Genomic DNA, 46,632 nt, shown 5'->3' on the forward strand with positions numbered 1-46,632 from the left:
GGCCCACTACCAACGATGTCCTGAACCCCATAGACGGTCTACAAACCGCCAACGATGTCCTGGACCTTCCCCCCTACAACCTATGACCTAGAACCTCTTTCGGGAACCTATTCCTGGAACTCAGCCTCTAGGATCGCTTGAGCGGCCGGAGCGATTGCTCCCCAGTCGGCATCAGGAGTTTTGGTCAACGTCACGAAATCGGCGGTCATGAAGACACTGGTCACGCCTTCGAGTCGGAACAGCGCAGTGGCCAGCGGGTCCTCGGTTTCCTGGCCGGGAATGAACGTCTTCGGGCCACCCACATCGACGCCGACGGTGAACTTCAATGCGTTCGGATTGGGCGTGTTCTCGATTCGAACCGGCATGATCTTTCGTCCTTCCGTCGCCATGCATCGTAGTGAGGTGCCATGACGCTCGGAGTTGATGTTGGCGGTACCTTCACGGATCTGGCCTGGTGGGACGGCACCCAACTCAAGGTTGGGAAGACGTCGTCGACGCCCGACCAGTCGGAGGGCGTTGTAGCCGGGGCGCGTGACGTGACCGGTGGGCGGCAAGTGGCCACCCTGCTGCACGGCACAACCGTGGCGACGAACGCGCTGCTCGAGCACAACGGCGCCAGAACCGCGCTGGTGACGACGGACGGGTTCGCCGACATCATCGAGATCGGCCGCCAGGACCGGCCCTCCCTCTACGACAGCTTCGTCGATCGACCCGATCCACTCGTGCCGGCGGGTCGAAGGTTCGGCGCAAGAGAACGCTCGTCATTGACCGGTGCCTACGGCTCCGCCCCCGCCGGGCTGGAGGAGCTGGCGGCGGCCGTCGCGGCCACCGCTCCCGAAGCAGTCGCCGTTTCGCTCCTATACGGTTTCGCCAGCCCCGATCATGAGGAGGCAGTTCGAGACGCCCTTGCGGCAGTTCTGCCCGGCATCCCCTTGTCGATGAGCAGTGAGGTGGTCGGCGAGTTACGGGAGTATGAGCGAACGTCAACCACCGTCCTCAATGCCTACCTGACGCCGGTGATGGCTTCGTATTTGCAGCGATTGGTTGAGCGGGCTCACCAGGCGGGATTACCCGAGGATGTCCTGGTTATGCGGTCCTCCGGTGGTTTGATGGACATCGGGGCCGCCGGCCTCCTTCCGGCCGCCGCCCTCCTGTCTGGTCCGGCCGGCGGCGTCGTCGCAACCGCAGCCCTGGGAGTGGCCATGGGTCACGGCAGGCTGATCTCGTTCGACATGGGCGGGACCTCCACGGATGTGTGCCGGATCGAGGGAGGGCGTCCCGAGGTGTCATACGAGCGCGCCGTCGCCGGATACCCGTGCCGGATGCCATCGGTCGCCGTCCACACGGTCGGAGCGGGGGGAGGAAGTGTTGGCTGGATCGACTCCGGCGGAGCGCTGCGAGTTGGTCCGCGCAGTTCGGGAGCGCGGCCGGGACCGGCCTGCTACGACCGGGGTGGTGATGAGCCGGCGGTCACGGACGCCAACCTCACCCTGGGGCGGATGGGACCGGAGACGCTTCTGGCCGGATCGGTCCGGCTGCGGCCCGAACGAGCGAGAGCGGCTCTCGAGCGATTGGGAGCAAACCTCGATCTGACCGCCGAAGAGGCCGCATTGGGAATCGTAGAGATAGTCGAGGCGCACATGACCCGGGCGATCCGGGCGGTGTCCGTGGAAGAAGGAGCGGACCCGCGTGACGCGATGCTCGTGGCATTCGGCGGCGCAGGAGGTCTGCACGCCACAGCATTGGCCCGCAACCTCGAAATGGCCGGCGTCGTGATTCCCCCGTTCGCCGGCGTGTTCTCTGCTTTCGGGTTGCTGCTCAGCCCTCCCCGCCATGATCTGGCCCTCAGTGTCTTGCTCCGCGACGGCGAGTATCTAGATGAGCAGGCGCTCGCCTTGGAACGGGCGGCGACGCACACCTTCCGGGTACACACCGGCCGGGCGCCCACCAGCGTCGAAATCGTAGCCGATGTGCGCTACCTCGGGCAGGCGCACGAAACCTCTGTTCGCTATCACCCGGGAGAAGGATGGGACGCCCTGGCCGGCTCCTTTCATCTCGCGCATCGTGAGCGCAACGGATTCGCCCGGTCGGGGGATCCGGTCGAGGTTGTCACACTCCGCGCCGAAGCCGTCGGAGATCCAGCTATGACCTGGGACGACCTCCCGGTGTTCCGGTCCACCGGCGAAAAAGAGCGCGGGAGCCGTGAGATTCTGACGGCCGATGGCCCGGTCCGCGCATCCGTTTGGAGGCGAGCGGGTTTGCCGGTCGGAGGCGAGGTCTCCGGCCCGGCCGTTATCGAAGAGGGCGAGGCGACAACGTATCTGGGACCGGGGGAGCGGGCCGTCGTCGTCGATTCGGGCGCCCTCGAGGTGTCGTGGTGAGCATCAGCCCGATTGCGCTGGAAGTGGCGAGAAACCAGTTCGGCTCGATCGCCGACGAAATGGGTTTGGTGCTGCGCAGGACGTCCTACTCGCCGAATATCAAGGAACGGGCAGACTGCTCTGCTGCGATCTTCGTTGCCTCCGGTGAGATGCTGGCTCAGGCCGAGCACATCCCGGTTCACCTCGGATCGATGCCTGCTTCGGTGGCGGCCGTCCTCCAGCAGTTCGGTGCCGGGGTTGAGCCCGACGCTCAGTACGCGGTCAACGATCCGTTCTTCGGTGGTACGCATCTGAACGACTTGACGCTGGTCCGCCCCGTGTTCTTCAACGGGCGGATCGTCGGCTGGGTCGCCAATCGTGCACATCATGCCGATGTCGGCGGTGAGGCGCCCGGTTCGATGCCCGCCCACGCGGTCGTCGTCGATCAGGAGGGTCACCGGGTTCCGCCGACGCTGGCAGTCCGCGCCGGCGAGTGGGTTCCGGAATTCCTCGAACCCTTCCTCCTGGCCACCCGGACCCCCGCCGAGCGACTCGGTGATCTCTCAGCCCAACTGGGCGCCAATGAAGTCGGGGCGAGGCGGATGCTGGCGCTCATCGGTGCCGGCGGGGTTGAGCTGTACGAGGCATTGAGTTCCGCCCTGCTGGACTACGGGGAGCGTCGTATGCGGGCTGCTCTGTCCGGCCTACCGGACGGTGTGTTCCGGTTCTCCGACGTGATGGAGTGGGGCGAGGACGACCTCCCCATCGAGGTGGCCGTGCATATCGACGGTGATCGGCTCAGCGCCGACTTCTCAGGCACGCACGACCAGATCGAGGGGAACATCAACGCCGTCGAGGCGGTCACCCGGAGTTGCCTGTACTACGCGGTGCGCGTTGCCACCGACCCGTCGATTCCGGCCAACGGCGGCTGCTATCGCCCGTTGGTATTGACGGCGCCGCCCGGCTCGCTGGTGGCAGCAGAAGCCCCGGCAGCCGTGGCGGCAGGGAATGTGGAGACCAGCCAGCGGATCGCCGACGTGCTGCTCGGCGCCCTGGCGCAGGCTGCTCCGGATCGGGTGCCTGCCGCCTCGCAGGGGACCATGAACAACGTCCTGATCGGGTCGGACGAGTTTGCCTATTACGAGACGCTGGCCGGTGGACAAGGCGGCCGACCGACCAAGCGGGGGCAATCGGGCATCCATACGGGCATGACGAACACCAGGAACACGCCGATCGAGTCACTGGAAACCCACTACCCCTTCCGTGTGGTCCGGTACGGTCTCAGGAGCGGCAGTGGCGGTGCGGGTGAGTTTGGAGGAGGCGAGGGTATCGAGCGCGAAATCGAGTTCACCGCGCCTGCCACCGTGTCGTTAATGGGGGAACGGCGGCGCAATCGTCCCTGGGGGCTGGCCGGCGGCGCACCAGGCGCGACCGGGGAGGATTGGGTGATCCGCCAAGGAGGGAGCCCCGAGCGAGTGCCCGGCAAGTCGACTTTCGACGTTGGACCCGGCGACCGGCTCCTCGTTCGCACCCCCGGCGGTGGGGGTTGGGGAACGCCATGAGCCCGGCACCCGCCGCTTCACCCGTGTTTTCTAACCGTGGAATCCGCTGGTGGCTGCTCGTCTCATCTGGCTTTGTGTTGGTGGTGCTGCTCGTCGCCTGGAACGCCTCTGTGACCGCCAGGTGCAACCTGATCGAGGTCAGGCAGTCGGTCGTCAACGCCTGGCCGTTCCAGGTGATCGATTACGACGCGCCGGGTCTCGAGGGGGCGGGGTTGGAGGGCGTGAGTGCCGTTGCCAGGGTGCAGTCCTCAGGGTCGGAGTGGATCGACGTCGAGGGCTGGGATAGCTGCCTTCGGCCGATGACCTACCAGGTGGAGGAGATCCTGTGGGTCTCCGATGATTTGCCGTCCACTGCCGGCACCCTGGCAGTTCCACCCCTCCCTCTCCAGGGAAAGGCAATCCTCCCGGCCGCGGCAAGGACCGGCCCGGGCGAGTTCTTCGTGTTCTTCAGTCATTGGGACGGCGCTGGTGGCGGTGTCCCGACCGACTGGTGGGCAGGCCTTGTACTCGATTCTGATCAGGTGCCCGTGGCCGGCCTCGACGAGGTTGGCGCAGAAGAACTCACTGCGCTGCTCGAAGACGGTGAGGTTCCGAGTGTCGACACGATGCGGGCCCTGGTTGGCTACCGGCAGGAGCTGTTTCTGCTCGGTCTGGCGCGAGCCGCCGGTGAGCCCTTCTGGGACGTGGGGATGCGTACCGAAGCACTCCTGCGGTTCAGAGGCGAATCTGTGCGGGATTATCTCGGCACTCCCGAATTAGACATCTGGCTCGAGTGGGATCCGGTCGATCGACGACTCGGTTGGACCAGAAATCATCTTCCCGATGGTGCCGCCGCTGCTCTCGAGATCGAATGGGGCAACGGTGAAGTCGTGGTCATCCATCACTCGTTGACGTCCGATAGCGTCACCTCCGTCGGTTTGCTCAGCTCGGTTGGCCTCACCGGCCCCGAAGCACTCGTTCCGGGCGGAGGGGAATTATCGATTCGCGGGCAATATGCGAAAGCGACCCCGCTCAGCCTCGTGTTGTTCGACGAAGACGGCGACATTGCCATCATTCATCCGGTGCCGGGTTGGATCCTGCAAGCACTCGACGAACGGCAAGCCGTTGCAGTGGATCTGGATCTCCGTGGCGCGTTCAATTGGCGGACGCTGGACCGACCTCCGAGCTGACCCGGCCCTATGACCGATGGCCTGCGTCCTATGGGCGATTGCCCGGCTCATGTGTCGTCTGATTTCGGTAACCTGCCCGCATGACGCTCACTGCCGAACTTCGGGACATTCTCGGGCACGATCGGGTGTTGTCTGAACCGCTCGAACGCTGGGTATACGGCATGGACTCAGGTGTCGTCAGGGGTGACGCGCAACTTGTCGCCTTCCCAGAGACAACCGCGGAAGTGGCGGCGATCGTGCGCGTTGCCAGGCATTACCGCACGCCGATCGTTGCGAGGGGGGCCGGGACCGGTTTGGCCGGAGGAGCGATTCCTACCCAACCCGGCCTGGTGGTTGTCCTGACCAAGATGAACTCCGTCGAGATCGATGAAGCAAATGCCACCGCCTGGGTGGGCCCCGGGGTCATCAACCTCGACCTCTCGAAGCAGACGGAACCGCATGGTTTCCATTTCGCACCCGACCCGTCATCCCAGTCGGCGTGCACCATCGGGGGCAACATCGCCAACAACTCGGGAGGCCCTCACTGTCTTGCGGAGGGGTCGACGGTCGGGCATGTCCTTGCGGTCGAACTGGTCACCGCCGACGGTGACGTGGTGATGCTGGGTGGGCCGGCTCCCGATCCGATCGGGCTCGATCTGCGCGGCGTGGTGGTTGGATCGGAAGGCACGCTCGGGATCATCACCAAAGCCCTCGTGCGACTGACGCCCAATCCACCCGATGTGCGAACCCTGCTCACCGGCTTTGCCAGCGTCGAGGACGCCGCGGCCACCGTCTCGGGCATCATCGCCCGCGGTGTCGTGCCTGCCGCTCTCGAGATGATGGATCAGCGCATGACCCAGGCAGTTGAGCGGTTCGTCAGCGCCGGTTTCCCCACCGACGCCGCCGCCGTGCTCCTCGCTGAGGTGGTCGGCCTCTCGGCTGCCGTCGAGGCGGAGGCCGCCATCATCAGCGAAGTTGCCAGGGAGAACAACGCCACCACGCTCCGGGTGGCAGCCGATGAAAGCGAGCGGGCCAAACTCTGGCTGGGTCGTAAGTCGGCCTTCGGTGCCGTCGCCCAGGCCGCGCCCGACTACTACCTGCACGACACGGTCGTCCCCCGTACGAAGCTCGTCGAGACCATGACCCGGGTGTACGAGATCGCTGATCGCCACGGGATCACAATGCTCAACGTTTTCCACGCCGGTGACGGCAACCTCCACCCCTTGATGGCCTTTGATTCGGAAGAAGAAGGAATGCTCGATCGGGTGAAGGCTGCTGCGCGGGAGTTGGTCGAAGTATGCGTTCAGGTAGGGGGTGCCCTCTCAGGAGAGCACGGCATCGGAATCGAGAAGCGGGATCTCATGAAGCTCGTCTTCAACGAAGCAGACCTCGATGCACAGGCCCGCATACGTGAGGCCTTTGATCCGGCGCAGGCGCTCAACCCGGACAAGATCCTGCCGGCCGGTTCACGCTGCTTCGACCTCGGCCGGCCGCCACTCGAAGGGATGTGGGTGTGACCTCCGTCCGTTCTGCACTAGATGGTTTACCCGCTCAGAGCTCCCCGGTCGACGGTGCGCCGGAGGCAGATGTGACGGTTGCCCCCTCATCGTTCGACGAGGTTGGTGCGATTCTCGACACCGCCAGTGAGCACCATCTACGGACTCTGATCTGGGGTGGCGGAACTCACCAGGGTTACGGCGGGCGGCTCGACCCCGTCGTCGTGCTGTCGACCGCCGGTCTCGATCGAGTGGTCGATTTCCAGCCTGAGGACCTCACCGTCACGGTGGAGGCGGGCGTCCGGGTGTCAGATCTCGAGGACCTTCTCGCCGGGCACAATCTGACCGCGGCCTTGCCCGAGACTCCCGGCAATGCCTCCGTCGGGGGCGTTGTGTCTGCCGGTATCAGTGGTTGGCGGCGCGCGAGGTACGGTCCTACTCGCGAGCGACTTCTCGAGGTCAATCTCGTCACCGGTGACGGCCGTCAGGTCCGTGGTGGCGGTCGTGTCGTCAAGAACGTGACCGGTTTCGATCTGCCCAGGTTGGCGACCGGCTCGTTCGGTTCCCTCGGCGTAATCGTGCAGGTGTGCCTGAAGCTCTGGCCGCTCCCATCCGCCAGAGGATGCGTGACGGTGGCTGATGGTGATGCAGCCCTGGCTGCCGCCTACCGTCCGCAGGCCGTGATCGAGTGCGACGGAACCACGAGGGTCTACCTGGGCGGAACTCCGGAGGAAGTTGAAGGTCAAAGCGCGGCATTGGGCGCCGATCCCGTCGAAGGGTGGGACTGGCCGGAGGATCCGGCCGGCGAGGTGCAATGGTCGTTGCGAGTTCCTCCCGCATTGCTCCGAACGGCCATCAAGGAGGTCCGCGGCAAGTACAGCTATCAAGCGGCACTCGGAGTCGGCGAACTGCGGATGGCAGGTGACGAGGGCGACGTTAGCGCCTTGCGCACCTGGGCCGAATCGGTGGGTGGGGCCCTCGTTCTGGTCGATGGCCCTCCCGGGCTGTATGAGCGAATCGACCCGTGGGGTACCCCGCCTCCGAGCCTGTCGATTCAGAACAGGATCGTGCAGCGATTCGACCCCGTTCGGATCCTGAATCCCGGCCGGCTTCCGGGAGGTCTGTGATGGCCTGGACGACCCTGGAAGCACCAACCAAAGCCGAGCTGTCTGCCTGTATCCAATGCGGACTGTGTCTACCGCATTGCCCGACGTTCCGGTTGACGGGCATGGAGTCGGCCTCGCCGCGCGGCCGCCTGATGGTGATGTCGGCGGTGGCTAAGGGCCATGGTGAGGTCAACGATGTCTTCGATGACCTGATGAGTTTCTGCCTGCAATGCCGGGCCTGTGAAGTCGTGTGCCCGTCGCTGGTTCCCTTCGGTCGCGCCATGGAAGGCGCCCGGATCGAGATCGCCGCCCAACTCCCCTCTCCGGTTCGCCGGGTCCGGCAGTTGATCACCGGAAGGTTGATCGGGAGTGTCCGGGCGATGCGATTGGCGACCCGGATGGCCAGGCTGGTTCAGCGCACCGTGCCGGCCAGATTCCTTCCCCGACAGGTGCGGAGGTCGATCGGCGGACTCCGCCCCTTGCCGAAACGACCCGTCTCGACCATCGGGTCCACCTTCACTCCGGTTGCTCCAACCGGTTCGGGAGTGGCGGCGGTGCTCGCCGGATGCGTGATGGACCCCTGGTTTGGTGACGTACACAAGGCGACGATCGAGGTCCTCCGCCGCGCCGGTTACCGGGTGGTGCTGCCGGATGGTCAGACATGTTGTGGCGCCCTAGCTGCTCACGATGGGAATGTGCACGGGACCAGGCGTCTAGCGAAACAGAACATCAAGGCATTCGTGTCGGCAGACCTCATCGTTACCGACGCCGCAGGCTGCGGTGCCCACTTGAAGGAATACGGCAACTGGGCGGGCGACGCGGGTGAGATCTTCGCCTCGAAGGTCCAGGATGTGACCGAAGTCGTTGCCGCAGCCATCGAAGACGGCCGGTTACCTCGTCTCGAGGTACCGAGAGGCAAAGTGGCGATGCAAGATCCCTGCCACCTGCGCCATGCTCAGCGGATCACGGCGCAGCCGCGGACGATCGTGTCGGCGGCCGGGTACGAGCCGGTTGAGATCGACGACGTTGGCATGTGCTGCGGAGCTGCAGGTTTGTACAGCGTGCTCCAACCGGCTGCTTCGGCCGAGCTGGGCCACAAGAAGGCCGAACAAGTGAAGGCGTCTGGATCGACCGTGGTGGCGTCGGCTAACCCCGGCTGTGAGATCCAGCTGCGCGGATACCTCGGTGGCGCCTACCGGGTGGCCCACCCGGTCGAGCTCTATTGGGAAGCGCTGCAAGCTGGAGACATCGAGACGGTAGGCTGGTCGCTCGCCGACGAAGGCACCCGTTGACTGATGTGAACTCCTCAACCCCGGTTCCCGCCGCGTCGCAGATGCGCCGGCTGCTTGGACTCGGGATGCATACCCTTGGCACGAGTTTCGACGTTGGATTGCTGGTCGTCGGCACCGGCCTCGTCGGCCTGGCGATTGCCGTGCTGCTCGACGGCTTCGACGTCGTTGAGATTGGTCTCACCGACTCGACCGGCTCGATGCTCGGATCCGGTCTGGTCATTGCGGTGTTCGGTGCTTTTGCCCTCGGCGTGGCCGTTGAGGGGCCGATCGGCTACTCGACGCGGCGGCGCGGGACCTTCACCGATATCGAGGTGGCGGTCGCCGGCGCCCTCGGCGCTCTGCTCGTCGGACTCGTCTTGTTTGTCATCGCCAACATCGGCCGTGGGTTCATCGAGGATCTGCCGATACCGTTCGATTTCGCGGTGACGGTGATCCGCAGCGCAGGGCGGGCCGGCATGACGGCCGGGTTGTTCCTCGGGGTTCCGGCCCTCTGGGGCGTGCGGGAGTTGTGGGGTCACAATTCCTGGATCGAGGAAATCGAGCTACCCATCTTCTATGCCATCTGGGCGACGGCGGCAGCCTTCTTCATCGCCGGAGCGATCTAGAGCCGGGCGTCTCTGGGCTCCGGCGCGCTAAAACCCGGAACCTACAACCCAGAACCCCCTACAAGGCGTACTCCCACAAGATGTCGTGATGGAGTTCCGCCCCAATTCGTTGGAATGTCTTTTCCACGAAGCCGACGGCGGGAACGAGTGCCGTGAGCCGCTCGGCCCCCATGTCGGTGGCCCGATCGAGGAGTGCTCGCGTCAGCGGATAGACGTCCTCCGGTCCGGTCGACATCCATGACACGTGAAACGAGTCGTCATCGAACTCGCCGATGACCCAGCCGGCCGGACAACCCCAGAACCTCCGGTCCTTGGCCGCCTGGGCGAGGTCTTCGAGGCGCAGGCTGCGGAACATCCAGGAGATCGGAAAGAGACTGCGGCTGTGTCGGATGAGGTCGCCGCTCGACCAGGACAGGAAGGCGGGTTCGGCTTCGGCGGCCGGCGCCGGAGTCAGTCGTTCTTCACCCGGCACCCGTTTGCCGCCGTTTCCACTCGTGTTGGGCTGCGTCGAGCTGATCTGCCGAACCGCATAGAACCAGGTTGAAACATCACGGTACCCGGCCTTCCGGACCTGGGCCTGAGCGGCGGTGTTCCAGGTTTCGGTAAGGAGCCTGGCGACTCGCGCTCCCTGGTCGGCCGCCCACTGATTGGCGGCCTTCGTCACTTCAGCGGCAATGCCGCGGCGCCGCGCATCAGGATGGACCCGCGCCGCGTGGAGCCAGGCCTCCTCGGACGACATCATCACAATGCGCACCATGCCGACGGGCCGGTCCGCGTCATCGGTGGCCACGAGGATGTTGGAGTTGTCGTCTTCAGCCATCCACCGGCCGAAGCTATCCGGAACGTAATCTCCCCACTCGAATGTGCCGGTCGTGAACGCGACAACGGCCGCTTCGTCATCGGGACGGGCAGGGCGAACGTTCATGGCTCCGAGCCTACCGGGCGAATGGGCTTTGAGCTGTGAGCTATGGGCAACTGGACTCCGGCACCGACGGGCCGTCTACATCCGTTCCGGAATGTCGATTCCCAGGAGATCCAGGACCAGTTCGAGTTGACGTAGCGTTGTGCCGACAAGAGCAAGCCATGAGCCCTGGCGGGCTGCATCGGGTTCGGACAGGATGTGGCAGTCAGCCAAGAAGCGGTTGAAATCCGCCGCGAACTCGAAGGCGTACTCGGCCAGCTGATTCGGCGCTCGGTGCTCCACTGCCCGGGCGAAAACCTCCGGCAGCCGGGTGAGCTGCAGCATCAGATTCCGCTCGGTATCCCGGCTGGCGGGAATGATCGGCCCACCGTCGAGGGCACCCTCTGCTGCCTTACGAAGGATCGACTTGGCGCGAACCGCTCCGTAGAGAAGATACGGTCCGGTCTTACCCTCGAACGAAGTGAAGCGTTCGACGTCGAAGATGTAGTTGGAGGCTCGGTGGTTGTGAAGATCCCCGAATTTCAACGCCGCCATACCAACGAGGTGTGCGATGCGGTGCCGTTCTTCCCGGGGGTATCCGGTGGCTAGTTCGTTCTCATCGAGACGCTGCGTGGCTCGCTCAACCACCATTGCGACCAGGTCGGCGAGTCGTAGGAGGTCCCCGTCCCGGGTCTTGAAGGGCTTGCCGTCCGGTCCGTTGACGGTGCCGTTTCCTGCGTGTTCGAGCACAACGTCGGGGGCGGCGATGCCGGTGAGGCGGGCGGCCCGGAATACCTGCTCGAAGTGCAGCGACTGGCGGACGTCGACCACGTACACCATGATCCGGGCGCCGAGATCCTCGATCCGTTCCTCGATGGTGGCCAGGTCGCTCGTGCCGTACAGGTAGGCGCCGTCGGTCTTGGCCAGCAGCAGGGGTGGGATCTCTTTGGTATCGGCCTCGTCGGCGACATCGACGACGATGGCTCCATCGCTGAGCCGGGTGAGCCCTGCTCCGATGAGCCTTTCGATCATCGGTTGGATCCGATCGTGGACGGTGCTCTCGCCGTTCCAGAGATCGAAGTGGACGCCTAGGTCTTCGTAAACCTCGCGCATGGCGTCGATCGAGACCGTCCGGAAGTGTTGCCAGAGCGCCCGGTATCCGGGCCTTCCATCCTGGAGTTCGAGGGTGGCCTGCCGGGCCGCCTCTGCGAAGGAAGCGTCGTCTTTGGCCCGTTGCGAAGCGATGGGGTACATGAGTTGGAGATCGGCGACCGATACGGGGGACTCGGCGGGATACGGTCCGGTGCCGTTTGGGTCGAAGTAGGGGAGTTCGGGCATCCGTTCGGAGAGCTCGACGATGAGTTGGCCCATGGGGGTTCCCCAATCGCCCAGGTGGACGTCTCCTGTGACCTGGTGGCCCTCGAAGCGGAGGATTCGTTTGATCGACTCGCCGATGATGGCGGGGCGGAGGTGACCGACGTGCATCTCCTTGGCCACGTTGGGTCCGCCGTAGTCGACAATGACGGAAAGCGATTCGGTCACCTTGGCGACGCCGAGGCGAGGATCGTGTGCCAGTTCATCGAGTTCGGTGGCGAGGAACTCGTCGGTCAGCGTGATGTTGATGAACCCGGGACCGGCGAGGGACAGTTCGGCAATCCGCTCGTCTCCCGAAACCACCTCGAGCACCTCTTGGGCAATCTCCCGCGGATTGCGTCCGGCCGGCTTGGCCGCCGGGAGCGCGCCGTTGCACTGAAACTGCCCCAGGTCCGGCCGCTGCGAGAAGGACACCTCGCCAAAGGCCCGATCGAGTCCGATCGAGGCGAAGGCGTCGCCAAACAGTCCGCTGAGGTCGGTGAGGAGGGACATCGTTCCAGGAATGATAGGTGACGGCACCTTCCAACCCGTTTTCGCGCGGGATTCCCACCCTATAGGGGCAGATCCCCGCGCGAAAACGGGCTTTGGGTCACTCCGCCGTAGGGGATTCCGGTCAGGTCGGCCATCTCGCGCTTCCAGGTCGTGAGGTCTCTCGGTTCGAAACCGTGGAGGTCGGTGTGGCCGCAGGCTCTGGCCAGCACTTGCATCAGCTCGACCGAGGCCTGGAGGAATCGTGCCAGCCGCTCGGCGGCGACGCTTACCGGAAGGCGATCGCGCAGATGCTGCTGCTGGGTGGCGATTCCAACCGGGCAGTTGTTCGTGTGGCAGGCTCGCATCCCGACGCAGCCGATGGCCTGCATGGCGGCGTTGGAGATGGCGATGCCGTCGGCACCCAGCGCGAGAGCCTTGGCGAAGTCGGCCGGCGTCCGCAGACCACCCGTGATGATCAGAGTGACCTTGCCGGAGACGCCCCGTTGGTCGAGGTGGCGTCGTGCTCTGGCGAGCGCCGGGGTAGTCGGTACGGAGATGTTATCCCGGAACAGGAGCGGGGCGGCCCCGGTGCCGCCGCCCCGTCCGTCCAGGATGACGTAGTCGACACCGATCTGGAGCGCGGCGTCGAGGTCGTCTTCGATGTGTTGGGCAGAGAGCTTGAACCCGATTGGAATTCCGCCGGTCTCGTGGCGGACGCGTTCGGCGAAAGTCCGGAAGTCGTCCAGGTCGTCGAAATCCCGAAACCGGGCAGGAGAAATGGCCGGTTCGCCCTCCGGCAAGCCGCGGACCTCGGCGATCCGGCCGCGCACCTTTTCACCGGGCAAGTGACCGCCGGTCCCGGTCTTGGCTCCCTGGCCACCCTTGAAATGGAATGCCTGGACCCCGGCCAGCTTGTCCCATGAAAACCCGAACTGAGCCGAGGCCAGCTCGTAGAAGTAGCGGGAGTTGGCTTTCTGCTCCTCCGGAAGCATTCCGCCTTCACCAGAAGCGATACCCGTCCCGGCCAGTTCAGCCCCCTTGGCCAGCGCCACTTTGGCCTCCAGCGAGAGAGCTCCGAAGCTCATGTCCGAGACCATGATCGGGATGTCGAGGTGAAGGGGTTTGGCCGCTTGTGGGCCGACGATTAGACCGGAGCCGACCGGAACGTCGTCGAGTTGTGGGAACCGGGCGAGTTGCGCCGTCACGAACTGGATATCGTTCCAGGACGGAAGCTGTGAGTGCGGAACGCCCATCGCCGCCAGCGGGCCGTGATGGCCGACGCGCCCGAGGCCGTGGGACGCCAGTTCCCGGATCTCAGTGACGTGTGGCTCGTCCGGCGTCCCGTGAGGGTCCTGATAAGGCCCCTGGTAAGCGGTTCGGTTGTACGGTTGGGGATTGTCGGATTCCCATGCGGCAATCTCGTCGGCATCCACCCACACGGCACCATCCTCAACCCATGCTGAGAACTTGTGGAGGATCTCTGTGTGGTCGTAGGAGGAGACCCCGGTCTCGAACCGGTAATCCCAGTTGTGGACCCCGCACACCAGGTCGGCACCGCGGATCAATCCGTCCGCCAGCAGCGCCCCGCGATGGAGGCAGCGGCCGTAGAGCACCGAGATTCGATCGTCGAATCTGATGATTACCAGGTCAACGTTTCCGACGAGGGCATGGCTTGGATGGCGATCGCGTAGGTCATCCCACTCGGTGATCTTCAGCTGACGCACTGGGTTCCTCTCAGCGGCTCGCCCCGGAGGCTAGCGCCAACCAAGTCATGCGTTCGTGCGTCGATCCGTGGCACCATGTACCCCGAACTGACGCCAGAACGGGTTGGAGGGGGCTAGTACTCCACCAGGTCCTTCGCCCGTTTGATGATGCCCTCGACGTTCGGGCGTATCTTCTCTTCGAGCACCGTGGCGAACGGGAAGGTCGGGACGTCGGGGGAGGCGTACCGTTTGACGGGAGCATCGAGGGATTCGAAAGCCCGATCGGCGATCTGCGCGGCCACTTCGGCCCCGAAGCCCATGAACTCGTTGTCCTCATGGATGATGAGCACCCGATTGGTCTTTCGTACCGAGGCCTCGATGGTCGGCCAGTCGAGCGGCTTCAGCGAGCGCAGATCTATCACCTCGGCGTCGACGCCGTCGATCTCCAACAACGCAGCCGCTTCGAGCGTGAAGAACGCCATCGCCCCGTAGGCGATGAGCGTCACATCCCGGCCCGGTCGCCGGATGGCTGCCTTGCCGAGCGGAATCCTGTATCTGTCGTTGGGGTACGGCCCTCGTCCCAGCCGGTAGAGCTTCTTGGGCTCGAGGAACAAGACCGGATCCGGGTCTTCAGCAGCTTCCCACAGCAACCCCTTGACGTCGGCCGGGGTCGAGGGCACGACCACTTTCAAGCCGGGAACATGCGTGTAGAAGGCCTCCACCGACTGTGAGTGATACAACCCGCCGTTGATCCCGCCACCGTAGGGCGTCCGGATCACCATGTTGACGTTCCAGCGTCCGTTGGTCCGGTAGTGAACTCTGGCCACTTCGGAAACGATCTGGTCGAACGCAGGATGGATGTAGTCGGCGAACTGCACCTCCGCCAGTGCCATCTTCCCGGCTGCCGACAGCCCGATACCTGCACCGACGATCAGCGATTCTGACAGGGGGGTGTTGAACGACCGGGCAGCACCGAACGTGTCGGTCAGATCCTGCGTCGCCTTGAAGACCCCGCCCTTGGGATCGGCAACATCTTCACCGAACACCACGGCCTCGGGATGCGCGGCCATGATCTCGTGCAAGGTCATGTTGATCGCCTGGATCATGTTGACCTCTTCACCACCCGGCTCCGGCTCCGGCTCGGTGGCAGCTACCGACGGGACGATCGGATTGGCATATACATTGCTCGTCGCGTCGTCGCTGTACGGCTCGGCTTCGGCTTGCTCGACCGCGTCGGCGACCCTGGCTCGCAACTCCTGCTGGATTTCTTCCTCGAGTGCGTCCGGCAGCAAGCGAGCCTCAATCAGATATTGCTTGAGGAGGATCAGCGGGTCCCGTCTTCGCCACTGCTCCACCTCCTCCCGGCTGCGGTAGAGCTTGTCGTCGTCGTCCGACGTGTGGGCGTAGTAGCGGTAGGTGCGTGCCTCGATGAGCGTCGGCCCTTCGCCTGCTCTAGCGCGCTCGGCCGCCGATCTCGTTGCCCCGTAGACGGCGAGTGCGTCGTTGCCGTCGATCAAAGCGCCCTGGAATCCATACCCGAGTGCCCGGTCGGCGATGATGCCACCGACTTCCTCGGTCTCCGGCACCGAGATGGCGTACTGGTTGTTCTCGATGATTACGACCAACGGCAGCCGGCGAACCCCTGCGAAGTTCATCATCTCGTGCCAGTCGCCCTCTGAGGTCGATCCCTCCCCGCCGTAGACGGCGACCACTCCACCGGTCTTGTCCATCTGGAGGGCGTAGGCGATCCCGGCTGCGTGGGGATACTGCGTAGCAATGGCGGACGAGTGGCTGAACACGTTCCTGGCCGGGTCTGACCAGTGGCCGGGCATCTGCCGCCCGCCGCTGGTGACATCCGCCGCCCGGCTGAAGACCGTCATGAAGTAGTCGTATGGTGTGAATCCCCAGGCGAGCGCTACCCCGATGTCCCGGTAGTAGGGGAGTGCCCAATCGATCGTCGGATCGAGGGCAAAGGCGGACGCCACCTGAGCAGCCTCGTGCCCGGACGATGAGACGACGAACGGTGCCCGTCCTTGTCGATTCAGGGCCCAGGTCCGGTCGTCTACGATGCGCGTCAGCAGCATCTTCCGGTACAGGTCGATCACCTGCTCGTCGCTCAAACCGAGCTCCAGGTGACTGTCCTTGATCTCCCCTACTTCCAGGTCCACTGACACTCTCCTAGTTGCGGTCTTCGCCGTGCCGGCGGAACCTACGAAGATCGCCGATCGTCTTCATGCGCTCCTCGGCCACCTGTACTGCCGCTAGGTGAGGGGTGCTCCCCTCGTTTCTCGCCTTCTCGAGGATGCGCGTGGTGGCATCGTGAATGCTGTCGACGTGGTGCATGGCCCGGGACTCCTGGTAGCCGCGCATTTCTTCGAAGACATTGATGAGACCGCCTGCGTTCACGACGAAGTCGGGAGCGTAGAGGATGCCCAACCCGGCGATCCGATCACCGTCTTCATCGGTAGCCAGTTGGTTGTTGGCGGCGCCGGCGATTATCTGTGTCGATAGTTTCGGGATCGTTTCTTCCGTCAACGACGCGCCTAGGGCACATGGAGAGAGAACATCACAGTCGACGAAGAGGATCTCCTCGGGGTCGACCGCCTTCACGCCGAAGTCCCTGGTCACCCTGTCGACCGCTGGCCCGTAGGTGTCCGCCACGATGACTTCGCACCCGGCATTGACGAGGTGTTCGACGTAGTAGTAGCCGACTTTCCCGACGCCTTGCACAGCCACCCTCCGACCGGTCAGGTCCGGCGTGTTCCAGAAGAACTCCGAGGTGGCGGTCAGGCCGGAGAAGAGCCCCCGGGCGGTAGCCGGAGAAGGATCGCCGGATCCACCTTCGGGGATCGGGATCCCCACCGCCCACAGCGTTTCGCGCCGGATCAGTTCCATGTCCTTGGCGGTGGTTCCGACGTCTTCGGCGGTGATATAGCGACCTCGGAGCGAGTCGACGATCCTGCCGTATGCCCGGAAGAGTCGCTCCGACTTGTCGGTGAATGAGTCACCGATGATGACTGCTTTCCCTCCGCCGAGATCGAGTCCTGCCGCGGCGGCCTTGTAGCTCATTCCTTTCGACAGCCGCAGGACGTCGGTCAGCGCATCCTGTTCGCTTTCATATGGATAAAAACGAAGCCCGCCGAGGGCGGGCCCGAGGGCTGTCGAGTGGATTGCGATGATGGTCTTGAGGCCGGAGCACTCGTCGTAGCCGTAGAGTACCTGCTCGTGGCCGGTCTGCTCGACCAAGTCGAATACGCCCATAGGCGCGCCACCCTTCACTTGCTGAATTGCACCCACATTGTAACGGGGCGACGCGGGTGAGCGCCTCGTGGCGTTGGTCAGATACGGGCCTACCATGTGGCCCCATGACGGCCACCGCCTACCTCCGCGTCTACCTTCTCGTCGAAACGCTACGCAGCGAGGGCTTGAACTTGCCTGAGGTCAGGTTCGAGCCGAGCGATTCGGTGCAGGCTGCCGCCGACGTCGGATTGGTGCGTGGCTCGATGCGTGAGGATGTGTTGATCGCCGATTGGCGTGGGGCAAGGTATGGATGCCCGAGGCGGCCGATGTTGCGGGCGATGGAGGGTTTGCTGGCGTTTCGGAACGCCTATGCCGGAATCGGCGGCGAACTGCTGGTTCCGGAGCGCGTTGCGCGCATGGCTGCTGATCATCTCGAGGCCGTGTCAGAACAACCTCTGGCGCGGTCGTACATTCTGACTTCCCCGTGGCACGTTCCGCTCCGCTGGTTCTCTGCATTCCATTCGCCAGAGCGCGAGTTGTTCGAAGCAAACGGCTTGAAGTCGCTCCGCTACCGGACCGGTCAGCAGGAAGCCATCAATCGCCTCGAAGAGGTCATCGGCGTTCTGCGCAAGGTGGGAATGAACGACGGCGTTGTGTCCGAAGTCGAGGAACTGGCGGAATGGATCGGGGGCTACCCGGCGGAGGCGTTGGTCGAGTTGGACTACGGGTCGGTGGCCTGCCTATTCCAGGAAGCCGATCTGCTACTCGACGAGTCATCGGCGGACGTGTGGGAGTCGATCACGGCGCTGGCTTCCGGTGACTGGGAGAAGGCATCCGAGCACTACATGATCGTGGCGCGCCGCTGGGCAGCTCCGATGGCGGTAGCCTTTTCCAGCTAGCGACGGCCGGCTGCGTGCGCCCGGGCGGACGACTGCCGAGCGCCCGGGGTTTCCCTACGGCACCGCGGCAATGGCGAAGATGTATCCGGGGGCCTCGATCTGATGCATCGACCAGTCCTCGGTGTCGATGAACCACAACTGACCGGACGAGAAGCCGGAAAGCGGCGAAGGCTCACCCACTGCGGCGATGAGCCAGCGCCCATCCACCGACCACGACACGGCCCGAAGCGTCTGAGGAAGCGTTGTCTCGAACACGATCGCTTCGCCTTCCAGGACCCAAAGCTGGGTCGGTGCTGCGACTCCGGTGGCGTCTTCCACCTCCCAGATCGCCCACCGGTTGTGGGCCGATGAGGTAACGATCGCAGACATCCGCTTTTCGCTTGGAAACGGGAAGTCGGCCGTTTCAGTCAAGTCTCGAGACACGCGCTGGAGGCTGCCGGCATTCGAGATGAGAACGTCGCCGTCGGGCAGCACGCCGAGGTAGCGGGCGGCCAGGCGACCCGACTCGCGTCCCTCTTCGGGATCGATAGCGATCAGCGAATAGCCGTCCTCGTCGGTTAGGGATTGGAGGAGGAAACCCTGGTCGTCGAAGCGGACTACAGATGGAACAGAGTCCAGATCGGCGGGGTCGTCGGCGATGGGAAACACTCCGTCTGCGCCGGCGGGCAGCGTCGCCGTTCGAAGCAAAGCGGGGAGGGTCTCCGGAAGTGATTGATCGAGTTCGATCCAGGCAATTCGACCGGGATCCGTGGCATGCCACGCCCAGCTCGTCATAGATAGAGCGATCGGCTCGGCATTCTCGGGTGTTCCGACCCAGAGGTTCCAACCGGGAGAAACGGTGCTGAGCGCCGCGGCCGCGATCCGCACCCGGGAGCTGTTGAAGTCTGCCCATCTCATACGCTCGGGGATATCAATGACGAGCGGCGTGCCGGTTCGCGACTCCCACCGCCACAGTACGCCCAGGCTATTGCGGAATCCGGCCAGGTACAGCGTCCCCTCGTAGCCGTCGACCAGGATGTCGAGCCGGGAGGGGGCCAGCATCGTGGTTGTGGCCGGCACGGTTGGCGGAGCAGCAACCTCCGGGATCGTCGAGGGTGTTGTGTTCGGATCTGGCGAGTTCTGTTGGGCCCCCGTCGCGATCAGGAGCCCGACCGCAATGCCGCCGATGATCCCGATGGGCAGCCAGCCGCGACCGCGTGGCTCGGGATCAGGTTGGTCCTCGGTTCCGACGATCGTGACCTTGTCCATTCGGGATCTGCACCAGTGGTTGTCGAGAAATCCAGGCTTCAGCAAGTGCGGGATGTTGCCGAATCAGTAGATGTAACCACACGGAGCGGGAAACCATGCGAGAAGCGCTCGAACTCTCCATCGAGATGAGTGAGCGAACCGTCACCGCACTAGATCGCGAGGCCCGGTGGCCCGACATCGAACTGCACCGCCGTTGCATCGAGGCCCGGAAGCGGAGGTCCCTGGGCGCTCTCGACGAACTGCTCGGTCGCATCGACGACGTGTTGAAGGCCGACGCCTAGGCCTCGCCTCGTGAAGCCAGCAGCGCACCCGCAATAACGAGGCCGACGCCGGCCACCGAGATTGCGGTCACAGCGTCACCGCGGAAGATGACCCCGAGCGCCAGCGCAACGACCGGGATCAGATAGGTGATGAATGAAGCTCTGGTCGAACCGACCCGTCCGGTCAGTGTTCCCATGATGACGAACGCCAGTCCGGTCCCGAGCACGCCCGCCGTCGTAACCGCGAAGAACGAGTCCCATCTCCAGCTCGAATCGAGCGCTTCCCAGAGCCCGAACGGCGCAGTCCAGATGGCGGCCAATCCGAGCATTCTTCCCATGACGGGCAACGATCCGTACCTTTGCTGGACCGGGGTCGCAATCGTGACGGCCAGGCCGTAGCAAAGTGTCGCCAGCAGCACCAGCGCCACGCCCAGCGCCTCCGAACTGCCCTCGCCGAATGAGGGCGAGGCGATGGCGATGACGCCGAGAAATCCGGTGGCCACTCCGGCCAGTTGTGCTCCTCTCGGCAGGCGGTGGAGCATGATCGACGCGATGGCGGCCGCAAAGATCGGCATGGCCCCATTGAGCATTCCGGCAAGCGCCGAGTTGATCCATTGCTGGGCGATGGGGAAGAGCGTGAACGGGATCGCCACCCAGATCAGCGACAGGGCGACGAGCCGAGGCCAGTCGGCCCGCTCCACCGGTTGGCGCGTCTTGCGGAAGACCCAGAGCACACCGGCACCCGAGGCGACTCGCAACCACGTGATCAAACCGGGCCGGAAAGCGTCGAGCCCGATATCCATCAGCACGAACGACGAGCCCCAGATGATGCTGATCGACCAGAACAGACCCCAGTCACTCGTGGTGAACGAATGCTGGTTCGTGCCGGCGGACGTGGAGAGGATCCTGGAGCTCATAGCTTCCTGATTCTCACACACAGAGTTGTGAACAGTGCGCGAACCGGCGACTACTCAACGAGTGGGCGCATCGGGTGAGTCACATCCAGGCAGTTCGGCTGGGTCCGGAGAGGTCGGTGCCCGACCACGAGGTCGCGCAGCAATGCTCAAAGAGCAAGACCCGAGTCTTCGCCCCTAAGAGCCGAGGATTTCAGTTCGATCCCACGCTCTGGCGGTCTGTTTTCCAATGGCAGGGAGGTGTTCGAGCGTGCGAGCGACCCTCCAGGCCAGCAGCACTGCGACGACCGGAACCGGATCTTCAACCTCGATCTTGTGGTGGTCGAACGTCGCTACCACTCCGTCGGCGTGGATTCGCCAGCCACCAGCGCGCTCGTCCCGATCGATGGTGTAGGTGCAATCGCCTGCGCGGACCGCAAAACAGTGATCAAGGGCCGTCCACTCTGCCTCCGCCCGCATGTTGCCCCCGAGATCCACCAGTACCGTCCGACCGTGCCGGGGGCGGACACCGGTGCTGAAAGTCTCGAAACTCAATTTGGAGCCGTCGCGGAATCGAACGTCGTTGCCGCGTACTGTCGCCACCTTGCCCGCACTGCTTCGTAACTCGCACTTCTTGACCAGAAATCCCGAGGCCGAGAATTCGGCATTCCCTGTCAGAACAGGGCCGCCGAATCGTTCTGCCCGGACGCTGTTCGGGGATGGAGCCACGGTGGGTTCGTGATCGGATGGATGGACATCGTCCATGCTCTGCACCACCTTTCGTCCCACGGCCATTGTCACCCGGGGGTTCATATCCGTCAACGGTTGGTTCGGAGTGCATCACAGCCGATTTGGTGAGGTTTTGGAGAGGAACCGTATCCTGCCCACATGAAATCACCTACCCGTCGGCGACACGGCGACGAAATGCTCCGAGCTGTCGGGCCATTTCGTGCGATCCGACGCCAGCACGGGCCGACACACGGACCGCGTACGTCGTATCTCACGCTTGCTGTCGTCGTCGTGCTCTTCGCGACCGCTTGCACACCAATCGACGGCAACGCAGAACCAAACGGGACTGCTACCTCTTCAGTGCCAGGAGCTCCGGACGGCGACACAACTCCCTCGCCGGGGGTTAGTGCACCCAGCACGACCAGCCCTCAGATCGATGCAGAGGAGCGGGCGGCGGTGATCGACGACGTTGTGGAATTCGCAGCTGCGGTCACCGGCGACGACGGCGACGAGGCCCATATTCAGATCGCGGAGTATCTCCGTTCTCGACTCGAGTTCGTCGACGCCGGGGTGAGCGAAGACGACATTGTTTGGGGAGTCTTTGCGGATGGCGGCCTCTACGTCCACATCGACAACGCCTACGACAGAACAGAGGAAGAGGTGGCAGGGGGTGCCGCGATCGGTTTGACTGCGTCCATGCCGGCAGCAGCAGACGGCGGTCGCTTCGTCCCGGCGCTCGCTGCTCAAGCCAGCGGCGGCTCGACCATTCCAGCCTCAACCAAGGCAGTGATCCTCGAGGCGTACGGCCCAATGGACGAGGGAGCCGGGGATCTGGTCGGACCATGGTTGACAGATGCCGGCTATTCCGTGTCGAGGTACGACGCAACCATAGATGAGTTGCTGTCGGTCGGCTCGAGCGGCATCTTCCTCTACAACGGACACGGTGGCACTGTGCCGCGTCCCTTTCACAAAAACGAATCTCCGGCCTTCGTACTCACTTCGACCACGCCGATCACTCCGGAAGGCAACGTAGCGTACGCCGCACAACTCGAAGCCGGAGAAATGGCATGGGCATCGGTGGCGTGGGAAGTTAACGTCGCCTTCGCCCCCGAGGATCCTGAATGCCTTGCCCTTCTCCCCGGTGAGAGGAAACCCCTCAAATGCCAAAGCAGAAAGCATAGGTCGGTCTATGCCATTACCGACAAGGTCGTTGAGGAATGGCACTTCGCCGATGGAGCCCTGGTGGTGCTCAACGCCTGTACGAGCACTGCTCTGAGCGGCGTCATAACTCGCGCAGGAAACGTGGGCGCATTCGTCGGATGGGACAGACCGGTCGCGATTCGGGGTGCCCCCATCGTCCTAGCGCTCTTCTTCGATCGGCTCCTCGGGATCAACACGACACCTCCCAACGAGTGGCCGGACATGCGCCCATTCGACGCGGGGAGCGTGTTCAAATACATGGAGGAACGGAAGAAGATCGTTGATCCCGTCAACAAGAAGGCGAAGCTGTCGGTCGTCGACCTTGGTCAAACGATCCTGATTCCGTCGATCAAGTTCATGGAGGTTCACGAGGACTCCAATGAGCTGTTCGTAGAAGGTTTGTTCGGCACTCGCCCCGGAACGATAAAGATTGGAACTACCGAAAAGGATGCCGCCGACTGGAGCGCAGAGACTGTGGTCGTCAAGATCGAGGACACGGGACCGACCGCGGCCGGTGAGGTGACGGTGATCGTCGACGGCCGAAAGAGCAACCCTGTGCCGCTGACCCAGTGGCGCGGAAAGATGTACTACTCGGCTGATATAGATGGGTTGGCGAAAGGGCTCGAGGCCGACGTCGTGTTCGACGTGCATCTCCGGGCCGATGTCCACATGTACCGTGACGTACCGTGGGAAGAGCCGGCCGAGCGCCGGGTTGAGATCAGAGCCGTCGGCGATTCCACCGGTCCGTGGGAAGTGAGCGGGTCGGCATCCAACCAGGGTGCCACATTCACGCTGACGGGGAGCGGCATCCTCGAAGCAGAAGAGACGCAACCGGATCATGAAGGCGCGCTGTTCGCCATTTTCGGCACGCTTGTATCGGGGAACCCGGGTACTCCCCCGACGGTCGAGGATCTGCGGATTCATGCGCATTTCTCTTCGGATTCTGAGGCACGTTTGAAGATAGAAGCACCCGGAGCACCGGCCATGGAGAGCGGTTTCCCGCTGCCCCAATCATCCATTCTGAACAACGTTCCCTTCCGGTTCCGCAGCGACTTCGGAATCGAGGCATCGCAGGTCGAAGGTCAGTCAATGGGGATTTCGGGTCCTGTGATTCTCTACTGGGACGACCTTCCGGCGATGTTCCAACCCTCCATTGAGAATCCGCCTCAGGCCGGAGCGGGCGATCCGACGGCATCTTCCGCGCAGATCATCAATCACTGGACATCTGTAGGTGTGACTCTCGCGTGGCGACCGATCGGTTGACGACCCGCCCGCTCGGCTCCAGTCGAGCTTCAACTGAAGCGGGTGTCGGAGTGCCGCGTAGCATCCTCCCCTCGTTGAGGAGCATTGCTGTAGAACGAAGGCCCTCGAAGTGGTCAGGGGCGGGATCGATCCGCCGACCTCTGGTTTTTCAGACCAGCGCTCTACCAACTGAGCTACCTGACCACGAAGCCCTGACGGATCAGGGCTTCTGGCGGGGACGACGAGATTTGAACTCGCGACCTCCGGCTTGACAGGCCGGCGTGAACTCCAGACTTCACCACGCCCCCGTGGCGTGTATCCCGACCGAAATCAGGAACCGTCAGGCCACAAAGAATAGCGCTACTACGCGCTGCAATGCCAAAGCAACGTTTCCGGCGCAGTCATCCGTGCTGGATGGCAACCTTGCCCCGCTGGAGACCCGAGTCGAGTCTGGCCACAGCCTCCGGCAGCGCCTCGAACGGATAGACCGAGTCGACGATGACGGGAACTGCAGTGCTATCGATGAGCCGGGTCACGCGGGCGAACTCGGCATGGTCGAACATCGTCGACCCGATGATTTCGAGTTGCTTGAAGAAGAGGTAGGGGACCGAGATTTCGACCTTCGGGCCGCTCGTCGACCCGCAGATCGCCAACCGACCGCCGGCTTCGAGAGATCGAATCGACTGGTTCCACGTGGCCGGACCAACGTTCTCGATCACCACGTCTGCGCCTCTTCCGATCGACTTCTTGAGGTCCTTGGCGAATTCGCCCCCAGAGTCGAAACCGCCTGTCGCTCCCAACTCCAATGAGGCCGCGATCTTGTCGGGGCTACGGGATGTGACGAAGACATCTGCTCCGAGCGCTTGGCCGATGAGCTGAGCGGCCGAGGAGACACCCCCTCCAATCCCGACCACGAGAAGAACGTCACCCGCCTTGAGCCCTGCGCGGCGGAGCATCCGCATGGCAGTCCCGTAGGCGAGGCCGTACGACCCGGCCTCGATCGCAGACACACCGCCCGGTCGGGGCACTACGTTGCGCGCCGGGACGACTGCATATTCGGCCAGGGTGCCGTTCGAGTGCTCACCGAGGATCGCGTACGACTTACAGAACGGCGTGTTGCCCGCCAGGCAGGCGGCGCATTGTCCACACGACACCGACGGGTTGATCGTCACCTCGTTGCCCACTGCGACGGTCGCTACACCTTCCCCGATCGCATCGACCTGCCCCGTCCCGTCCGCTCCGGCGATGTGCGGGAAATGATGCGGGGCGGGCATGCCCCTGGAAACCCAGAGGTCGAGATGGTTCAACGCCGAGACGTCGAGGCGCACCCGCACCTCCCCGAGTCCTGGCTCCGGTGTCGGCACCTCTTGCAGTGTGAACGACTCCGGGCCGTTCGTTTCGTTCAAAACCCATGCGCGCATGGGACGAGGCTAACGGTCTTCGCCCCCCAGTTCCGGAAACAGCTGCAGAAATCGCGACAACTCACCCGTTTGCGACTCGCCGGCCCGCGTCTCGCGTCTCGTGATCCGTATCCTGGGTGGGTATGCCCCACACTACGAACGTCCAGGTCCGTTTCTATGAACTCGATCCGTACGACCATGTCAACCACGCGGTTTACTTCTCGTATTTCGAGACGGCCAGGATTGAGGCCCTCGCTTCGGTTGGATACGACCTGACCCGGCTGAAGGAAGAGGGCTTCCGCCTCGTGGTGAGCGACGTGCGGGCAAGGTTTCACCGCCCGGCCGTCTACGGCGAGATCCTCGAGATCACGAGCAGCCTGGTGGAGTCGAAACGGGTTACGTCACGATGGAGACAGGAGGCTCGGGCAGGCGGTGAACTGGTAGCCGCGCTCGAACTCACCGGTGCGATCACCGATGGAACCGGCCGGCCCCGTCGTGCGCCCGCCGGCTTTCTCGAGGCAATCGAGCCACTTCGGTTGTGAGGAGTTGGCGTCTGGTTGAGCTCCCGGGTCGGCCCTCCCCTCCCCTCGGGGACTCGGGTCGCCCCCCACTGCGTGGGGGGCGAACGCCGCCGGCTCGCTCTCCCAAGGGCGTTTCTCTCCCGCTTGGGCGGGGGAGATGCCGAGTCTTCTCGGCAGAGGGGGCAGATCTTCGGATGCTTAGCCCCCCTCCCCTCGGGGACTCGGGACTCCCCCCACTGCGTGGGGGGAGAACGCAAGGAGGCGCCGTCGGTAGCTTCGCCCTGGTTTTCGCGTGGCTCGCTGGGGGTGGCCCCCTACCCCCGGCGCCTCGTCCCTCGGCTCCGGCGGTACCTTCCCCCCGGACGCTCGCTTCGCTCGCTGGGGGTGGCCCCCCTACCCCCGGCGCCTCGTCCCTCGGCTCCGGCGGTACCTTCCCCCCGGACGCTCGCTTCGCTCGCTGGGGGGACCGACGGCTAGAGCACGACCGCGTTCGTGACGTGCAGTCTGACCTCAGCTCCGATCTCCGGCGGCGGTCCAACGACCTCGACGTCGAGGATTGTTTCACCCGTGATCGAAACGCCCACCACGTGGTGTCCACCGCGGAATACCCGGCTATCCACGATTCCTTGGACGGCGCCGTTCGGGTCGAGTTCGATCGCATCGGGTGGGATGACGAGCGTGAAGGATCCCGGGCGCTCGTGTTGCGTCGGGAACGAACCCCACGAAGTCCTGGCGGTTCCATCAGCTACTTCAGCTTGCACGATGTTGCGGAAGCCGAGGAAGCGGGCGGTCCATTCATCGACTGGTTGCCTGTAGACGGACTCTGGGGTTCCCTCCTGGGCGACGGTTCCGTCTCGCAACACGAGCAGGCGATCGGCGATGGTGAAGGCCTCCTCCTGGTCGTGAGTTACGTACACGGCGGTTATGGCGTGATCGACCAGCAACTGGCGTAGTTCGACAATGAGGCGTTCACGCAGTATCCGGTCGAGCGATCCGAGCGGTTCGTCCAGCATCAGCAACCGAGGTGCCGGTGCCAGGGCTCTGGCGAGGGCAACCCGCTGCTGTTCGCCGCCGGATAGGTTCGTGATCCGCCGGTCGGCGTAGGCGGCCATGCCGACCCAATCGAGTACCTCGGAGACCCTGGCCCGGATCTCGGCGGCCGGACGACGTTGCATGCGCAGCCCGAAGGCGACGTTGGCGCCGATCGATTGATGGGGGAAGAGCGCGTAATCCTGAAACATCAGGCCGAAACCCCGGTTCTCGACGGGTACCCGGGCGAGGTCCTCACCGTCCCAGCGCAGTGCGCCCCGGGTTGGCACCTGGAGGCCGGCGATGGCACGGAGAAGGGTCGTCTTGCCGGAACCGCTCGGACCGAGAACCGCCAGCACTTCTCCATCCTGTACCTCGACATCGACGTCGCTCAGGATGGTCGTGCCCAGGATCTCCACCGTGAGATGATCGACGAGCAGCATCTCAGAACTCCCCGGTCTCGCCGAGCCTGAACCGCTCGATGATCATGATCGAGGCCGCCGTCAGCACCATGAGGATGGTGCTCAAGGCCATCGCTCGTCCGAAGTTCAGTTCGCCCGGCCTCCCGAGCAAACGGAAGATCGCAATCGGCATGGTGGGGCGTTCGGGTCGAACCAGAAAAGCCGTCGCACCGAACTCCCCGAGGGAGATGGCAAAGGCGAATCCGGCGGCCACGAGGCCGGACCGTGCGATCAGTGGTAAATCGATCTCCCGCCAGGCGCGAAACGGTGAGGCGCCGAGCACCCGGGCCGCCTCGCGGAGTCGACGGCGTATTGCCTGCATCACCGGAACGACGGTTCGGACCACGAACGGGATGGCGATCAGCGAGTGGGCGAGCGGGATCAGGAACGGAGACGTGCGCAAGTCGATGGGCGAATCGAAGGCGACTAGGAAACCGAACCCGATCGTGACCGCCGACGTTCCGAGCGGGAGCATGAGCAGAAGATCAAACCACTGTGAGACGGGCCCCTGCCGGTAGGCGATGACGGTGGCGGCCAGGATGCCAACCACCAGGGCAATGATCATCGCCACGAGCCCGAATCCGATGGAGTTGGCGATGGCTTCGGTGGCCGGGACGAACAGTGAGTCGCTCGTATCGGTCAGAGAGGTGTAGGCGGCTGTGCTCCAGCCTTCCCCAACCTGAAGCGAACGCTCAACCAACAACAGAAGCGGGGTGCCCAGGAATAGCGCAGTGAAGGTGAGGGTGCCGCCAACCATCCACCACTCCCGCGCGGTTTGTGGCTTCCGGGCCGTAGCCGGCGCCAGACGTTGTTCGACCGCCCGCCGTTGCTGATAACGCGAGTAAGCCAGGAGGATGAGCGAGACGGCTACCAACTGCAGCACCGACAACGCGGCAGCCACCGGCAGGTTGAGGAAGCTCATCGTCTGTCGCCAGATCTCAACCTCGATCGTCCGGAACTCGAGGTTGCCGAGGACGAGGATCACTCCGAAAGACGTGAACGTGAAGAGGAAGATGATCGAAGCAGCAGCCGCGATCGCCGGACGGAGCAATGGCAAGCTGACGGTTCGGAACGCTCGCCACCGGCCGGCCCCCAGAACCCTGGCGGCCTCGGTGAGCCGAGGATCGAGATGCGCCCACAATCCGCCGACGGTTCTCACGACGACCGCGTAGTTGTAGAAAACGTGCGCCAGGAGAATCGCCCAGATTGTCGATGACAAGTCGATCCCGAGTGCTCCCCTGGGGCCGAGCAAGGCAAGGAACGCGGAGCCGACGACCAGCGTTGGGAGGACGAAGGGGATCGTCACCGCTGCTCTCAACAACGACCGTCCCGGGAAGTCGTACCGTGCGAACACATAGGCGGCCGGCATGGCCACCACGACCGTCAAGATCGTTGAGACGACCGCCTGCCAGAGGGTGAACCAGGCCACGCTCCGCAACGACGCCTTTCCGAACACTTCCCCGAACGGGCCGAGCGCACCGGCCTCTCCCGATAGGCCGGTGAGGAGGATCGAGCTGAGCGGGTATAGGAACGCCACCGCCAGGAACCCGAGTGGGATGGCTACGACGAGGATCCGCGCCAACCGGCCGGGCCAGGCGGCTCGCCGTGCCCTCGAGAGAGTCATCACGGCAGCATCACAGCGTCCCACTCTTCGATCCAACGCTGCCGGTTGGCATCGATGAGGGCCGGTTCGAGCGTGGCGACGCCTTGGGGAATCGTCGTGTGGTCAACGAATACGGGTGGCAGTTGGGCCTCTCGATTGGCGGGGAATACGAACATGTTGAGCGGGATGTCCTCTTGGAACTCAATGCTCAGCATGAAATCGATGAACGCCGCGGCCAGTTCGGGGGCGTCTGACCCGTTCAGCACGCCGGCGAACTCGATCTGGCGGAAACAACCCGCCTGCATCACACCGGTCGGCGCCTCATCGAGTGGTGTTTCTGAAAAGACGACCTCGGCCGCCGGCGACGATGCGTACGACACCACGAGTGGCCGTTCTCCCTGGCCGGCGCCGCCCGAGAACTGGCTGTAGTAGGCGTCATCCCACCCGGCGCTCACCGTGACCTCGTTGGCCTTCAGTTCGGCCCAGTAGTCCTTCCACGTGTAGTCGCCTTCTTCGCCGAACTCGGCGATGGTGGCGAACAGGAAGGCCAGGCCGGGTGATGACGTCGCCGGGTTTTCGACGACGAGTTGCCCGCGAAAACGATCTTCGGTGAGGGCGGCGAGCGAGGCGGGGGCGTCGTTGTCATTGATCACCGAACGATCGAAGTTGATGCAAACGTCTCCGAAGTCGATCGGTGTCGCTCGGTGTTCCGAATCCAGTTGCAGATCGTCAGGAACCGCGGTCAGCCCGGGAGAAGTGTACGAATCGAGGATGCCGGCATCCAGGGCACGGCTCAGGAAGGTGTTGTCGATCCCGAAGATCACGTCTGCAAGCGGATTGCCTCTCGTGAGAATCGCCTGATTGAGCATTGCCCCGGCATCATCGGAACGCAGGATCTCAACGGTAACGCCGTGTTCGGCTTCGAAGCGTTCGATGATCCCGTCCGACACGGCGAATGATCCGTGGGTCATGAGGGTCAGCGTGTCCGGGACGGTCGGAACCGTTCCGTTGGCTTCCGATCCCCCGCAGGCGGCGAGAAGGAAGAGGAGGACAGTTCCGCAGACGGCCTTTGTCAACGCGGGATGCTTCCCGACGGCGCGGCCGGACGCGGAAGGACCCGGCTCTCGTGGTGATGCTGTGTTGTGGTCCACTCTCTTCCTCCGCTGGCATAACCCAGTTCAGGTTCCACGGGTCGGTAGCAATCGCCTTGCGGCGGGGCTTCCCTCTCAGTCGGCTGGCCCGACTCCCCGGGGTGGTGTTAGGGAGGCCAAGGATACCTCGTAACGGTCGTTGCTGCATCGAACATGGCGTCCTCCCGGAAGCTGCGAACCGGGGCTTCTCCATCGCCATCTCCCGCTCTGTTCGGATACGTAGTACGTTCCCCGTCATGTCTGGGATTGTTGAGCGGAAGGTCGATCGGCGAGCGGGATCAGTCTGGCAGCAGGTTGACGACCGGATCGTTGAGGAGTCTCCGCTCGAGATCAGGCTGGAGGGGACCCCGCTGGCCGTGGTGATGAGAACCCCCGGCCACGAAGCAGAACTGATCCTCGGATTCGCACTCACCGAAGGAATCCTCATCGGCCCCCACGAACTGGCCGGAATTGATGAGATCGATGCCAACCGCTGGGACCTCCGGCCGGTAGACGGCGTGTTTGTCGATCCGACCAGGTTCCAGCGGAACTTCTATTCGACGTCATCCTGTGGAGTCTGTGGGAAAGCTTCGATCGACGCGATCCGGATTTCTTCCGGGCCACTCAACCAGGACCTAAGGGTGCCGGTCGATGTGCTTGCGGGCCTCCCCGAATCGATGCGAGCCCATCAGGTCAACTTCGACGAGACCGGCGGACTACATGCCGCCGCAGCTGTGACGGTGGAAGGCGAGTTGATCGCCCTGCGTGAGGATGTTGGGAGGCACAACGCGGTGGACAAACTCGTCGGGGCGCTGGCGCCGGATCGATGGCGGTTCAACGATCTCGTGCTCTTCGTGTCGGGTCGAATGTCGTTCGAGGTGGTGCAGAAGGCGGCTGTGGCCGGGTTTCCTGTCGTTTGCGGGATTTCGGCAGCCTCGTCGCTCGCCGTTGAACTGGGTGAGGAGTTGGGTATGACGGTCGTCGGGTTTGTCCGGGGTGATTCCTGCACCGTCTATTGCGGCCGGCCGCGCATCGTGTAGCTCATGGCGTTCGAAGTGAGCTCATTCCTCCAGCACCGAGTAGAGGCGCTTGTTGTCACGGCCTTTGTTCTCGAATCTGTCGATTCGGGCACCGCGGATCTCACCGGTCGAGTGCACGTGGGTGCCTCCGCAAGCCTGGGCGTCCAGATCTCCAATCTCGACGATCCGCACCTTTCCCTCCTCGATTGGCGGCAGGACGTTGCGGGTTCGAATCAGATCCGGCCTTGCCGGGAACTCGGCTTCCGTGATGGTGGAAGCTGAAATCGGGAGGTCTCCCGAGATCACTTCGTTCACTTCTGATTCGAGTTCTAAGAGCATTGAGCGGTCGAACGCTTCGAAGCTGAAGTCGATTCGAGACCTGCCGGTGCCGATCAACGTGCCGGTGATGAGTCCGCCGTATGCCCGCCGAGCAATCGTGTTGACGATGTGCAGTAGGGCGTGATGCCGCATCAGCGCATAGCGCCGGTCCCAGTCGATGCGGCACTGCACCTCCGAGTCGAGGCTCGCAATGAGATTCACCCGGTGCCAGATCTCGCCGTGGTCGGATCGGACCTCGTCAACCCGATGAGTCTCGGCGTTGAAGGTGATCGTGCCGGTATCGGCCGGTTGGCCGCCTCCACCCGGGTAGAAGACGGTGTCGGAGAGCAGCCACCAGCCGTTGTCGGCGTCGACGATGCTGGTGTCGCACGTCGCCAGGTATGAATCGACTAGATACAGGCGCACAGAGACTCCGGGTACCCCGTCATCGAGTACCCGTTGCCTGTTCCTACTTGGCCGCCTTCACCGCCAGGACCGGGCAATCGGCATCCAGGAGGATCTCCTGCGCGTTCGAGCCGAGCAGGAATTTCCCGGTCGGTGTCCGTCGGCGAAGGCCGATCACGATGAGGTCGGCATCGACTTCTTTCGCCGTGCGGGTGAGGTCTTCAGACGGTGAGAGCCCGCGCACGTACTCGTGCATCGTGTGGTTGACCCCCTCCTCTGTGAGCTTGGCGTCGACCGCATCGAGTTCCTGCCGGTAGGCAAGAACCTCGGTTTCCTCCTCGCGCCGTCCTCCGTACATGGAATGAACCACGATCAACTGGGCCTGGCGCAGCTTCGCCTCGTCGATGGCCTTGTTCAGCGCAGCCTCACCTTCCGGCGACCTGATGAAACCGACGACGATCTTCTCCATCTGTTTTCTCCTCTTCTTTGCGCTCAATCTAACGGGTCCGCACGCCGCGAGTCCGCGGCCAGCCTATGACATAGACACCTGGAGGGCTCCGGCCGTGTGGCCGGCGTCTCTCACGCCGACCACGAGACGCGTGTAATCCCAGTTCTCGCTCTCGACGACGAGGACCGGGTCCTGACGGAAGACGGCCCAGAAATGCCGGTTGGGTTTGCGGCCGTACGAACCGAATCTGACTAGACCTGGAATATAGGTCCCCGGTGCTCTGATGATCGGCCCATACGAAACGTCGCCACGCGCCATGGCCCGGGCCGACGTAATCCGGTCAACCGGGACCTCGAGTTCCCTTTTCAATGCGAGTAGAGCCTCGAGCGGACCGAGGCGGAACAGTGCAAAGCGGCCGTCATCACTAATCACGACTTTCATTACTTCACGCTATGACGGCCGGCTCATAATCGCCTAGAGGCAAGATGCTCTGACGGGAGTGGCTCATCGGAAGGCATCTCCGCTCGGGTCAGTCCTCCATCTTGAAGGAGATGCTCACCCTGGCCCTGTATGCGACAATCTTTCCATCGTCATCGAGGTTCATGTCGAGCTTGGTCACCTCTGCGATGCGGAGATCCCGCAGCGAACTGCGCGCCTTGCCGACGGCGGCCGCAGCAGCCTTCTCCCACGACTCAGTGCTCGATCCGACGAGCTCGACGAGCTTGTAGACGCTCTCACTCATTTCCGCCTCCTTGGGGTCGGTCAATTTGAACCTAGTCGCGAGTCGCGAGTCGTCGGCAGGCGAGGCTGGGCCACTTGCCACTTGCCAATTGCCTACGGCCTATGGCCTACGGCCTACGGCCTACTACCTGCCTGCAGCTAGACCCCGAGAAAGGCCGGCTCGATCTCAAACAGAATGTCGGACCCGCCCTTGACCGCGCCGAGTAAACCGGAGGCCTGCGGAAGCAGCTGCTCGGCATAGAACCGCGCCGTCACGATCTTGGCCTTCAGGAAGTCGTCATCCGGCGATCCGTTGTCGAGTGCCGCCTTGGCCGCCAGCGCCTGGCGGGCCATGAACCAACCGCCGGTCACGGTGGCGAACATTCGCAGGTACGGCGTGGCGGCGGCAAGCGCATCATTGATGTTCGCCATGCCTCTTTGTGCCAGCCACATCGTGGCGTCCGAGAGCGCGGCGATGCCATCCGTCAGGCTGCGGCGGATCGTCGCCAGGTCTTCCCCGGCAGCTTCCAGGTCCTTGTCGAGGGCAGCCATACGGCCGATGAACTCGCGGACCAATTCGCCTGCCCGCATGGGCAGCTTCCGCCCAACTAGATCCATTGCCTGGATGCCGTTGGTCCCTTCGTAGATGGGTGCGATGCGGGCATCGCGAAAATGCTGGGCTACGCCCGTCTCCTCGATGTAGCCCATGCCGCCGTGCACCTGGAGGGCGAGCGAGGTGAGCTCTACCCCGAGGTCCGTCGACCAGGCCTTCGACAGGGGAGTGAGGAGGTCGGCTAACTCGGCGGCACGCTCACGTTCTTCGGGGTTCGGATGATTGAGGGCGATGTCCATGGCTTCGGCGTTAAAGTACAGCAACGAGCGCATGGCCTCGATGTAGGCGCGTTGCGTCAGCAGCATGCGGCGCACGTCCGGGTGTTCGATGATCAGAGAGCTGTCACCGGGTTCGGTGCCAACGGCCCGGCCTTGCCGTCGCTCCTGGGCGTAGGCCAGTGCGTCCTGGTATGCCCGCTCTGAGATGGCCAGTCCCTGTAGGCCGACCGAGAGGCGAGCGCTGTTCATCATCGTGAACATGTTCTTCATGCCGTCGAACTCCGCACCCACGAGGTATCCAACCGATCCTTCGTGGTCGCCGAATGCCATTACCGCGGTGGGGCTGGCATGGATGCCGAGCTTGTGCTCGAGCGAGACGACGGACACCTCGTTGGATTCTCCGAGGCTGCCGTCTTTGTTCACGATGTACTTCGGCACGACGAACATCGAGAGGCCCTTGGTGCCTGGTTTGCCATCGGGCGTTCTGGCCAGCACCAGGTGAATCACGTTGTCTGCGAGATCGTGGTCGCCCCAGGTGATGAAGATCTTCTGACCTTTGATTCGATAGGTGCCGTCGTCCTGCGGGGTCGCCTTGGTGCGTACGGTCCCGAGATCAGAGCCGGCCTGTGGCTCGGTCAGGCACATCGTCCCGGACCACTCGGCGGTGATCAGCTTCTCGAGGTAGGTGGCCCGGAGTTCGTCGTCACCATGCAACACGATCGCTTCGATGGCCCCCTGGGTGAGCATCGGATTGAGGGAGAACGCCATGTTGGAGGCCGCCAGCATCTCCTGAAGCGCCAGGCCGACGACCCACGGGAATCCGTGACCTCCGTATTCGGGCGGGAAGGGCACGGCGCCCCAACCGGCCTCTACGTAGGCCCGGTAGGCGCCCTTGAAAGCCTCGGGTGTGACGACGACTCCATCCTGGGAGAGGACCACACCTTCTTTGTCACCGATGATGTTGGTCGGGGCCACGACTTCAGCCATGAAGCGGCCACCTTCGTCGAGAGCACCGAAGACGGTGTCGGGGTCGGCATGCTCGAACCCTTCGAGGGTGGCGAGACCGGCCAGGTCGACGATATTGGAGAAAACGAACTTGATGTCACGCAGCGGGGGTGTGTAGTCGGCCATGGGAGAAGTGTAGGTGGCGAGATACCGGGCGGTAATGGCTGAAGGTCCTCAACTCGGAAGGGCGGCGGTCCTTCGTGGATCAGCCGGCGCCGGCCGCACCGGCCGCCAGATCGCGCAGAGCGGCTGCTTCGGAGAGGTCCGACCAGATGGCCGGGTCGAGGTCGAGTTCTGCCCGGATCGTTCCATCGCTCGGCGCTTCGAACCGGGCTCCGGCTTTGCGGGCCAGGCGTGTCATCGCGGCATTATCCGCCAGCATGGTCATCTCGAAGCGTCCGAGATCATGATCGACAGCCACCAGGGCGAGAGCCCGGAACATCGTCCACCCGAGTCCACGACCCTGGAAGTCATCCGCGATCGTGAACGCCGCTTCGGCGATGTCCGGCCCTGTACGTACGTACCTGGCGATTCCGACCCCGATGCCGTCCTCCGTCTCGATTCCCCACGCGAAATGGTCGATGTGGTCGATGTCGGTGAGGTAGGTGAGCTGACTTCCCGATAGTTGGCCGATCGGCGTGAAGAAACGTTGATTCCGGGACGCTTCAGACAGACTCTGAAACCCCTTGGCAAGTAGGTCGCGGTCTGCGCGCGTCACCGGACGGATGCGAACAGGTAGTCCGTCGCGAAGCGTCAGTGTGACGATGGGGTGGGTGCCGACTGGCATGGGGTCATGATACTAGAAGTGCTAACTATTGCAAGCACAAGGGCAACGATCGCACGCACTTGCCAGGCAGTCGGGGAACTGTAATCCAGCGTATCGCTCACCCCGACGGGGGGAGTACGCCCGGCCGAAGGCCGGGTGGGAGGGGCGCAAATCTTCCGGTGTCTCTCGCTCCCGGCTCAACCCCGGCCCAGCATGCGGACGTCGGGAGCTCCGAGCCGGGCGGCGTCGGCGGTCTGGTCGTCTGGTTGTTCCTGCGACTGGCGTTCGGCGGTCACTCTGCCCTGGTAGTGCTGGATCTCACGGGTGATCGTGTCCTCGTCCCATCCGAGTTCGAAACCCATCAGCTCCGCCACCTGCTTGGTGGCGGCCATGCCCCGATCCCACGACTCGATCGAGAGCCGCGTGCGTCGGGTGAGCACGTCGTCGAGATGGAGCGCCCCTTCATGCCGGGCGGCGTAGGCGACCTCGACCGCCAGGTAGTCCTCGCTGCCCGGCAGCGTGGAGGACAAATCAGGGCGTTCTTGCAGCATTGCCAGCACCTCGGTGATATTGGCTCCGTGCCGGTGCAGCAGGTTTTCGGTCTGTGCGGTGGTGAGACCCGATTGGGTGGCCGTCTTGTAGCGGCGGTTCCAGGCCGGTTTGAAGCCGTCACCTCCAACGAGGGGAACCTCGGCCGTGCAGGACGGAGGTATCCGACCTCCGAGGTTGCGGGCGGCGGCGTCGACTGCATCTTCGGCCATGACGCGGTAGGTCGTGTACTTGCCACCTGCCACAGAGATCAGTCCGGGGACGGTTTGCGAAACTGCGTGCTCCCGGGTGAGTTTGCTGGTCGCGTCCGACTCCCCGAACAGCAGCGGCCGCAGGCCGGCGTAGATGCCCTCGACATCGTCACGGGCGAGTGGTTCGTCCAGCACGGTATTGACATGGCTGAGGAGGTAATCGATGTCGCGGCGGCTGGCGGCCGGATGAGCGAGGTCGAGGTTCCAGTCGGTGTCGGTGGTGCCGATGATCCAGTGCTTTCCCCAGGGGATCACAAAGAGAACACTCCTCTCTGTGCGGAGGATCAGCCCGGTGTCGGAGTGGAGGCGGTCCTTGGGAACGACCAGATGGATTCCCTTCGACGCTCGAACCTTGATGGTGCCCCGGCCCGCCATGTCCTGGATCTCGTCGGTCCAAACGCCCGTGGCATTGATGACCTGTCGGGCCCGGATGTCGAGAGTGCGTCCCGATTCGAGGTCGAGTGCCTGCACTCCGGTGACCCGGTCGCCCTCGCGCAGGAGTCCGGTCACGCGGGCACTCGAGGCCATGGCCGCACCGTAGGCCGCGGCCGTTCTCGCCAGCCCGAGCGTGTGGCGGGCGTCGTCGACCTGAGCGTCCCAGTATCTGATCGCACCGATGAGCGCGTCTTTCGAAAGTCCAGGCGCCAGCTTCAGGGCCGAACTCCGTGACAGGTGACGATGGGCGGGGAGCGGGTTGCGGGCGAGGGCAGCCAATCCGTCGTACATGGCAATGCCGGCGCCGACGTATGCACGTTCCCACACCCGGTGCTGGAGGGGGTAGAGGAATGAGACCGGCCGGACGAGGTGCGGCGCCAGCCGGTCGAAGATCAAACCACGCTCGCGCAGTGCCTCACGAACGAGGCCAAAATCCAGTTGCTCGAGGTAGCGCAGACCGCCGTGGATGAGTTTCGATGAGCGACTCGAAGTTCCGGAGGCGTAATCACGCTGTTCGACGAGGGCGACGGAGAGACCGCGGCTGGCTGCATCGAGGGCGGTACCCGCTCCGGTAACACCACCACCGACGACGACGATGTCGAACACTTCGTCTGACATCCGGTCGAGATCGCGAGTTCGTTGCTGGGGTCCGAGGGTTGGATTGCTCACATCATCGAGGCTACACCCCGCCCTTGTGATCGCCGGCGGCGTTGGTCCTAACCACGGTGGGCCGACGACTCTGGCACTATCGTGCCGCCACGTGACTGATCAGAACACCCCGGACCGGCGCAGTAGGTTCAAACGTACGCTCACGGGTGCGATCCTGGCGCTTCCGCAGGTGTCTGCCTGGATGTTCACTGGGTCGGTTTGGAACCTCGCCAGGCAGCGTTGGGATGTCTTCTTTGAGCCGATGTGGCTGGCGGTAGTGCTCATTGCGATCGTGCTGGGGACCGGAGCAATATCTGTTCGCGGCCTGTGGCTGTATTTCAGGGGAACCCGCACCTACGTCCTGGCCGCCACCAGTGCCGTCCTGTCGATGACCGCGGCGGTGGCGCTTTCCTTCGTAACGGCGATCGTGACCTTCTAGTGGTCCGTCGCGGATTTGGTGACTTGGTCTCCTGCCGGACGATCCCCGCTGTGGCAGGGTTCGTGGCACTGCCTACCCCGGTCATCAAATAGCAGACAGACCACTAGGGCGGCGGTCCTGATCGCCCGCCGTCGACGTCTCCGGGCGAGTAGGTGAGCACGACGAATCGAGGGGACCCATGACCAGCACTATTTCGCCGCCCCGACCGGATGGTTCTACCCCGGCGCCGGCAGATCGCGATACGGACGGTATTCCCCGTCTGCTGCCGCCCGTGGTTGACTTCGTCGCCCGAATCCAGGCGCGCCTCGAGACGAAGTTGCTGGCCGGTTTCCTAGGCATCTCAGTGCTGATGCTGGCCCTCGGGATCGTCGGGCTCCTGGTCGTGAACCGTATGGATGTTCAGGTTGATCGCCTCTCAATGCTCCAGCGGCAGTCGGACAACGCCAACCACATGCTCTACAGCATCACCGCGCAATCCCATTTCCGAACCATGGCACTGCTGACCGGGGAACCAGTCTGGAACGACAAGATCGGTGGCGCGAAGGCAACCTTCGCGCAGCTCATCGAGGAGACAGAGGTCATCGCGGTTGGCGACCACGGCGACCTGTTCAACCGCTTGCGTGCCATCGATGAGCGCTACGCGGAGGCCGGTGTGCGAGTTGAGGCGCTCCAGGCCTCCGGAGACATCGAAGGTGCTCTCCGGGCCCACGTCCAATCTGAGCACGAGATCAGTCACGAGCTGGAAGGTCCGCTAAACGACTTCATCGGCGACACCGAAGATCTGGTGGCGGCCGAGATCGACGGCTTCGCGGGAGACCGCCGATTCCTGCGAATCGCTCTAGCTGCCTTCTCAGTGATGAGCCTCGGAGGAGCCGTAGCGCTGGGTGCCGTCATCTCGTGGACTGTGATCCGGCCGGTCCGCAGAATCGATCATGCTCTCGACACACTGGCGAGTGGTGATTTCACTGCCCGCATCGATGTGCCCAATCGAGACGAGTTCGGAAAGCTCTCGGACAATGTCAACCGGGCCAGTGAGCAGCTCGAAACACTGTATGGAAGGCTCGAGACCGTCAACCGCGACCTCCAGGCGCAGGTCGATGATCAGGTCGCATTGCTCGAACGCACGTCGCAGTTGCGTCGCTACCTGTCGCCCCAGGTCGCCGAGGCGATCGTCACCGGTGACAGGGGGATCGGTGAGTCGAGGCGAGCAGAGCTGTCGATCGCGTTCGTCGACATCCGGGGGTTCACGGCCCTCTCCGAGCAGTCGGAGCCGGAGGAGATGATCGCCGGACTCAATCGCTTCCTCACCGTGATGACCGACATCGTCTTTCGCTACGAGGGAACGCTCGACAAGTACATAGGCGACGCGCTCATGGTCTTCTTCAACGACCCTCTTCCCCAGGAAGACCACGCCGAACGGGCAGTCCGAATGGCGCTCGACATGCAAGTCGCCCGAGTCGAGCTGAGAACTAGCCTCACCGAGGCTGCTCAGTTGGAGATCACCGCCGGCGTCGGCATCTCGACCGGGTTCGTGACGGTGGGCAACATCGGCTCGCCGAGTCGCATGGACTACACGGCGATGGGCAACCACGTGAACCTGGCCTCCCGGCTCGCCGATGATGCCGGTCCCGGCGAGATTCTCATCACCGAACGCACGCTGGCGTTGCTCCCGCAGGGACTGGTGACGGCCGAGCCGGCGGGCCAGCGCAATCTCAAAGGCGTGCAGCGTCCGATCGCCTTCTACCGGATCGTCTGAGGACGGGAGCAACCGCGAGAAGGCTGCGGCCCAAGCGCTACATCATCTTCTTACCGGCAAACAACCGGATGGTTTCAGCGCTTGCGCCGGCCGGCCCGGGATGACCCGCCCAAGAAGGTGCCGGCTCCGAGCACGAACCCAAAGTTGTACCAACCACCGTTGTTGAAGACCTCGTAAACATTCACGTTGTCACTGAACAGCGAGATGATGAACACGATTGGCAGGATGATCCCGTGCCAGAGGCCTAGCCAGAACCCGGCCATCTCCCCGTTGTCGGTTGCCACATCGACCTGGGGGTTCGGGCCGGCCGCGCAGGCAGCCAGCAGCAGCGCGAACAGGATCACGGTCACCAGAAGGTGCTTTCGCTTCACATCTACCTCCTTCCGACGAAGCTACTCAACTTCAGCCCGGTTGGGCGATCGATTCGCGTGGTGGTGAGCATCTTGCGAAGGCGCCACGTTCTGTCTGGCCTCACAAGGACGGTACGTCCCACCCGATCGGAGGATGCTGCCGGATATGAGAGCACACGCAACACTGTCGCTACGCCGACAGTTAGGGCCTGCGCGGCCCGGCTGCCCCGTTGGATGGAGTAGATCGAGTGCAAGCGAACAAATTCCACCGATTTGATGAGCCGGTCCCGGCTCGAGCGACTCCGCGAGAATGGGGTTCCCACCGCGGGTGTTGTGGGCAAGCACGAGGACAGAAGGAACTGCGTCATTCACCTCGAGCTGCCCAACTTGAGCCGGATGAACGGCGGGGTACCGACGACAAGGAGATACCGCATCATGGAACTGGGAATGATCGGCCTCGGCCGAATGGGAGCGAACCTCGTTCGCAGGCTGCTCCGTGATGGCCATCGGACCGTTGTGTACGACGTCGACCCCGTCTCCGTAGCCGAGCTGGTCGCGGCAGGCGCCGAGGGGGCAGATGGTCTTGCCGACCTGGCCGGCAAACTGAACGGCCCTCGAACCATTTGGGTGATGGTGCCGGCGGGAATCACCGGGAAGGTCATAGATGACATCGCTTCCCACCTCAACGCAGGCGACATCATCATCGATGGGGGTAACTCGTACTACCAGGACGACCTCGAGCGGTCGGCTGTCTTGTTGGAGCGCGGCATTCGTTTGATCGATGTCGGTACCAGCGGTGGTGTATTCGGGCTCGAACGGGGGTTCTGCCTGATGATCGGCGGCGACGCCGGCGCGGTTGCCCACCTCGACCCGATCTTCCGGACCCTGGCCCCGGGAGTCGACACGGCCGAGCGGACCCCGGGCCGCGCTGGTGAGCCGCTGGCTGCCGAGCACGGCTATCTGCACTGTGGGCCGAGCGGTGCAGGTCACTTCGTCAAGATGGTCCACAACGGCGTCGAGTACGGCATCATGGCCGCATATGCGGAAGGTCTGAACATTCTCAAACATGCCGGGGTCGGGCTCTCCGACAGCCGGACCGATGCCGAGACCGCCCCTCTTCGGCGGCCGGATCACTATCAGTACGAGTTGGATGTGCCGGCGGTCGCCGAAGTTTGGCGGCGAGGCAGCGTTGTTGCCTCGTGGTTGCTCGATCTGACCGCCGCCGCCTTCGTTGAAAACCCGCAGCTCGACGGGTTCACCGGTCGGGTATCGGACTCAGGAGAGGGAAGGTGGACCGTTCTGAGTGCGGTGGAAGAGGGCGTTCCCGCCCCGGTCCTTTCGGCGGCGCTCTACGGCCGGTTCGACTCGAGGGGACGTGACGAGTTCGCCAACCAGGTTTTGTCGGCGATGCGCCAACAATTTGGTGGCCATCAGGAGAAAGCCGGCCCTGCCTGATGGAGGCAACCTACGCCGACGCACTGATCTTGTTCGGGATAAGCGGAGATCTGGCCCGTAAGAAACTGTTCTCGGCTCTCTACGACCTCACCGCCGCCGGTGGCCTCGACATGCCGGTGATCGGGGTGGCTTCGAGCGACTGGGATGATGAGACGTTGCGTCGCCATGCTCGGGAAGCTCTCGAGGAGGCAGGCGAACCGATCGACGACGAGGTGTTCGCCCGGCTGGCGGCCAACCTTTGTTACGTGGCAGGCGACTACCAGGAGGCGGGCACCTATGCAGACATCGCCAAAAGGGTGGCCGGAGGTGAGTGCACTGTGTCGTACCTGGCCATCCCCCCCGGGCTATTCGACGACGTTGTCGAGGGATTGGCGTCGGTGGGGCTCAACCAACAGGGTCGGCTGGTATTGGAGAAACCCTTTGGCCGAGACACCCAATCGGCTGCCGACCTCAACGAGATAGTTCACCGCCACTTCCCGGAAGAGCGGGTGTACCGGATCGACCACTTCCTCGGCAAGGAATCGGTGCAGAACCTCATGATCTTCCGCTTCTCTAACACCGTTTTGGAGCCTGTCTGGAACCGTCACTACGTGCGCGGTGTGCAGATCACGATGGCAGAGGATTTCGGCGTCGAGGGAAGGGGTTCCTTTTACGACCGGGTTGGCACGATACGCGATGTCGTCCAGAACCATTTGCTGCAAGTGCTGGCGTTGCTGGCCATGGAACCACCGGTGTCGGAGGATGCCGACGCGCTGCGCGACGAGCGAGTCAAAGTGCTCAGAGCCATCGAGACGCTCACCCCTAACGATCTGGTTCGCGGTCAGTATGCCGGTTACCGCCGGGAGCCCGGAGTTGCTGCCGACTCGGACACCGAGACATTTGCGGCACTTCGGCTAGAAGTGGATTCATGGCGGTGGGCCGGAGTGCCGTGGATCATCCGGGCCGGGAAGGGGATGGCTTCAACGGCCACCGAAGCAGTTGTCGAGTTTGCTCGCCCCCCACGGCCCCTCTTTGCCGACGTCGATAGCCGGCCAGGCCCCAATCGATTGACGTTCCGCACCAAACCCGACGAAGAGATCAGCCTGTCGATGCAGGCGAAACAGCCTGGATCGGCGATGGTCAGTGGGCCGGTTGAACTGCATCTCGGGCACGATCGGATCCCCGGCCGAGACGCCTACGATCGGCTGATTGGTGATGCACTCCGCGGTGACCCGGCTCTCTTCGCCCGTCAAGACGGCGTCATGGAAGCCTGGAGGGTGGTCGATCGAGTGCTCACCAACCATCGACCGGTCGTTCCCTATCAGCGGGGTACCTGGGGTCCGGCCGAAGCCGACGCCCTGCTCGGTTCCGACTGGGACTGGATCACCACATGACCGAGCACGAAGTTGTGTTGGTCCGGCACGGACAAACGGAATGGAGTGTTTCCGGCCAACACACCGGGCGGACCGACGTACCCCTCACCGAGTTGGGCCGCCGTCAGGCCGACGCCCTGGGCGGGATGCTGGGGGGACTCGAGTTCGCGCTCGTTTTGTCCAGCCCACTGAGTAGGGCATGGGAGACCATGGACCGGGCCGGGTATGCGGTCGGGGGAATAGCCGCCGACGAGCTATTGGAGTGGGATTACGGTGCATACGAGGGGCGTCGAACCGCCGATATCCGAAAGGAGATCCCCGGTTGGTCGGTGTGGACCCACCCGATCGTCGACGGTGAGTCCTTTGACGAGGTGGGAGCGCGGGCAGACCGTGCGATTGTCAGAGCTTTGAGCGTCGATGGGCCGGTCGTGATGTTCGCGCATGGGCACTTGCTCCGCATCCTGGCTGCCAGATGGATGGGTCAGCCGGCCGTTGCCGGCTGCAACCTCGGACTCGACACCGCCACCGTATCCACCCTCGGGTGGGAACGGGAGAATCGGGTGATTCGACACTGGAACGAAGCCTGTCATCTTCGCTCGATGGACCCGGTGCTCTGAATGGAGGACCTCAGCCGACACAACGATCTCAGCCGGGACGCGACTCAACGAGGGCGCCATCCGGGTTGACAACTCAAACGGAGAACACCTTGACCTCAATCACCTCCACCTCCGAGTGGAAAAGACTCGAAACCCTCAAACAAGACGGGGACGCACTCGACCTGCGGCGCGCCTTTTCTGAAGACCCGACCCGCGCCGAACGGCTTACTTTCGCGGCCGGCGACCTGGTCGTCGACCTCTCCAAACACCTGATCAACGAAGAGATCATTGCCGGACTGGTGGCGGTGGCACGTCGGGCCGGTCTACCCGAACGAATCGACGAGTTGTTCGGTGGGGCGCACATCAACGTCACCGAGGACCGGGCGGTTCTGCACCCGGCACTGCGAGCCGCACCGGACGATCACTTCACGGTGGACGGTGGCGATGTCGTTGTCGACGTGCATGAGGTTCTCGAGCGCATGGCCGATTTCTCCGAGCGGGTCCGCACAGGTGCTTGGCGTGGTTTCACGGGCGAACGGATCCATCATGTGGTCAACATCGGAATAGGCGGTTCCGATCTTGGCCCGGCCATGGCCTATCGAGCCTTGCGACCCTACGTCCATCCCGACATCGACGCCCACTTCGTTTCGAACATTGACCCGGCGGATCTGGCTGCGGTGCTCGAGATCGTCGATCCGGCCACGACCCTGTTCATCGTTGCCTCCAAGACCTTCACAACCCTGGAGACCCTGACCAATGCCCGCACTGCTCGAACCTGGCTGATCGATCGGCTCGGCGACGAAGCGGCCGTCTCTAGCCACTTCGTGGCGGTCTCCACCAATGCCGGAGAGGTGGCCGCCTTCGGAATCGACACTGCCAACATGTTCGGATTCTGGGACTGGGTTGGCGGCCGGTATTCGATGGATTCGGCGATCGGACTCAGTCTGATGATCGCCGTGGGCCCGTCGGCGTTCCGGGAGATGCTGGACGGATTCCGGATGATCGACCGGCACTTGCTCACCACCCCGTTCGAACGCAACGTACCGGTGCTGCTCGGGCTGATCGGTGTCTGGTACCGCAACCTGCTGGGATACCCGACCCATGCGGTGCTGCCGTACAGCCAGGATCTCGACCGGTTCGCGGCCTACCTCCAACAACTCGATATGGAGTCGAACGGCAAGCAGGTGCGCCTCGACGGGACATCCGTTGATATGGACACCGGACCGATCGTGTGGGGCGAACCCGGTACCAACGGTCAGCACGCCTTCTACCAACTCCTCCACCAGGGCACCACTGTCGTACCGGCGGACCTGATCGGTTTTATCGAACCTGCCATCGACCTGGGCGGCCAGCACGATCTGCTGATGGGCAATCTGTTTGCCCAGGCTGAGGCCCTCGCATTCGGCAAAACGAGTGAAGAGGTCGCAGCCTCCGGCGTGGCGCCGGAGCTAGTTCCCCATCGCACCTTCCCTGGCAACCGCCCGACCTCTGTCATCCTCGCCCCAAGACTCACCCCCTCAATCCTCGGTCAACTCGTCGCTCTCTACGAGCACAAAGTGCTCACACAAGGGGTCATCTGGGGCATCAACTCGTTCGATCAGTGGGGAGTTGAGCTCGGCAAGGTACTCGCCTCCACCATCATCGACGAACTCACTTCGGAGAGGCCACCCGTCTTGGCGCACGATGCCTCAACGAATTCGCTCATTCGCCGCTACCGGGAAGCGCGGGGACGGGCATGATCACGCGTCTCAGGTCGCTTTGTGGACGGAACTGACGGCTCATGACAACACAGATCTTCGTGACCGAGGCGGGGCTGGAGGTGCCGGCGATCACAACCGATCAGATGCGAGAAGTGGACAGGGTGGCGATCGAGGAGGTTGGGCCCAACTTGTATCAGATGATGGAGAATGCCGGCCGCAGCCTGGCGCTGACCGTTCTCGACAGGCTCGGCGATGATTGGGCGACCACCCCTATCGCAGTACTGGCCGGAACCGGTGGAAACGGGGGTGGCGGTATATGCGCGGCTCGCCATCTCGTCAACCGGGGAGCAGACGTCACCGTGGTGATTTCAGACGAAGAACGATTGGCCTCGGTCCCAGACAAGCAGCTCGCCGTCTACCGGGGAACCAACGGCAAACTGGTGCGGATCGACGAGCTCGGCGCCCTGCGACCGGGTCTGGTGGTCGATGCCGTCATCGGATACAGCCTGGGAGGAGCACCGCGCGGCACCGCCCGCCGGATGATCGACTGGATGGGTGATCAGTCTGCCCCGGTGGTCTCCCTTGATGTGCCTTCAGGAATCGACTCGACGACCGGTGAGGCCCCCGGCGACTATGTGCAGGCCGCCGTGACCTTGACACTTGCTCTTCCCAAGACGGGACTCGATGTGGCTGCAGCCGGCGACTTGATGCTGGCCGACATCGGTATTCCGGCCGAGGTATACCGACGGGTCGGAATCGACCTGCCTGCCGGGATATTCGGAGCCGGCTACCGGGTGACCGTCAGGCCGACCTGAGTTCGGATACCGGCCGCTGCTTGCTGGGCGGCCGTGTCAGGCACCCGGGGCACGCCCCTCGGCAGCTACTTCTCCTCCGAGGGTATCGAAGACTTCGTGAAGCATCTCCTCGGTTGGGGCGCCGGCACCGTCCCGGATAGACCGTATCCCGCCACAACAAGGGGCTTGCGACGCTGCATCCGATCCGTCCACCAGCCTGAGGCCACCTTGAGCACAAAAGCGGTCGACTCGGCGATCCCTTCGATCGTGCCGAGTGCTATGGCCCCAGCACCGAGTACCTCCACGAGAAACACCGGCAACAATGGGTAGATCATCTCGCTAGAGAGATCCGTGAGAAAGCTAACCAGGCCGAGCGCTACAACGGTACGAGGCAAGCGACCAAACGTGACGGGAACCCGCGATCTCACGACTGCATGCTGGCAGATCGGCCAGTCGCAGATCGCCGGAGCCACTCGCAGTTTTGCGTGTCTCTAATCTCTGCACCGAGGCGGAATCAGCTCCAGGAGGCATCATGGAGCTCTCTGCAGTCGATCAGCTGGTCTGTTACTCAACCACCGCCGGCCAGTTGGAAGCGTCAATGGCCACTCTCAACGGTCGTGGCTGCGAGCCGCTCGGTGCATGGCTCGGTTACATCTTGCGGTAGCGCGCCTGGAGCATGGAGAACAGGCCGGAGGCCACGAATCCGAGAGCCAGCACAGTGAGCAGGAACCTTCCGGATGGCTGTGCCAGGAGCGTCTGCAACGCGCCGTCGAGGCCCTGCCTCTGTGGGCCGAAAGTCACGGTCGCGTACGTGAGCAAACCCCCCACGCCGCCGACGGAAACCCCTTAGCCTGGATCCACCGATTCGGTTGGCTGGTGGTGGTTTTGGGGGTTGAATCGGGGTCGGGTGGGCCGGATTGTG

General features: G+C 63.6%; 42 protein-coding genes, 2 tRNA genes, 1 pseudogene and 1 riboswitch. Of the genes and pseudogenes, 20 read left to right on the top strand and 25 right to left on the bottom strand.

Going from position 1 to position 46,632, the window contains the following annotated elements; genetic code table 11:
* Positions 1–107: 107 nt before the first annotated feature.
* Entirely contained in the window at positions 108–365 is a 258-nt protein-coding gene (locus P1T08_10325; GenBank protein MDF1596474.1) for a NifU N-terminal domain-containing protein, read from the bottom strand.
* Positions 366–407: 42 nt separating this feature from the next.
* On the opposite strand from P1T08_10325, the gene P1T08_10330 reads away from it, so the two are divergent.
* The 7 genes from P1T08_10330 to P1T08_10360 all read left to right on the top strand — a co-directional run bounded on the left by P1T08_10330 (position 408) and on the right by P1T08_10360 (position 9,569).
* A complete protein-coding gene (locus P1T08_10330; GenBank protein MDF1596475.1) occupies positions 408–2,381 on the top strand; it encodes a hydantoinase/oxoprolinase family protein in 1,974 nt (657 codons plus the stop codon).
* A gap of 59 nt (positions 2,382–2,440) precedes the next feature.
* The gene (locus P1T08_10335; protein MDF1596476.1) at positions 2,441–3,922 is read left to right on the top strand and encodes a hydantoinase B/oxoprolinase family protein; all 1,482 of its coding nucleotides are present in this window, start codon (positions 2,441–2,443) and stop codon (positions 3,920–3,922) included.
* The gene (locus P1T08_10340) at positions 3,919–5,091 is read left to right on the top strand and encodes a hypothetical protein (protein MDF1596477.1); all 1,173 of its coding nucleotides are present in this window, start codon (positions 3,919–3,921) and stop codon (positions 5,089–5,091) included. The genes P1T08_10335 and P1T08_10340 overlap by 4 nt, the downstream gene beginning before the upstream one ends.
* 80 nt (positions 5,092–5,171) lie before the next feature.
* On the top strand, positions 5,172–6,587 hold the full coding sequence (locus P1T08_10345) for an FAD-linked oxidase C-terminal domain-containing protein (GenBank protein ID MDF1596478.1): 1,416 nt from the start codon (positions 5,172–5,174) through the stop codon (positions 6,585–6,587).
* Entirely contained in the window at positions 6,584–7,693 is a 1,110-nt protein-coding gene (locus P1T08_10350) for an FAD-binding protein (protein ID MDF1596479.1), read from the top strand. Before P1T08_10345 ends, P1T08_10350 begins: the two co-directional genes overlap by 4 nt.
* On the top strand, positions 7,693–8,964 hold the full coding sequence (locus P1T08_10355; GenBank protein ID MDF1596480.1) for a (Fe-S)-binding protein: 1,272 nt from the start codon (positions 7,693–7,695) through the stop codon (positions 8,962–8,964). Before P1T08_10350 ends, P1T08_10355 begins: the two co-directional genes overlap by 1 nt.
* Positions 8,965–9,029: 65 nt before the next feature.
* The gene (locus P1T08_10360) at positions 9,030–9,569 is read left to right on the top strand and encodes a hypothetical protein (GenBank protein ID MDF1596481.1); all 540 of its coding nucleotides are present in this window, start codon (positions 9,030–9,032) and stop codon (positions 9,567–9,569) included.
* Positions 9,570–9,627: 58 nt separating this feature from the next.
* Here the strand turns inward: P1T08_10360 and P1T08_10365 are convergent, their stop codons facing one another.
* The 5 genes from P1T08_10365 to P1T08_10385 form a co-directional block, all read right to left on the bottom strand.
* The gene (locus P1T08_10365; protein ID MDF1596482.1) at positions 9,628–10,494 is read right to left on the bottom strand and encodes a GNAT family N-acetyltransferase; all 867 of its coding nucleotides are present in this window, start codon (positions 10,492–10,494) and stop codon (positions 9,628–9,630) included.
* 75 nt (positions 10,495–10,569) lie between these two features.
* On the bottom strand, positions 10,570–12,336 hold the full coding sequence (gene argS, locus P1T08_10370) for an arginine--tRNA ligase (protein MDF1596483.1): 1,767 nt from the start codon (positions 12,334–12,336) through the stop codon (positions 10,570–10,572).
* Positions 12,337–12,395: 59 nt separating this feature from the next.
* Positions 12,396–14,039, bottom strand: a complete 1,644-nt coding sequence (locus tag P1T08_10375) for a glutamate synthase-related protein (GenBank protein MDF1596484.1) — start codon at positions 14,037–14,039, stop codon at positions 12,396–12,398.
* Between the two features lie 113 nt (positions 14,040–14,152).
* The gene (locus P1T08_10380; protein ID MDF1596485.1) at positions 14,153–16,186 is read right to left on the bottom strand and encodes a thiamine pyrophosphate-dependent enzyme; all 2,034 of its coding nucleotides are present in this window, start codon (positions 16,184–16,186) and stop codon (positions 14,153–14,155) included.
* 10 nt (positions 16,187–16,196) lie between these two features.
* Entirely contained in the window at positions 16,197–17,279 is a 1,083-nt protein-coding gene (locus P1T08_10385; protein MDF1596486.1) for a Glu/Leu/Phe/Val dehydrogenase, read from the bottom strand.
* A gap of 104 nt (positions 17,280–17,383) precedes the next feature.
* On the opposite strand from P1T08_10385, the gene P1T08_10390 reads away from it, so the two are divergent.
* The gene (locus P1T08_10390; protein MDF1596487.1) at positions 17,384–18,157 is read left to right on the top strand and encodes a hypothetical protein; all 774 of its coding nucleotides are present in this window, start codon (positions 17,384–17,386) and stop codon (positions 18,155–18,157) included.
* A 54-nt stretch (positions 18,158–18,211) separates the two neighbouring features.
* Here the strand turns inward: P1T08_10390 and P1T08_10395 are convergent, their stop codons facing one another.
* Positions 18,212–19,405 carry a hypothetical protein gene (locus tag P1T08_10395; protein ID MDF1596488.1) on the bottom strand — a complete coding sequence of 398 codons (1,194 nt, stop codon included), beginning with the start codon at positions 19,403–19,405 and terminating at the stop codon, positions 18,212–18,214.
* Positions 19,406–19,500: 95 nt separating this feature from the next.
* Between P1T08_10395 and P1T08_10400 the strand changes: the two genes are divergently transcribed.
* Positions 19,501–19,686: a hypothetical protein gene (locus P1T08_10400; protein ID MDF1596489.1), complete on the top strand. Its 186-nt coding sequence runs from the start codon at positions 19,501–19,503 to the stop codon at positions 19,684–19,686.
* Here P1T08_10400 and P1T08_10405 read toward each other — a convergent pair.
* Both P1T08_10405 and P1T08_10410 read right to left on the bottom strand, forming a co-directional pair.
* Complete coding sequence (locus tag P1T08_10405) at positions 19,683–20,582, bottom strand: DMT family transporter (protein ID MDF1596490.1); 900 nt, start codon at positions 20,580–20,582, stop codon at positions 19,683–19,685. The genes P1T08_10400 and P1T08_10405 overlap by 4 nt on opposite strands.
* A 174-nt stretch (positions 20,583–20,756) precedes the next feature.
* Positions 20,757–21,359: a hypothetical protein gene (locus P1T08_10410; GenBank protein ID MDF1596491.1), complete on the bottom strand. Its 603-nt coding sequence runs from the start codon at positions 21,357–21,359 to the stop codon at positions 20,757–20,759.
* 87 nt (positions 21,360–21,446) lie between these two features.
* On the opposite strand from P1T08_10410, the gene P1T08_10415 reads away from it, so the two are divergent.
* Positions 21,447–23,750: a hypothetical protein gene (locus P1T08_10415; GenBank protein ID MDF1596492.1), complete on the top strand. Its 2,304-nt coding sequence runs from the start codon at positions 21,447–21,449 to the stop codon at positions 23,748–23,750.
* A gap of 110 nt (positions 23,751–23,860) precedes the next feature.
* On the opposite strand, the gene P1T08_10420 is transcribed toward P1T08_10415, so the two are convergent.
* The 3 genes from P1T08_10420 to P1T08_10430 form a co-directional block, all read right to left on the bottom strand.
* Positions 23,861–23,933 (bottom strand) — tRNA-Phe (locus tag P1T08_10420).
* Positions 23,934–23,959: 26 nt separating this feature from the next.
* A tRNA-Asp gene (locus P1T08_10425) sits at positions 23,960–24,037 on the bottom strand.
* 93 nt (positions 24,038–24,130) lie between these two features.
* Positions 24,131–25,150, bottom strand: coding sequence for a zinc-binding dehydrogenase (locus P1T08_10430; GenBank protein ID MDF1596493.1), 1,020 nt, complete (start codon positions 25,148–25,150; stop codon positions 24,131–24,133).
* Positions 25,151–25,272: 122 nt separating this feature from the next.
* On the opposite strand from P1T08_10430, the gene P1T08_10435 reads away from it, so the two are divergent.
* Positions 25,273–25,671 (top strand): thioesterase family protein, encoded by a 399-nt coding sequence (locus P1T08_10435; protein MDF1596494.1) that lies wholly within the window; start codon positions 25,273–25,275, stop codon positions 25,669–25,671.
* A gap of 452 nt (positions 25,672–26,123) precedes the next feature.
* Here the strand turns inward: P1T08_10435 and P1T08_10440 are convergent, their stop codons facing one another.
* The 3 genes from P1T08_10440 to P1T08_10450 are packed head-to-tail and all read right to left on the bottom strand — an operon-like array spanning position 26,124 to position 29,819.
* A complete protein-coding gene (locus P1T08_10440) occupies positions 26,124–27,122 on the bottom strand; it encodes an ABC transporter ATP-binding protein (protein ID MDF1596495.1) in 999 nt (332 codons plus the stop codon).
* Between the two features lies 1 nt (position 27,123).
* Complete coding sequence (locus P1T08_10445; protein ID MDF1596496.1) at positions 27,124–28,764, bottom strand: iron ABC transporter permease; 1,641 nt, start codon at positions 28,762–28,764, stop codon at positions 27,124–27,126.
* Positions 28,764–29,819, bottom strand: a complete 1,056-nt coding sequence (locus P1T08_10450) for a thiamine ABC transporter substrate-binding protein (protein ID MDF1596497.1) — start codon at positions 29,817–29,819, stop codon at positions 28,764–28,766. Before P1T08_10450 ends, P1T08_10445 begins: the two co-directional genes overlap by 1 nt.
* A gap of 62 nt (positions 29,820–29,881) precedes the next feature.
* Positions 29,882–30,003: riboswitch (TPP riboswitch) on the bottom strand.
* A gap of 127 nt (positions 30,004–30,130) precedes the next feature.
* Here P1T08_10450 and fdhD point away from each other — a divergent pair.
* The gene (gene fdhD, locus P1T08_10455; GenBank protein MDF1596498.1) at positions 30,131–30,913 is read left to right on the top strand and encodes a formate dehydrogenase accessory sulfurtransferase FdhD; all 783 of its coding nucleotides are present in this window, start codon (positions 30,131–30,133) and stop codon (positions 30,911–30,913) included.
* Positions 30,914–30,934: 21 nt separating this feature from the next.
* Here the strand turns inward: fdhD and P1T08_10460 are convergent, their stop codons facing one another.
* From P1T08_10460 to P1T08_10490, 7 genes are all read right to left on the bottom strand, one after another.
* The gene (locus P1T08_10460; GenBank protein ID MDF1596499.1) at positions 30,935–31,636 is read right to left on the bottom strand and encodes an alanyl-tRNA editing protein; all 702 of its coding nucleotides are present in this window, start codon (positions 31,634–31,636) and stop codon (positions 30,935–30,937) included.
* Positions 31,637–31,679: 43 nt separating this feature from the next.
* The gene (locus P1T08_10465; protein ID MDF1596500.1) at positions 31,680–32,084 is read right to left on the bottom strand and encodes a universal stress protein; all 405 of its coding nucleotides are present in this window, start codon (positions 32,082–32,084) and stop codon (positions 31,680–31,682) included.
* Between the two features lie 63 nt (positions 32,085–32,147).
* Positions 32,148–32,504, bottom strand: coding sequence for a hypothetical protein (locus P1T08_10470; GenBank protein MDF1596501.1), 357 nt, complete (start codon positions 32,502–32,504; stop codon positions 32,148–32,150).
* An 88-nt stretch (positions 32,505–32,592) separates the two neighbouring features.
* On the bottom strand, positions 32,593–32,805 hold the full coding sequence (locus P1T08_10475) for a dodecin family protein (GenBank protein ID MDF1596502.1): 213 nt from the start codon (positions 32,803–32,805) through the stop codon (positions 32,593–32,595).
* A 137-nt stretch (positions 32,806–32,942) separates the two neighbouring features.
* Positions 32,943–34,745 (bottom strand): acyl-CoA dehydrogenase C-terminal domain-containing protein, encoded by a 1,803-nt coding sequence (locus P1T08_10480; protein MDF1596503.1) that lies wholly within the window; start codon positions 34,743–34,745, stop codon positions 32,943–32,945.
* Between the two features lie 79 nt (positions 34,746–34,824).
* Positions 34,825–35,406, bottom strand: coding sequence for a GNAT family N-acetyltransferase (locus P1T08_10485; GenBank protein ID MDF1596504.1), 582 nt, complete (start codon positions 35,404–35,406; stop codon positions 34,825–34,827).
* Between the two features lie 176 nt (positions 35,407–35,582).
* Positions 35,583–37,289: a glycerol-3-phosphate dehydrogenase/oxidase gene (locus P1T08_10490; GenBank protein ID MDF1596505.1), complete on the bottom strand. Its 1,707-nt coding sequence runs from the start codon at positions 37,287–37,289 to the stop codon at positions 35,583–35,585.
* Between the two features lie 91 nt (positions 37,290–37,380).
* Here P1T08_10490 and P1T08_10495 point away from each other — a divergent pair, with 91 nt between their 5' ends.
* Both P1T08_10495 and P1T08_10500 read left to right on the top strand, forming a co-directional pair.
* Complete coding sequence (locus P1T08_10495) at positions 37,381–37,707, top strand: hypothetical protein (protein MDF1596506.1); 327 nt, start codon at positions 37,381–37,383, stop codon at positions 37,705–37,707.
* 178 nt (positions 37,708–37,885) lie between these two features.
* Positions 37,886–39,463, top strand: coding sequence for an adenylate/guanylate cyclase domain-containing protein (locus P1T08_10500; GenBank protein MDF1596507.1), 1,578 nt, complete (start codon positions 37,886–37,888; stop codon positions 39,461–39,463).
* A 74-nt stretch (positions 39,464–39,537) separates the two neighbouring features.
* On the opposite strand, the gene P1T08_10505 is transcribed toward P1T08_10500, so the two are convergent.
* Positions 39,538–39,834 (bottom strand): hypothetical protein, encoded by a 297-nt coding sequence (locus P1T08_10505; protein MDF1596508.1) that lies wholly within the window; start codon positions 39,832–39,834, stop codon positions 39,538–39,540.
* A gap of 414 nt (positions 39,835–40,248) precedes the next feature.
* On the opposite strand from P1T08_10505, the gene gnd reads away from it, so the two are divergent.
* The 5 genes from gnd (at position 40,249) to P1T08_10530 (ending at position 45,731) form a co-directional block, all read left to right on the top strand.
* On the top strand, positions 40,249–41,268 hold the full coding sequence (gene gnd, locus P1T08_10510) for a decarboxylating 6-phosphogluconate dehydrogenase (protein ID MDF1596509.1): 1,020 nt from the start codon (positions 40,249–40,251) through the stop codon (positions 41,266–41,268).
* Positions 41,268–42,641: a glucose-6-phosphate dehydrogenase gene (zwf, locus tag P1T08_10515; protein MDF1596510.1), complete on the top strand. Its 1,374-nt coding sequence runs from the start codon at positions 41,268–41,270 to the stop codon at positions 42,639–42,641. The genes gnd and zwf overlap by 1 nt, the downstream gene beginning before the upstream one ends.
* On the top strand, positions 42,638–43,237 hold the full coding sequence (locus P1T08_10520) for a histidine phosphatase family protein (protein ID MDF1596511.1): 600 nt from the start codon (positions 42,638–42,640) through the stop codon (positions 43,235–43,237). Before zwf ends, P1T08_10520 begins: the two co-directional genes overlap by 4 nt.
* A 98-nt stretch (positions 43,238–43,335) precedes the next feature.
* Positions 43,336–44,955 carry a glucose-6-phosphate isomerase gene (gene pgi / locus P1T08_10525; GenBank protein MDF1596512.1) on the top strand — a complete coding sequence of 540 codons (1,620 nt, stop codon included), beginning with the start codon at positions 43,336–43,338 and terminating at the stop codon, positions 44,953–44,955.
* Positions 44,956–44,996: 41 nt separating this feature from the next.
* Complete coding sequence (locus P1T08_10530; protein MDF1596513.1) at positions 44,997–45,731, top strand: NAD(P)H-hydrate epimerase; 735 nt, start codon at positions 44,997–44,999, stop codon at positions 45,729–45,731.
* 134 nt (positions 45,732–45,865) lie between these two features.
* On the opposite strand, the pseudogene P1T08_10535 reads toward P1T08_10530, so the two are convergent.
* Positions 45,866–46,045 (bottom strand): annotated as a pseudogene (locus P1T08_10535) (MFS transporter).
* A gap of 197 nt (positions 46,046–46,242) precedes the next feature.
* Between P1T08_10535 and P1T08_10540 the strand changes: the two are divergent.
* On the top strand, positions 46,243–46,374 hold the full coding sequence (locus P1T08_10540) for a hypothetical protein (protein MDF1596514.1): 132 nt from the start codon (positions 46,243–46,245) through the stop codon (positions 46,372–46,374).
* On the opposite strand, the gene P1T08_10545 is transcribed toward P1T08_10540, so the two are convergent.
* Complete coding sequence (locus P1T08_10545; GenBank protein ID MDF1596515.1) at positions 46,359–46,511, bottom strand: DUF1206 domain-containing protein; 153 nt, start codon at positions 46,509–46,511, stop codon at positions 46,359–46,361. The genes P1T08_10540 and P1T08_10545 overlap by 16 nt on opposite strands.
* Positions 46,512–46,632: the final 121 nt, after the last annotated feature.

The organism is Acidimicrobiia bacterium (genome assembly GCA_029210695.1).
Lineage (GTDB): Bacteria > Actinomycetota > Acidimicrobiia > Spongiisociales > JAHEDJ01 > JAHEDJ01.

Coding starts and splice junctions, on each gene's coding strand:
- P1T08_10405 (MDF1596490.1), bottom strand. CDS start 20,582: ATGAGCTCCAGGATCCTCTCCACGTCCGCCGGCACGAACCAGCATTCG.
- P1T08_10540 (MDF1596514.1), top strand. CDS start 46,243: ATGGAGCTCTCTGCAGTCGATCAGCTGGTCTGTTACTCAACCACCGCC.
- P1T08_10445 (MDF1596496.1), bottom strand. CDS start 28,764: ATGACTCTCTCGAGGGCACGGCGAGCCGCCTGGCCCGGCCGGTTGGCG.
- P1T08_10430 (MDF1596493.1), bottom strand. CDS start 25,150: ATGCGCGCATGGGTTTTGAACGAAACGAACGGCCCGGAGTCGTTCACA.
- P1T08_10395 (MDF1596488.1), bottom strand. CDS start 19,405: ATGGACAAGGTCACGATCGTCGGAACCGAGGACCAACCTGATCCCGAG.
- P1T08_10325 (MDF1596474.1), bottom strand. CDS start 365: ATGCCGGTTCGAATCGAGAACACGCCCAATCCGAACGCATTGAAGTTC.
- P1T08_10400 (MDF1596489.1), top strand. CDS start 19,501: ATGCGAGAAGCGCTCGAACTCTCCATCGAGATGAGTGAGCGAACCGTC.
- P1T08_10480 (MDF1596503.1), bottom strand. CDS start 34,745: ATGGCCGACTACACACCCCCGCTGCGTGACATCAAGTTCGTTTTCTCC.
- P1T08_10530 (MDF1596513.1), top strand. CDS start 44,997: ATGACAACACAGATCTTCGTGACCGAGGCGGGGCTGGAGGTGCCGGCG.
- P1T08_10335 (MDF1596476.1), top strand. CDS start 2,441: ATGGGTTTGGTGCTGCGCAGGACGTCCTACTCGCCGAATATCAAGGAA.
- P1T08_10440 (MDF1596495.1), bottom strand. CDS start 27,122: ATGCTGCTCGTCGATCATCTCACGGTGGAGATCCTGGGCACGACCATC.
- P1T08_10435 (MDF1596494.1), top strand. CDS start 25,273: ATGCCCCACACTACGAACGTCCAGGTCCGTTTCTATGAACTCGATCCG.
- P1T08_10465 (MDF1596500.1), bottom strand. CDS start 32,084: ATGGAGAAGATCGTCGTCGGTTTCATCAGGTCGCCGGAAGGTGAGGCT.
- P1T08_10415 (MDF1596492.1), top strand. CDS start 21,447: ATGAAATCACCTACCCGTCGGCGACACGGCGACGAAATGCTCCGAGCT.
- P1T08_10385 (MDF1596486.1), bottom strand. CDS start 17,279: ATGGGCGTATTCGACTTGGTCGAGCAGACCGGCCACGAGCAGGTACTC.
- P1T08_10500 (MDF1596507.1), top strand. CDS start 37,886: ATGACCAGCACTATTTCGCCGCCCCGACCGGATGGTTCTACCCCGGCG.
- P1T08_10330 (MDF1596475.1), top strand. CDS start 408: ATGACGCTCGGAGTTGATGTTGGCGGTACCTTCACGGATCTGGCCTGG.
- fdhD (MDF1596498.1), top strand. CDS start 30,131: ATGTCTGGGATTGTTGAGCGGAAGGTCGATCGGCGAGCGGGATCAGTC.
- P1T08_10470 (MDF1596501.1), bottom strand. CDS start 32,504: ATGAAAGTCGTGATTAGTGATGACGGCCGCTTTGCACTGTTCCGCCTC.
- argS (MDF1596483.1), bottom strand. CDS start 12,336: ATGTCCCTCCTCACCGACCTCAGCGGACTGTTTGGCGACGCCTTCGCC.
- gnd (MDF1596509.1), top strand. CDS start 40,249: ATGGAACTGGGAATGATCGGCCTCGGCCGAATGGGAGCGAACCTCGTT.
- P1T08_10360 (MDF1596481.1), top strand. CDS start 9,030: ATGCATACCCTTGGCACGAGTTTCGACGTTGGATTGCTGGTCGTCGGC.
- P1T08_10340 (MDF1596477.1), top strand. CDS start 3,919: ATGAGCCCGGCACCCGCCGCTTCACCCGTGTTTTCTAACCGTGGAATC.
- P1T08_10390 (MDF1596487.1), top strand. CDS start 17,384: ATGACGGCCACCGCCTACCTCCGCGTCTACCTTCTCGTCGAAACGCTA.
- P1T08_10485 (MDF1596504.1), bottom strand. CDS start 35,406: ATGCCAGTCGGCACCCACCCCATCGTCACACTGACGCTTCGCGACGGA.
- P1T08_10475 (MDF1596502.1), bottom strand. CDS start 32,805: ATGAGTGAGAGCGTCTACAAGCTCGTCGAGCTCGTCGGATCGAGCACT.
- P1T08_10345 (MDF1596478.1), top strand. CDS start 5,172: ATGACGCTCACTGCCGAACTTCGGGACATTCTCGGGCACGATCGGGTG.
- P1T08_10520 (MDF1596511.1), top strand. CDS start 42,638: ATGACCGAGCACGAAGTTGTGTTGGTCCGGCACGGACAAACGGAATGG.
- P1T08_10355 (MDF1596480.1), top strand. CDS start 7,693: ATGGCCTGGACGACCCTGGAAGCACCAACCAAAGCCGAGCTGTCTGCC.
- zwf (MDF1596510.1), top strand. CDS start 41,268: ATGGAGGCAACCTACGCCGACGCACTGATCTTGTTCGGGATAAGCGGA.
- P1T08_10365 (MDF1596482.1), bottom strand. CDS start 10,494: ATGAACGTTCGCCCTGCCCGTCCCGATGACGAAGCGGCCGTTGTCGCG.